Raw genomic sequence first — 56,574 nt, 5'->3', positions numbered from 1 at the left:
GTCGGCGCGGACGCCGAGGCCGCCGCCCTCCGCCAGGACACCCTGGACCGCATGATCCGCGTCCTGGACGCCCCCCGCATGGAATTCGCGTCGGGCACGAGCCACCCGGCGACGACCCAGTTCCAGGACGGACAGCGGGCGAACTGCGACATCGACGCGCTGCCGTTGTAGTCCGGCCGTGGCCGGGGCGCCGGGACGGGCGGGCGGTCAGTCCGCCAGGTCCTGCCCCAGCCAGCCGGCCAGCCGTACGGGATCGGCGGTACGGCCCGTCGTGGCGACCAGGGCGTCCTGGACCGCTCTCGCGCGTTCCGGGTGGCGCAGGAGGAGGTGGGACGCCTGCCGCCGGGACGGGTCCGCGGTGAGGGCTCGACCCAGTCCCGCCCAGGCGGACACGGGGGCGTCCTTGCCGGACAGGCGGGTGGCGTAGGCGTCCCGGGCACCCTCGTGGCTGCCGGCGACCAGGAGGACGTCGGCCGGTTCGGCGCCCTCGACCGCCCCGGCCGCGGCACGCGGGGCGCCCTCGGGGTCGGTGAGGTGGTGCCGGGCCAGGACGGCCGCGGTGTCCAGGAAGCGCACCTCGGAGTCCGGGACCAGGGCGGGCGGGGCGGCCAGGGCGGACGGAGGTCGCGCGGCACCCTGCTGCCAGGCGCGTACCGCCTCCTCGACGGCCGCCGCGGGCGGGCGCATGTGGTGGGCGCGCCAGCGGGCGAGGTGGTCGGCCGAGGCCTCCTCGGCCAGGCGGAGCGGTCCGGCCGGGACCTCCTCCGTCATCCACCGCGCGCAGCGCTCGGCGAGGCTTTCGAGGACGTACCGGCCCAGCGGGGTCAGCAGCACGTGGCCGCGCACCTCGTTCAGCACCGACCACACCTGTCCGCGCCACAGGGCGAACTCGAAGTGGGCCAGCGGGGCGTACGCCGGATCGGCCGTGTGGCGGTGGGCCCGCCATAAGCGGGCGACGCCGAAGAAGGCGTAGATGCCCTGGAGGAGCCCACCGAGCGGACGGGGGTCGTCGCGCCAGGGCGCGTAGAAGAGCTCCTGCGACGACCCGGGACCGCCGGGCGGCTCGGTCAGCGGGCCGAGGTTGATCAGGGCGCCCAGCTTGATGTGCTGGAACTCGTGCACCAGGGTCGCCGCGAGCTGGGCGGCGTCGTCCGGGTGCGAGGCGACGACGCCGCCGAACGCGGCCGCCGACGTGCAACTGTACGGCCGAAACCTTTCTCTCGCCGGGCACGGAGCCACCGACATCAGGCCCCGGCGCATCGCCCCGGCGGTCACCGGATCGTCGCGCCGCACGATCTCCCAGGCATCCGCGAGCAGTGCCGCCCAGGACGCCGCCTCCCCCTGCGGCATCGGCCGGGGCTCGCTCGGCCGGGGGAACGTCCGGTACGGGTCGAGTTCTTCCAGCACAAGGGGCTTCGCCGTGCCGTCGGCGCCGAGTGTCAGCCGCCGCACCGGCAGCCAGTCCGCCCCGCGCACGTCCCAGCCGGGCGCGACCGCGACGTCCGCGCCCGCCCCGGTGATCCGCAGCCGGCCCGCGTGTCCCGTCACCCGGGCGGTGCTCCACGGCCGGTGCTCCGGCAGGACGGCGCAGCCCAGCGTGGGCAGCGGCACCAGCCCGTGCCGCACCGGCACGGTGATCGAGAAGTCCAGCCCGGCCCGCGTGCCCGCGGCCGCGGCCAGCGCGGACAGATATCCGGTGACGACCCACCCCGGCGCGTCCTCCTCGCCCGCGGCCCGTCCCCGGGCGGTGCGCACCGCGAGGGAGACCCACATACCGGTGGTGGGGCACATCAGGACGTCCTCGAACACCTCGGGCGCGGCCCGCTGGGCGCGTTCCAGCAGGGCCCAGGCGTCCGCGTGCGACAGGGGCGCGGTGTCGTCTCCGGCGAGCGCGTTGTCCAGGGCCCGCATGAGCAGCAGGCGCCGGCTGCGCTCCGCGCCGAGCAGCGCCCCCACCACCGCGTCGTCGCCCTCGCCGCAGGCCAGGGCCTGGACGCCGGCCGCCGAGAGCCGGTGGAAGGGCAGGTGATCCCCCGTCGTCGTGGCGTCAGCGGCCACGGATCCCCCACCGCACGCCGGTCACCCCGTCGAGCCGTCGAACCGGGAGCCGTTGAAGTTGGAGGCCGTGAGGCCCTGGGGGCCGTCGACGTGGTGCAGCAGCCGCTCCAGCGACTCGGTGAAGTCCGGGCCGTCCAGGGAGCGCAGCGCTTGCAGGGAGACCCCCGACAGATCGACGAGACAAGACTCGACGGCAGGCATCGTTTGCTCCACGGCTGCCAAGTCCCCTCCCGTGCCCGCGAGTCCGCGCTGTCGGCCGGCGCTGTCGGCTCCCAATCATCATGACCCAGCGGGCCACAAGTCGAAACCCCACATCCGGCCGCCCGTGAGAACGTCAGCGGTAGCGCCCGGCCAGTTGGGCGGCGGCCCGGTCGACCCGCTCCACTTCCGGCGAGGGGCCCTCCAGGAGCCGTACCGCTTCCAGGAGTTGGTCGAGTGTGCCCGGGTAGCGCAGGCAGGTGCGCAGGATGCCGTAGACGTCCATGCGCAGCCGGGGGTCGCGGGGGCTGTTGGCCGCGATGCGGTCGCTGATGCTGTCCAGCAGCAGCGTCGTGCCGTTCGGGCCGCGCAGCAGGGGGAGGGCCGTGAGAGCGTCGACGAGGTCGACCAGTTCGCGCAGGGGCAGTTCGCCGGGCAGGCCGGTCAGGGGTGGGACCGGGCGGGAAGCCGTGGTGTCGCCGGTGAAGCCTAGTTCCGCACGCGGGGGCAGTGCGGCGTACCGTCCGAACCGCTCCAGCGCGGCCGGGGACAGGGCGTCGTACCAGCGCTCCACCCGCCGGGCCGCGAGGCGCCCCAGTCCGTCCGCGCGGTGGTGCACGCTCACGACACCGATCACGGCGCCCCCGCACCACACCGCCGCGCCGGACATGCCCTCCCACGGCGAGCGTTCGGGCTCGACGTCGGCGGGCGGGACGACGACGGCCAGTTCGAGCGTGCCCTCGCGGCGGTTGGACAGGACGGAGACGGTGCCGGACACGTGGCAGGAGTCGCGGTACTGGCTCGGCGAACCGTCGTCGAGGAGCCGTCCGGTGTCCTTGCGCAGCTTGAAGCGGGGGAAGCCCACGGCGCTGAAGGGCAGCACCGCGTCGGCGTCGGGGACGGCGGCGTAGCGGGGCGGCGGGACGGCGGGGATGCCGGGCGGGGCGCCGGTCAGCTCCAGCAGGGCGACGTCGGCGGCCTCCTCGCGCAGGACGACGCGGGCGTCGGCGCTCCACTCACCGGGGCGGTCGGCGTCGAAGCGCACGCGGATCCGGTCGGCGGGTGCGGCCACGACGTGGGCGGCGGTCAGGACGCAGTCGGTGGTCACCCGGTATCCGGACCCCCGCCGCCCGGGCCGGCCGCCGACGATGATCTCGGCGACCCGTGCCGCGTCCAGCCCCTGCTCCCCCCGGTCCGTCACATCGGGTCCCCTACCCGTGGGCCGCGCGGCGTACGCCGGAGCGACCGGCGAGGAGGGCCTGGCGGCCCATGGCGACGATGTGCTCCCGCAGACGCTCGGTGAACAGCCGCATGTTCTTCTGCGCGACGTCGGTGTCCGGGTAGCGGCTGGCGAGCTGGAGGCCCTCGTGGAGGCGGGTGAGCCAGACGCAGACCTGGTCGCCGTACGACACCCGGATCAGGCCGTAGGCCTTCAGGTCCTGCCAGCGTTCGGAGCCGGTGGTGGCGCGGGCGTCGACGAAGGAGACGATCGAGTACAGGTCGGGGGAGGTGGGGCGGAAGTCGGCGCCGAGGAGCTTCAGGACGCGGGCGATGGGCTTGCGGGACAGCGGGCGGTTCTCCCGCAGGGCGGTGCGGACCATGCGCAGGGCGCCGTCGAGGTCGGCCGCCTGGGCGACGGGGACCTCGATCGGGGCGCCGCCGACGTACCAGCCGACGGAGTCCGACCACTGGGAGCGGACGCGGGTGTGGAAGGGCACGACCGTGCGGTACACCTCCTGGCCGCCGATCTCCCGGACGACGAGGGCGGTGGCGGCGAGCACGCCGACCAGGCTGCCGCCGTACGGCCGGCAGTACGCCTCGAACGCCGCGGCGTCGGCGTCACCGACGAGCATCTCCTGCATCAGGTTCTGCGCGGGCAGCGGCCCTTCCGGGTCGAGGCCCAGCTCCACCGGGAAGTTGGGCAGTTTGCCGTCGCACTGGACGATGAACTCCCGCCACCGGGCGACGATCTCGTCGGTGCCGTCGAGGCGGTCGGCCTCGGTGCGTTCCAGGGCGCAGAAGTCGACGTAACTGGCGACGGGGGCGCCCCCGTCGAGGCGGTGGCCGGCGAGGGCGGACGCGTACAGCTCGTGGATCTCGGCCGGGATGCGGTAAATGGAGTGCGCGTCGACGTTGCTGTGGTCGAACGCCATGTAGACGCTGGTGCCGTCGTCCCGGACCACCGCGCTGAAGATGAAGTTGGGCCAGCTGAGCGCGTCCGCCACGGTGTCGAAGCGGTCCTGCAGGTACCGGGTCAGCTTGGCCGGGTCGCCGAAGACGCCCCGGTCCTCGCGGCACAGGACGACCGCCTCCGGGTCGAGCGTGAAGCGCCGCATGTCGTCACCGATCCAGCGGAAGCCGCTGCGCAGGGTCTCGTGCCGCAGCGTCCAGGCCCGCAGGGCCTGCTGGAGCGCGCCGAGGTCGACCGGGCCCGGGATGTCGAACGCCGCGCCGAGCCAGGTCGGCACGAACAGGCCGTCCTCGCGCACCGAACGCGCGGTGCGCACGTGCGACTCCTGGACGTACGCGGGCGGCCGGGAGTCCTCCGGCATGTCGGCCGCGGCCCGGACGGCCGCCGGATGCAGCGTCCACTCCACGAGCCGCCCGGGGCGGACCTCGCAGCGCTGGATGTCGGTCATTCGCACAGCATTCTCCGTTCGCCTGCCCACGGGAGACGACCGGCTCGGCGACCGCGTCTGCTGGGCATCGCTCAGTGCACAAAGGGACCAACGCTCAGGGGTGGCGGAGGAAACGGCGGGGCGCACAGGTGAACGCCCCCGGCGCGCGGGCCGGGGGCGTCCGTCGAGCGGTCAGGGGGCGTCGGTCACGGGGCGTCGATCAGGTGGTGCGGGGGCACCTGGACCGTGCGGGCGCCCGGCTCACCGCCCAGGACCACCTTGCGCAGGGCGACGTTGTTCTTGAGGTCGGTCTCCTGCAGCCGCTTCTCCGGGTTGGCGATCACCTGGATGTAGTACGTGCCGTTCGGCAGGTCGGTGATGTCGAAGGACTGGCCGGGACGGTACTGGGTGTACGTGTCGCCGGAGCCGACGTCGAGCACCTCGCGCACCGAAATCGAGTTCTGCTGGCCGCATGCGGTCGACAGGTCCGTGTTGTAGGGGTGCCAGTTGGCGTTCTTCACCGTGTAGTCGACGGCGTCGGTGTTGGCCAGGCAGAACGCCTCCTTGCCGCTGCGCACCTCCTTCGTCTTGTCCTCGCTGAGCAGGCGGTAGCTGGCGAAGTCCGTGAAGTGCCAGTGCTCGTGCCCGATCCGCGGGTCCCACTCCATGGTGCCGGTGGGCGTGTACCCGACCTGCTGGCCGTTGGCGTCGTAGAAGTACTGGTACGCGTCCATCAGGTCCGCGCCCGGGCTGCGGAACCCGTCCACGACGAGCGGCGCCGGCCCGGCGTTCCACACGTTGGCGCTGAACGCGAGGTAGTCCTTGCCGGGCACGTCCCCGTCCTCGCCGTCGGTGATGGCGATGTCCCACGCCGGCAGCGACCGCAGGTCGGGCTTGGGCACGTCGGCCGGGACTCCCGCGCGCCCGGTGGGCCGCTTGGCGTGGGGCTTCAGCGCGGGCGCGATCCGCGAACCGTCGGTGTGCCCGGGCCCGTCGCCCAGGTGCGAGGCGCGGCCCCGGTCCTCCAGGGCGTGCGACAGCTGCGGCGGGGTGGGCGCGTCGGCGCCGCGCGGGCCGTAGTGGTGGGCGGTGCGGGCGCCCTGCGCAGCGGCGCCGTGCCCGCCGTGCGCGCCGTGACTGCCCTGACCGCCGTGCCGCGCGCCGGAGCGCGAGGCGGCGGCGCCCTCACCGCCGCCGTCACTGATCTGCCGGACGGTCACCTTGACGGTCGGCTGGTCGTTCGGGATGCCGAACAGGTCGCGGTACTTCTTGGCCACCGCCACCTTCGCCGTGTACTCACCGGCCGGCAGGTCCACGGGCTTGTCGTAGTCGACGGTGCTGGAGTTGGACGCCCACCCCTTCTCCACGCCCCACACCGAGCCCAGCGTCCACGGGTTCGTGGGGCAGCTCTCCGGGTAGTGCGAGGTCGCGGGGGCGTCCGGGCGGATCCGGCCGGAGGCGTTGTTCGGGCAGAAGGTGCCCTTGGACTTCGCGACCTCCTGGCCGGCCGCGTTCTTGACCGACACCTCCAGGAAGCCGGGCAGCCCGGAGAAGTCCTTCACCAGCCCGGCGGGCAGCTTCCTGGTCTGGACACTGTTTCCGTTGCGCAGGATCTGCTGGGCGACCACCGGGTCCTTGTACGACTTCCGCGTCACCTTGAACTCCAGCGGCGCGTTGTCGACGCTGACGTACGTCCCGAGGTCCAGGTGGACCCCGGGCTCCCCCTCCCAGCGGTCCAGCGTCACGGACTTCGACGCGGCGATCAGTTTGAGCTGCGGCTTGCCGGGCGTGGTGCTCGCCGGGTCGGCCCCGGAGGCGACCGCGGCGCCGCCGACGACGACGGTGAGCGCGGTGCCGGCGGCGAGCGCCGAACGCCTCAGGCGATTGCGGTGTTGCTGACTGGTCATCGGTTCCTCGTCTTCGCGTGCCGCCCGTGGACGGCATCGGACCGGACAGCCCACGTCGACACGGCCACCGCTGTACCGACGCTCCCCACGCGCCCGGGGACCGCGAGTCCGTGAGCATCCTGTGAGAAGGCAAACGTGGGGCGGGGGTTGCCTGTTGGGGGTGAAGTTCCCCCGAAGAGGGAGCATGCGGGGCAGTCCGGGCCCCGGCGAATCTGTGCAGGAGTGTCACACGGGCTGCACACGGCGGCCGGGATCCGTCGTTAGCGTTGCTGGCCGTTCGGGGGGCTGTCGACTCAGGAGTGCCGCACCGATGAACTACGGGCAGATGGACTACTGCTCCACGTGCCGACGGCATCTCAACGGCGCCCTGGTGTGCCCCGGATGCGGCGCCTACGCGCCGGACATCGCACCCGACGCCCGGCGGGAGCCCGAGCCGGAGCCGGTGCGCGCCGTGCCGATGCCGGAGTCCGAGGAGGCGCCGGTCCCCTTGCCGGACGGCCGCGCGTCCCGGCGACGGCAGCGGATCCGCTGGAAGAAGGCGCAACGCCGGGCCCTGGTGGCCTCGGCCGTCGCCTTCGTCGGCGGTGGGCTGACGCTCACCACGCTGAACGGCGGCGGCTCCACCGACCGTGCGCAGGCCGCCGCGGCACCGGACGAGCTGACCCTGGACAGCACGCGGCGGAAGCCGACGGAGCCCACACGTCCCACGGCGTCCCGACCGGACGAGCACCGGCCCGCGCCCCGGTCGACGGCCCCGCAGTCCCCGGACTCCGGCTCCGCGGCGAGCCGCTCGCGACCGCGCCCCACGACGCCCGCCCCGCACGGCGCCGGCCTGGAGACCCCGATCTCCGTCCCGGCGGCTCCACGGCTCCCGCAACAGGAGTCCCTCGTCCCCGCGCCCCCGGCGGACGCGGCCCCCGGCACCACCGCCCCGCAGCCGACCCCGCCCCCGGCCGACACCGGCGCGCAGCCCACCGCCCCCGAGACGCAGCCCCCCGCACCGACGACGCCCCCGCCCACGTCCCCCCAGCTCTGCGTACTGGTCCTCTGCCTGGGCTGACTCCGGTGGCCGCACCGCCGGTTGCCGCCTCACGGGGCCGGGTGAGCGGGTACGGCCCGGGGCGGGCGGGAACGACCCGGCGGGCGGGCGAGATGACCCCGCAGGCGACGCCAACCCCGCCGGTGAGCGGGAGCGACCTCACCGGCGCGGGCGACAACGACCTCGCCGTCTCGGCGCCGACGGCCTCCGGCGCGGGCCCGCCTGTCCCATTCGGTGGCATGTTCGTGGCATGCCCATGGGACGCGCACGAGGGTGAGTGAACGGGAGCGGGACACGCGGGCCGCGTCGGCCGGGTGGGACCGGGCGCGAGCACACGGCGGGGCGACCCCGGCGACGCCCCGTCAACTGCCCGTCCGGCGGACGCGTTGACGTGCGGCGCCCGCACCCGCGCCCGGAGCGCCCCTCCGCGGGCGCTCCACCGCCCCCCGCGCCCCCACACGCCGAGGTTCACCATTCCGGGGTTGTGGACAAAGTCCTCGTATCGTCCGGCGCAGAGCAGCCCGACCCCAGAGGAGCCCGAGTGACCACTCCCGACCTCTCCCCCAAGAGCCCCGACTGGTGGCGCCAGGCCGTCATCTACCAGGTCTACCCCCGCAGCTTCGCCGACGCCGACGGTGACGGCCTCGGCGACCTGAGGGGCATCACGCACCGCCTCACCCATCTCGCCGCCCTCGGCGTCGACGCCCTCTGGCTCAGCCCCTTCTACCCCTCCGAACTGGCCGACGGCGGCTACGACGTGGCCGACCACCGCGACGTCGACCCCCGCCTCGGCACCCTCGACGACTTCGACGCCATGGTCGCCGAGGCGCACCGCCTGGGCCTGAAGGTGATCGTCGACATCGTCCCCAACCACACCTCCCACCAGCACGTCTGGTTCCAGGAGGCACTGCGCGCCGGCCCCGGCTCCGCCGCCCGCGACCGGTACGTCTTCCGCGACGGCCGCGGCGCCCAGGGCGAACTGCCGCCCACCGACTGGCAGTCCGTCTTCGGCGGCAGCGCCTGGCGCCGGGTCCCCGACGGCCAGTGGTACCTGCATCTCTTCGCGCCCCAGCAGCCCGACCTCAACTGGGAGAACGAGGAGGTCCGCGCCGACTTCCGCACCACCCTGCGCTTCTGGTCGGACCGGGGCGTCGACGGCTTCCGCGTCGACGTCGCGCACGCCCTCGCCAAGGACCTGGACGAACCCCTCCGCGACCTCGGCGCCCCGGAACTGAGCGACGAGGCCGCCCTCGCGACCATGCCCCCGGGCAGTCACCCCTTCTACGACCGCGACGAGGTCCACGAGATCTACCGCGACTGGCGCAAGATCCTCGACGCCTACTCCCCGCCCCGCATGGCGGTCGCCGAGGCCTGGGTGCCGGGCGCCCGCCGGGCCCTGTACGCGCGCCCGGACGAACTCGGCCAGGCCTTCAACTTCGAGTACCTGAAGACCGGCTGGGACGCCGGGGAGCTCCGCGAGGTCATCACCGCGTCCCTGGCCACCGCTCAGGCGGCCGGCGCCTCCGCCACCTGGGTGCTGTCCAACCACGACGTCGTCCGCCACGCCACCCGCCTGATGCTGCCGCCCGGCACGGACACCGACGCCTGGCTCCTGTCCGGCGGCAGCGCCCCCGCCGTCGACCGGGCGGCCGGGCTGCGCCGGGCCCGCGCCGCCACGCTGCTGATGCTGGCGCTGCCCGGATCGTCGTACGTCTACCAGGGCGAGGAACTCGGCCTGCCGGAGGTGGCCGACCTGCCCACCGCCGTCCTGCAGGACCCCATCTGGGAGCAGACGGGCCACGTCCGCAAGGGCCGCGACGGCTGCCGGGTGCCGCTGCCGTGGACGACGAGCGGTCCGTCGTACGGCTTCGGCGCGGGCGGCGCCTGGCTGCCGCAGCCGGCGGGCTTCGCGTCGTACGCCGTCGAGGTGCAGGACGGGGCGGAGGGCTCCACCCTGGAGCTGTACCGCACGGCCCTGCGCCTGCGCCGCAAGCTGCTGGAGAGCGAGTCGCTGACCTGGGCCGACGACACCCCGCCCGGTGTCCTGCACTTCGTCCGCTCCGACGGCTGGCGCTGCCTGGCCAACCTCTCCGACCGCCCCGTACCCCTGCCGCCCGGCGAGCCGCTCCTGTCCAGCGCGCCCCTGGAACCCGACGGACGCCTGGGCCCGGACACCACGGTCTGGCTCGGCCGCTGACCCTCCGCCCCGCCCGGCCGGTCTCCCCTTGACAAGCCGCGGCCCTCGGCTTACCCAGGGCTCGTGGGCACAGCTGGCAATCACCCACCGTCACAGGGGTGGGCGAGGAGGTGGCCCGGATGACCGGAACCCAGGCCTCCGGCGGGAGCGTCCGCGCGGAGCTGGCCGAGCGCACCGCCGACCTGCAACGCGTGAAGGCCGAGTACGACAACTACCGCAAGCGGGTGCGGCGGGACCGGCTGGCCGTGCGGGAGATCGCGGTGGCCAACGTGCTGCGCGGGCTGCTGCCGGTGCTGGACGCGGTGGACCGGGCGTGCGGGCACGAGCCGATGACACCGGGGCTGCGGGAGATCTCCGAGGCCCTCGAGGCGCAGACCGGCGCGCTGGGCCTGGTGGGGTTCGGGGAGGTGGGCGACGCCTTCGACCCGTCCCGCCACGAGGCGCTCGCCCACCACGTCTCCCCGTCCTGCACCCACCCGATCTGCACGGCGATCCTGCGCCCCGGCTACCGGGTCGGCGACCACCTGCTGCGTCCGGCGTGCGTGGAGGTCACCGGCCCGGAGTAGCGCCGCACGCCGGGGGGAGGACGTCACCGGCCCGGAGTAGCGCCGCACGCCGGGGGGAGGACGTCACCGGTTCGGAGCGGGCCCGCGCGCGGGGAACGACGTCACCGGTTCGGAGCAGCGCCGTGGGGTCACTCCACGACGGCCATCTCGTGCGGCGTGCCGTTGAGCCGCCGCACACCGTCCCGCGTGCACGTCACGATGTCCTCGATGCGGACCCCGAACCGGCCCGGCAGATAGATCCCGGGCTCCACGGAGAAGCACATCCCCGGCACGAGCGGCTGGGTCTCGCCCTCGACGACGTACGGCGGCTCGTGGGTGGTGACGCCGATGCCGTGGCCGGTGCGGTGGATGAAGTACTCGCCGTACCCGGCCTCCTCGATCACCGCCCGCGCCACCCGGTCGATCTCCTGGCACGGCACCCCGGGACGCACCGCCCGCACCGCCGCCTCCTGCGCCACCCGCACGATGTCGTGCACCGTGCGCTCCTCGGCGCTCGGCTCGCCCACGTGCACGCTGCGGGTCGTGTCGGAGCCGTACCCGTCCTTCAGCCCGCCGAAGTCGAGGACGACCATGTCCCCCGGCTCGATCACCCGGTCACTCGCCTCGTGGTGCGGATTCGCCCCGTTCGGCCCGGAACCGACGACCGTGAAGTCGACCTGGCTGTGCCCGTGCTCCAGCAGCAGCCGCGCCAGGTCGGCGGCCACGTCCGCCTCCCGGCGCCCCGCGAACCGCACCCCGAGGATGTCCCGGTACGCCGCGTCCGCCGCCGCCCCCGCCGCGGCCAGCCGCTCCACCTCGTGCGCGTCCTTCACGGCCCGCAGCATCGGCAGGACGACGCTCAGCGCGCGGTACGTCGTCAGCGGCAGCGCCTCCTGCAGGCCGAGCAGGTGCAGCGCCCAGGTCGCGTCCGCGACGCCGTACCGCCCGTCCGGCCGCAGCAGGCCCGCGGCGGCGGCGTACGGGTCCTGCCCGTCCCGCCACTGCGACATCCGCACGGCCCCCGCCCCCGGCGCGGCCGCGGCGTCCGGCCGCTCCAGTGCCGGGACGAGGAGCCGGGGATCGCAGTCCTGGGCGAGGACGAGAAGGGTGAGCCGCTCGGTGATCGCGGTGGGCCGGTACCCGCACAGCCACGCCATGTCCGGGCCCGGCGTGACCAGCAGCCCCGACAGCCCGGCGGCGGCCGCGTCCAGGGCGGCGCGGCGCATCCGGGCGGCGTAGTCGTGCTCGGTGAAGGCGATGGGGTCATGACCGCCGCCGGTGTCCACCGGGGTGGTGGCCGAGGGCGTCGAGGTGGCCGGCAGAGGGGCCGGTGTGGTCGGCGGGGCGGGAGTGGTGGGAGTGAGGGGGTGCGCCGGAGTGTGGGGCGGAGCGGCCGGGTGCGCGGGCAGCAGCGGGTGCGTCGGGTCCATCGGGTGCACCGGATCCCACGGGTCGACCGGGTGCGTGGGATCCATCGGATGCACCGGGTCCAACGGGTCCGCCGGCCGCACCGGGCCGACCGGGTGCGCCGGATCGGTCGGATGCACCGGATCCATCGGGTCCACAGGTCCCGCCGTGTCGCTCATCGCTGTCGCCTGCCGTCTGCCGCTCGTCACCTGTCGGCTGTCGTCCGTCGCCCGGCCGTGGCCGTCCGTCGCGGTGCCGTGCCGTCCTGCCCCGCCCGTCCATGGGAACGGCGGGGCGGGGCCGGTGCGTCCGGGAACCGGCCGTACGGGTGGCCCGCCCGGCCGGGCCGTCTCCGTCCGTCAGTACCGCACCGCCCGCTCCACCTGCGCGCTCACCTCACCGGACAGGCTGTGCGTACTGCGGGCCGTGCCCTTCCCGGTCTGTCCCGCGGGCACGTCGGCCACGGTGACGACGACGGCGTCCCTCAGTCCCCCGCCCGGGTCGGTGAAGTTCACCTGCACGGCGAAGGACTTGGCACCGCCGGCGGTGTTGCGCACGCGGACCTCCGCGGTCGTGCGCCCGTCCTGCCCGGTCGCCGTCGCGCCGAGCGTGACGTCCTTCGTGACGTCGACGCCGCCCTTGATCTCGTCGAACCTGCGGTCCGCCTCCGCCGTGGCCGACGCCCACCGGTCCGTCGCCTCGGAGGCCGCCGACCGCAGGGCCGAGGCCGCGTCACTGGCCTGCGCTCCCGGCCCGTCCTCGCCGCCCCCGCACCCCACGACACCGGCACCGACGGCACCCACCAGCGCCGCCGCGACCGCCCACCGACTCCGGTAACCGGCCATGCCGCCTCCAGCACTCCGGAATCCTTCCTTCCTCCAGTGAAGGCCGAACCGGACGCCCCCGCATCCCCGCAGGCCGGGCCAGGACCTAGCTAGTGCCGCGACAGGCAACGTTCACCCCGTCCCGACGCTCCTTGCCGGGCAAACGTTGCCTGCCGCGGCACTAGCCCTCCACGGTCGCGAGCCACAGCTTCACGTACCGGTCCTCGTCGACGTCCAGCGCGACGTCCACGAGGGGCTGTTCGCGCGACTCGCCGTGGATCTCGGCCTCACCGGGCCGCGGGCGGAGATCGACGACGGTCTGCCCCCGGGTCGGCCCCGGCCCGAGGGAGACCTCGACCGGCAGCGCACGCGTCGTCAGCCCCGCGGGGTCGGCGACCGCGCACACCGCGCCGGCGTCGCCGAGCCCGCCCGCCGGATCCTCCTCGGTGCCCGGCCCCCGATGGGCCAGCAGCTCGCCGCCGAGCCGCGCACCCGGCTCGGAGCTGGACCGCAGCCGCCGTACGTCGGAAGCCGGCACGACGACCCGCGTGAACACGTCCAGCCCGTACATGGTGATCGGCACCCCGGCGGTGAGCAGGATCGCAGCGGCCTCCGGGTCGTGCCACACGTTGAACTCGGCGACGGGCGTGGCGTTCCCGACGGCCACCGCACCGCCCATGAAGACGATCCGCTCGATGTTGGCGGTGACCTCCGGGTGCGTCCGCAGCAGCAGGGCGACGTTGGTGAGCGGGGCGGTGGGAACGAGGGTCACGGGTCGCGGCGAGGCGAGGATCTCGCGGCGCAGCAGCGTCACCGCGTCCACGTCCACCGGCGTACGGGCCGGCGCGGGCAGACCGAGGTCGCCCATCCCGTCGTGCCCGTGCACGTGCCGCGCGGAACGCGACGCCTCGATCAGCGGCCGGGCGGCGCCCCGGGCCACGGGGACGTCCCCGGCGCCGGCCTGTTCCAGCACGGTGAGCGTGTTGCGCACGACGCCGTCCACGTCGGTGTTCCCGGCCACGCAGGTGACCGCGCGCAGATCGATCGCCGGGTGCCGCACGGCGAACAGCAGGGCCAGGGCGTCGTCGACGCCGGTGTCGCAGTCGATGACGACCGGAATGGGCTGACCGTTCACGCCGGGCTCCTCTCACCGGGCCGCTACGCCCCTGCATACGCCAGCGACCTTACGCGGAGGCCCCGACAGGGATCCGCGAGCCACCGCCCGGTGGACGATCCGGTGCACGGCCCCCGCGTCGGGGCGCGGGGCTCGGCCTGTCGGGCGAGGGGGCTCACCCTTACGGGCCCGACCCCCTGCCCCTTACGGCCCGGCGTGCTGGTGTGCCGCCGGTCGGGGTGATCCCGTGGACACAGCCACGTCGGCAGTCCCCCTGGAGGCACCCCGATGACCCCGCGCCCCTCCGCCCGCTTCCTCGCCGTCTCCGCCCTGTCGGCGGGTGGGCTGTTCGCCGTCGGCGCCTGTTCCGGGCTCGCCTCCGACGTCGCGCGCCACGCCCCCGACTTCTCCTCCGCCTCCCCCGACGTGTCCCCCACGGCGCCCCGGGCCCCGCAGGCCCTCACCCGGGCCCAGGCCGAGGCCGCGCTCATCACCGAGGCCGACCTCGGGGACCCCTGGGCGCCCACGCAGGGCGTCGCCACGTGGCGCGACGGGTTCCTCAAGGCGTCCGCGCCCGCCGGGTCGCCCGACTGCCAGCGACTGATCGACGCGCTGTACAGCGACGAGCTGCTCGCCGCGCCCGCCCGCGCCGTCGTCGGGCTCGACGACGGGTACGCCGACGCCCAGCTGCGGTACCAGGTGTCCGCCCAGCGGTCGACGGACGTCGACCGGATCCTGGTCTGGCTGCGGACCCTGCCGACGCAGTGCCGGCAGTTCACGGCGACCACGGCACGCGGGGTGGTGCAGGGCGTGCAGGTCGCCGACTCCCGGCTGCCGGCGATCGGCGACGCGCGGCAGGGGCTGCGGATCACGGTCACCCGTGCGGACGCCGGTGAGTCCGTCACCCTCACCCTCGACGTCGCCGCCGTGCGCGTCGGCCAGGACGCGTTCACCGTCGCCAACGGCGGACTCGGCGAGGTGTCGACGGAGGTCACCCGGGCCGCGGCCGAGCTGGGCGCGAAGCGGCTGGCGGAGGTGCGCAAGCAGGGGCGGGTGCAGGTGTGAGACGCCGGCCCGGCCGACGGGACACCCGCTAGTCCGGCTCGAACCGCTTGCGGTGTGCGACCACGTCGTGCGCGACGTCGAGCACGGTCCGGCCCCGCGCGAAGGCGTGTCCCCGCAGCCGTGCCAGCGCCTCGTCCTCACCGACGCCCAGCTGCGCCATGACCATGCCGATGGCCTGGTAGACCTCGTCGTGCTCGGTGGCCAGCTCGCTCAGCCAGAGGCCGCCCGGAAGGTGGCCGCCGTTCTCCTCGCCGGTGGGCAGGGCGATCAGGGCGACCGTCATGACGCCGGCCATCAGGTAGGCGGTGCGCAGTTCGCCGGGACTGAGCATGCCGGGTACGTCGCGGTAGAGGTCGAGCGTGCCCAGGCATCCCGCGTTGTCGCCCAGCGGCAGCGCGTACACGGCCCGTACCCCGAGGGACGTCGCCTGCTGGGCGAAGACCGGCCAGCGGCCGGCGTCCTGGCCGGCCGCCAGGTCGGCGGCGAGCACGGGCGCGCCGGTACGGGCGGCCTGCAGACACGGCCCCTCGCCCAGCGTGGCCTGGACCTCCATCAGGTACGCGGCGCGGTCGTCGCTCGCGCTCAGCGGCACGGGCATCCCCTGGTTGCACAGCGACACGCTCGCGCGGGCCACCGGCAGCAGGCGGACGGCGACATGGCACAGCCTGCGCGGTATCTCGCGGGGTTCGGCACCCCGGATGCCGTCGGCGATGGCGTCGGCGGCCCACGCCCGCTCCGGTTCGTCCATGGGCCGCACGGCGACTCCCTCCTCCGACGCCTCCTCGGGCGACGTCAGCGGCGTGATGCGCCGCGGTGCCACGCGCCACGAACCGCCCGAAATGAGGCCCGACTACCCGTGCCCGGCCGACCGAAACCGCGTCCCCGCCCGCCGGGACGCCCCGGACGGCCGGCGGCCCTCCCGGATCGGCTCGCGGCCGGGCACGTCGTCCGCCCGGCGCCGGGCCCGACCAGCCCTACTGCCGGCCCTCGGGGGAGGTCTGCACCGAGATCTGCGCCCGTTCGGGCTCCGAGGCCCGCGCCGGTCCCGCGTTCGCCGCGGCGATCAGGGCCGTCGCCGCGACGACCGCCGCGGCGAACGCCCGGGCGTACCGGGCGGAAGGGCGTCCGTGAGGAGCGGATTCGGGTCCGTGCACGGCAACCTCGCAACGACAGTGGGGGATTAAGCAGCCTTAATCTTGTTCCTAACCTAGGGGGTTCCGCGGACCGGCCGAAAGGGGTCCGGCGGCAGTTGGCCGATCCGGCTCGCCCCCCGGCGGCACCGGCCGACCCGTCCCCAACTGCGTCGCTTCCTTCCCAACCACCCCCGGCGTAAGTCAATTTACTGGCATGATTAAGCCCATGGCGAAGCGGGACGACCCGGAGACCATCGGGCGCAGGGTGCAGCAGCTGCGGCACGAACGCGGCCTCACCCAGCGGCAGTTGGCCGAACCGGCCTACACGCCCGCCTACATCTCCACCCTGGAGGCCGGCCGGGTCCGCCCGTCCGACGAGGCGCTGCGGCATCTCGCCGACCGGCTCGGCGTCGCCTTCGACGAGCTGGCCACCGGCCGCCCCGCCCGCCTCGCCACCGACCTGCGGCTGCGGCTGACCGAGGCCCGGCGCACCTTCGCCACCGGGGAGGCGGCGGAGGCCGGGGAGCAGTACGCCGCCCTGCTCGCGGAGGCGGAGACGTACGGGCTGATGGACGAGCAGGCCACCGCGCTGCTCGGTCTCGGCGAGTGCGCGCTGGACACCGGTGACCTCGCCGCCGCCCAACAGCATTTCGAGCGGGCCGAGCAGACCCTCCGGGACGCCCCCCTTCCCGCCCGCGTCCCCGCGCTGCGCGGCCGTGCCGTCGCCCACTACCTCGCCGGTGAGCTCCGGTACGCCGTCTACCTCCTGGAGTCCACCCTCGACGAGCTGAACAGCGGGGGACTGCACGACCCGGACGCCCTGCTCCTGCTCTACGCCTCCGCCATCGGCCCGTACATGGACATGGGCGCCCACGCCCGCGCCGCCCAGGCCGCCGAGTTCGCGCTGGCCCTCGCGCCGCAGGTCGGCGACCCCGCGCTGGTCGCCCGGATGCACCGGCAGGTCGCCCGCACCCTGGTCGCCGAGGGCCGCCTCGCCGAGGCCGACGCCTCGCTGGCCAAGGCCGCCGAGATGTACCGCCAGCTCCAGATCCGCACCGAACTCGCCAACTGCCACTGGATGCGCGGCTACGTCCACGCCCAGAACGGCGACCTGGAGCACGCCGAGACCGAACTGCGCGCCGCCCAGGACATGCTCTCCGCGAAGCGCGCCGCCCTCTACAGCAGCCAGGTCGCCGTCGAACTCGCCGACGTGCTGCACCGGCGCGGCAAGTCCGAGGAGGCCTCCGCCCTGCTGCACGAGGTGCTCGGCGATCTCTCCTCCGAGCGCGGCGCGGTGCACGCCGCCGCCGCGCACCGGCTGCTCGGCCGGATCGCGGAGGACGCCCGTGACACGGAGTCGGCCGAGGAGCACTACGTCCGCGCCCTGAGCCTGCTGGAACGCGCGGGGGCCACCGGTGACCTCGCCGACCTGTGCCGGCTGCTGGGCGACCTGCTGCGCCGCACCGGCCGGGTGGAGGCCGCGCTGGACGCGTACCGGACGGGTCTGGGCCACCGTACGGCCCCCGGCACCACCACCCTCGGACCTGCGCCCGCACAGCCGCCCCTGTGACGACGCCGAGCCGACGCACAGCGACGCTGGTCAGCGCGCCGTAGCCGTCGGTCGGCCGAGCGCCGACGCGGCTGCTCGCGCGGGAAACCGCGCCCCTTCGGGGCTCTGGCGTCAGTCCGGCAGCGCCCTTCTCAACGCCGCGTCCAGGCGCTGGGCCAGGACCGCGTCGCCCGGTGGGCTCTCGCCGAACAGGGCGCCCAGCTGGGTGGTGAAGGTCCGGGTGAAGGCGCCGTACAGGGCGGTGCGCGGGCGTTGCACGGCGCCGCGCAGGGCCGGGAGCAGGATGCGGCGGGCGTAGGCGGGGCGGCCCGCGCCGTCGCGGGGTGTGCGGTCGGCGCTCTCGCCGGACGTGGACGGGGAGGCCGTCGCGACGGTGCAGCGGACGGCGTCGTCCGTGTACGCCGACACCCGCGTCGCCGCGAACCCGGCATCCAGCAGACAGCGCTCGCTCTCCTTTCCGGTGAGGTACCTGATCAACTCCAGCGCCTTCGCCGGCCGCTGCGAGGCCCCCGTCACCGCGAGGTTCTGCCCGCCGAGCACGGCCCGGCCGGGCAGTGGGGCGACGCCGAGCTGCCCGGCGGCCAGGGTCTGGTGCAGGGTGCGGTAGGCGTACGGCCAGTGCCGCAGGAACGCGGTGCGGCCCTCCGCGAAGTCGCCGAGGGTCGCGGCCTCGTCGGAGTGGACGGCGTCCTGCAGGAGGTACGGCGCCTGGGTGCGCCGCCTCAGCTCGGCGACGCCGGCCGTCAGCTCGTCCACGGAGGCGCCGTAGTGGCCGTCGGTGTCGGAGAGCGCGAGGCCGGGCACGGCCGACGCGAACGCCTCGACGGCGTTGACCGTGCGCCCCTCGTAGGCGGCGAGCTGGGTGGTCCAGCCCTTCTCGTAGCCCTCGGGCGGGTTCTCGTCGAGGGAGTTGGCCATGGCCTCCAGCTCCGGCCAGTCGACGCCGCCGCTGAGGTCGGTGCGCTGCACTCCGCCGTCGCGGAGGTGGTCGCGCCGGTAGTAGAGGAGCCCGACGTCGCTGTTGAACGGCACGGCGTACACCCGGTCGTCCCAGCGGGCCGTGCCGGCGACGGACTCGACGACGTCCGTGTCGAGCACCTCGCCGGGCAGCGGGCGGACCAGGCCGGCGGCGGCGAACTCCGGCACCCAGGTGACGTCCAGGATGACGACGTCGTAGACGGCGCTGCCGGACTGGAGGGCGCCGAGCAGCTGGCTGCGCTGTTCGTCGGCGCTGCCGGGAAGTTCGACCAGCCGCGCCCGGTAGCCGGTGCCGTCCCGCTCCTGCTGCCGGTTCCAGGCGTCGATGAGCTGCTGCCGGATGCCGTTCTTGCCGGTGACGTCCCGCCCGCCCGCGACGACGATGTCGCCGGGCACGTCGGCGGTGGGCGCGGCCCGCGGGCCGTCCCCGTCACCGGTGCACGCGGCGAGCAGCAGCACGACCAGCAGGGCCGCGAGCCGTCGGATCATCACTCCCCCGTTCCGGTGCGGGCGACCTCGGCGCTCAGCCCCGAGCCCGGTTCGTCGTCGGCGTCCAGGCAGCGTCCGCCGCTCGCCGTCGAGATCAGGGCGTCCGGCCTGCCCGCGGCGCAGCCGCCGTTCGCCAGCGACACCGTCGTGATCGGCACGTCCGCCAGGCGTGCCCGGCTCAGCAGGTCCTCCAGGCGGGCGCCGGTCAGCCGGCCGACGTCCTCGTCGTCGGTGATGTGCACGATCAGCTGCGGGCGGTCGTCGGCGGCGCCGCGCTCCGCCATGTCGTCGAGCGCGGCCACCAGCGCGGCGTAGGGGTCGGCCTCGGCGTCCCGGACGCGGGCCCCGGCATCGATGGCGGCCTCGGCGGAGCGGCGGCTGTGGGGGCCGAAGGACAGCAGGGTCTCGTACGCGCGGCCCCGACCGTCCGCGACCGCCCACACGCCGTACTCGTCACGCCCGCCGAGCCCGCCCAGCGACTGTTTCAGCAGCCCCGGGCCGCCGCTCGGCCCCCGCCACAGCCCGGCCATCGAACCGGAGCTGTCGAGCAGGAACAGCACCCGCCCCGGCCCGCGCGCGTCGCGGTACCTGCGCAGGGCCGTCTCCATCGCGTCCCGCCCCGCGGACTCGATGAGCAGGGACGGAGCGGGCAGCACCCCGGCGGCGGCCTCGTCCGCCTCGAGCAGGGCCCGGTCCGCGGTGGCGGCACGGAACCCGGCCGCGCCGAAGGCGGCCCGCCCGCCCTCACCGGCGAGCCAGGCACGGAAGCCGTCGGCCGCCTCGTCGCGGGCGGCCCGGTCCCGGTCGGCGCCCTCCCAGCGGACCCGGACGAAGACGGGCTCAAGACCCGGTACGTCGCCGGGGTACTGGGCGGTGCGCGGGCTGCGGGTCGTGCGGTCACAGCCGACGCCGCTCTTCAGCAGGAACTCCGGTACGAGGGCGGCGGTGCGCTTGTCGACGGCGTCGTCGTCGGGCAGCGCGCACAGCAGGTCCGCGGCGGTCGGGGCGGGCGGGCCCGGCGGAGCGAGCCGCTGTTCCACCCGGCCGGGGTCGGCGCCCGTGCCGTACAGGCCGATCGTGGCGAGCAGCGCCGCGTCGGTGAACTCCGGGTCGGGGCGGCGCACTTCGAGGTGGTCGTGCCGTTCCCGCAGGGCGTCGACCATCCCGGTCAGCGGCCCGCCGACCCGCTCGTCCAGGGAGGCGGCGGCGAGGCTGGTGGGCACGGCGAGCACGATCGGCGAATACGCGAGCGCTCGGTCGTCCGGTTCCAGGCGGGCCAGCGCGTCCGTGTCCTGTCCGCCGGTGACCCGGGGGACGTCCGCCCGCGAGGCGGGGATCCACACGTCGGGCTGCGGGCCGATGTCGCGCTGCGGGTTGAGGTCCTCGTCGCGGGGCTCGTGCCAGGCGCCCGTCTCGCTGCGCAGCGCGGTGACCGCGTCGGCGGAGCCCGCGCTGTACACGGTGATGCCGCTGCGCCGGCAGCCTTCGCCGGTGGTGTTCGCGGCCGACGTCAGATACGCGTCCGCCGCCGCGCCGACCGTCGCCTTTAGGTCGGGGTCGGTCAGGACGCGCAGTTCGAGGGGCGGGGCACAGGGGGAGGAACCGCCGACGAGGGTCGTCAGGCCGTACGCCCCGAAGCCGGTGGCGGTCAGGGACAGCAGGACGGTGATCCAGGCGACGGACCGGCGGGGCGACCGGAGCTTGCGTGGGGGCCGCTGTGGCTTCTGGGGCTGATCGAGCTGTGCGGGCTGCCGAGGCCGGCCGGACCGCGGCCGGGGCTGCTGACCTGGCTTGGGCTGGGGCTGACTCGGCTTCGGCTGGGGCTGACCGGGGAGCTGCCGGGACTTCCTCTGGGACTGCTGCGGCTGCTGAGTCCCGTGAGTCGGCGGTGGTGCCTGCTGTGTCTGCTGTGTCTGCTGAGGCCCATCCGCGGGTCGGCGTCCACCCCCTGGGCGGCCCGGCGACACCACCGGCTCGGTGACCGGTGTCGCACGAGGCCGACGCACGGGCGGCGGTACGGCACCGAGGCGGGGACCCGTGAGCCGTAAGGACCGCTCCCCCCGCACCCCCCGCGCCGACAGCAGCACGTCCTCGTCGTGCTCCGCCCGGCTCTGCGGCGTCCACGCCTCCCCCCGCAGCGTCTCGTGCCGCCCTTCGGCCATCCGCTTGCGCAGCGCGTCCGAGACCTCCCGGAACCCCGACTCGCCGGGCACGTCGAGCAGATGCAGCAGCTCGGCGGTGAACGGGGTCGGCGTCCCGCCGTCGCCGGCGTCGGTGCGGTGGTTGGCCTGCACGCTCATCAGCAGCAGCACGCGTCGCTTGTCCCGGAAGTGCTCCCAGATCCACGCCGCGTTGCCCGCGAAGCAGCAGTCGAGGATCACCACGATCCGCTCGGCGTGACTGCTGGCCAGCCAGGTCAGCACGGTCGTGAACATCTCCGCGCCGGGGAAGACGGCGTGCCCGCCCGCTATCACGCTGGCGTTGCGCATCTGCAGGAACAGCTCGTCGCCCGCGCTGGGGATGGCGCCGTGCCCGGCGAAGTACAGCAGGAGCAGTCCCTGGGCCTCCTCGGCGGCCGTGCGCAGCGCGCGGTCGAAGTCGTCCAGCGACGGCGAGGGTTCGACGGTGATCTCGTCCTCGCCGAACACCCCGCCCCGGGCGAGGACGTCCCGGAGCCGGTCCAGGTTGTGCTCGACGGCCGGGAGGTCGCCGGGCACACCGTGCGGCGGATCGGTGAAGTCGTACGTGGAGACACCCACCAGCAGTGCCCGGTTCACCCGGCCCCGCGGGTCGAAACGGGTCACCGGCCTACCCGTCGAGGTCCACGGGGTCCACGCTGCCCTCGGGCGGATCGCCGTCCTCCACCTCGCGCCGGTTGTCCCGCCAGGCCTCCACGGCCCGGCCGACCTGCGCCACCAGCTGGTTGAAGCCGACCGTCGCGGCGGCGCTGACCAGCGCGACGACGATCTCCATGCCGACGCCCATGGGTGCGCCGGTCTCGTCGGTGCGGCGCCGCTCGTGGATGCGGAGCCTGCCCGCCCGCACCATCTCGTCGAGGCCCTGCTCGCGCTCCAGCCACTTGCGCAGCGCGCCTATGTCGCTTTCGGTAGCGGTGTCGTCCAACCGGACGCGGATGACTCGGCCCGCCACTCCGTCCCCGTCAGCCATGACTCATCATGATGGCACCCGGGTTGACGCCTGGGGAGGGTCCGGACGCGGAGGGTGCCGTTCAGTTCTGCGTCTGCAGCTGCCGCAGCTGCCGCCGCACGTGGTCCAGCGCGCCGACCCGCCGGCCCGGCACCCGGCCGCGCACCTCGGCCAGCAGCGGCCCCAGTTCGCGGGCCCGGACCGGGTCGCGGATCTCGCCCCACTGGTGGTGGGCCCGGTCGACGGCCGCCTCGACGGCGGGCGCGTCCGGCGCCTGCCCGGCGGCCAGCCGCGTCGACGCCACCGCCAGCCAGGTGCGGCAGCTGCGGGCCGCGTCCCCCGCGAACATCGCCAGGTCCGCCCGCACCTCCGTCCAGTGCAGCGCCTCCTCGGAGGCGGCACCGTGCGCCCGCGCGGCCGCCTGCTCCCAGCGTGCGGCGAGTCCGTCGGCGTCGGCGTGCCGGCCGGCCCGTACGGCGGCGGAGACGGCGGCGTGCGGATCGCTCACGGCGGGTGGCCCGGCGGCGAGCACGATCCCGGGTCGCTCCCCCGTGATCCGGCTCAGCGCCTGCTGGTGCAGCTGCCCCACGGGCGGCCGGTGCCCGCTGCGCAGGAGGGTCGCGACGGCCTTCATGTACGACGGGTCCGCCACCGTCCGCCGGTGGGGCGGCGGCGCGATCCGCCCGTACACGGCGCAGTTCCGGCCGGAGTCGAGCGGTGTGCCGCGCAGGTGCTCCCAGCTCTCCGCGTCGGCGTGCAGGTCGAGGAAGAGGGTCGTGGTGCCGGCCGCGCGCAGCCGCAGCTCCTCCCGGAGCCAGTGCCAGGGGAAGCCGGTGTAGCGCGCGGTGGCCGGCGTCGTACGCGCCAGCGCCAGGTGCGGCAGCCGCTGCCGCCGATCCAGCAGGAGCTGCCCGGTGACGAACACCGTCAGCGGCCCGACGGTCCCGGCGGCCGCCCTGAGCCGGGTCAGCACGGCCTGCGGCTCCACCGGGTCGGCCAGCTCCACGACGTTCGCGGTGTCCGCCCCGGCCAGCACCGCGGGCGCGACCGCCGCCAGCACGGGAAGCACCGCCGCCGCATCCACCAGTCGCCCCTTCCCCACGGGCGAGGCGGCCACCAGCAACACGGTCCCCGGCATGGTCCCTCCCTGTCGATCACGTACGTCAGCACCGTAACCGCTGCGCCGTCCGCCGGGCCCGGGACGGCGGACGGCGGCCCGAAATGGTGGCCCCCGCGACGTGCCGCCCACACAGCGCCCGCTCACGTCCGGCGCACGGCGAACACCGTCGTGTCGTCCGCCAGGCGCCCCCGGGAGTGCCGCAGCACCCCGTCGCGCACGAGGGCCACCAGCCGCCGGGGCCCCGCGGTGCCCGGGTCCGTGCTCAGGGCGCGGGTCACCTCGGCGGTCAGCGCGTAGAAGGCGCCGTCCGGGCCGCGGGCCTCGGTGACGCCGTCGGTGGTGAGCAGGAGGGTCTCGTCCGCGGAGAACGGGAACCTGCGCACCGGGGGCAGGGTGGGCACGCCCGGGGGGACGAGGTCGCCGAGGCCGAGGGGGAGGCCACCGGTGGTGGGGAGGGTGCGCACGCCGTTCGGGCCGGCGATGAGCGGCGGGTCGTGGCCGAAGTTGACGACGTCCACGGCGTCCGTCGCGTCCGGGGGGAAGCCGAGCAGCACGGCGGTGGCGAAGCGGTCGCTGTCCGCGTGGCCGAGGGCGGCGACGTGCTCCCGGTGCCGCCGGATGCGCACCTCCAGGCGCTCGGCGACCGTGGCGAGGTCCGGCTCGTGGTAGCCGGCCTCGCGGAAGGTGCCCAGCAGGACCGCCGCCGCCTCGACGGCGCCGAGCCCTTTGCCCTGCACGTCGCCCACCAGGACCCGGGTGCCGTGCGGGCCGGGCTGGATGTCGTAGAAGTCGCCGCCGACCCGTGCCTCGGTGTCGGCGGCGAGGTACACCCCGGCGTGCTCCAGTCCGCCCCACGGCTCCGGCAGCGGGCGCACGACGGTGCGGCGGATCGTCTCGGCGATGCTCCGGATGCGCACGACGTGCTCCTCGCCGCGGACGCGGACCGCGCAGACCGCCGTGGCCAGCAGACCGCCCAGGCCGATCAGGATGAAGTCGGGCAGCCCGGCCCGGAGCTCGTCGGGCCAGGCGTTGTCCACGACCAGGTACGCCAGCAGCGACAGCACCGTGAAGGCGGCCGTGCCCCACGCCCCGCAGATCGCCGCGGCGATCCCGGGCACCAGCACGATCCAGGAGATGATCCGGAAGTCGCCGGAGGTGTTGGCGTCCACCACGGCGATCCCGAACAGCAGCAGCAACGGCGGCACCCAGGCCACGCTGCGGCCGCCGACGCGCAGCATCTGGTACCGGGGCAGAACCTCGCGGCGTCCGGCGCGCGGGTACCGGTGGAGCAGGCTCTGCCCCCCGCCTCCCCCGGTCACGGGCCTGGTCATGCACCACAGCGAAACACGCCCCCGTGCCGTGCGCATCCGAACTCCGGCCGACCGACTTGCCGCCCGGCCTGCCGCGGTGTGCCCTGGAAGGCGGGGGCGAGGAGAGAGGAGTGCTCCCATGGCTCACGCGGCACCCGCGCCCGGCGCACGTCCGCCCGGCGCACCCGCGCCCGCGACCCGCCCGTACGGCGAACCCGCCACGCGGCCCGGCACCACCCGCACGCCCGACATCTTCAGCCCGCGCACGCACGCGATCGCGCACTGGGCCGTACCGGTGGGCCTCGGGCTCGTCTACGGCTACTGGGCCGCGGCCAACCTCCGCGACGCCGGGCCCATCACCGGCTGGAACGTGCTGTTCGGTTTCGTCGCGGCGCTCGCGTTCGTGCTGGTGTACGCCGCCGTGCGGGAGGCGGCCAAGCGGCTGCCGCCCGTGGGGCACGCGATGGCCTGGGCGGCCTTCGCGGGCGTCGCGTTCGGCTTCCTGTACAGCCTGACCGGCTACAGCGTGCTGCGCTGCGCCGTGATGTCGGCGGTGATCGCGGCGGCGTTCTTCGTGGTGCTGTTCTACTGGTACTACACGCACGAGGACACCGCGTAGGGCCGTCGGCCCGCGAGCGGACACGCGTGGACCCCGGCATGGTGGCCGGGGTCCACGCTCTCCCTCATCCCTCCACTCACCGGACCACGGGCAGCAGGTCCCGCTCGTCCGACGAGGTCCCGAAACGCTTCAGTTCCAGGAAACACCCGTTCGGGCCAACCCTCCACCGGAGCGGGAAGCCCCGTCTCCGCCAGGACTTCGGACCGGGCGTCACCGGTACGGCGCACCACATCCACCCGATCGCAGTCGCACCGCTCGCACGGCGTGCCGCCGGGCGGTTGCCTGGAGGCGTGTCCCCCAGGCCAGCACACGCCCCCCGGCTGCGCGGCGCCCTGTCCGCCGCGCTGGTCGCCCTGTGCTGCCTGCTGGTCCCGCCCGGCGCGCTGGCCGTCTGGGCGGCGCACGGCCTCACCGACACCGGCCGTTTCGTGCGCACCATGGCGCCGCTGGCCGGTGACCCGGCCGTGCGGGAGACGGTCGCGGACACCGTCGGGGACGAGGTGGTGCGGCGGATCGACGGGACACCGGGGGTGACGGGCCCGTTCGTGCGGGACGCGGTGCTGTCGTTCACGCAGACCGACGCCTTCCGCACGGGCTGGGACACGGCGAACCGGGTCGTGCACGAGGCGGTGCTGCGTGCCCTGCTCGACGACGACCGCCCGCGCGCCGCCCCGGTCACCGTCGACCTCGCCCCCGTCACCACCCGCATCAGACACCGGCTGGCCGACGACAACCCGCCGCTGGCCCGCCAGATCCCGGTCCGCCACATCGAGGTCGCCGTCCTCGCGCCCGACGCACTGGACCGGCTGCGAAAGGGATACGAGGTGCTGAAAGTCGCCGCTCTCTGGCTGCCCGCCGCGGCCGTCGTCCTCGCCGTCGCCGGCATCTCCGTCGCGACCTGCCGCCGCCGCGCGATCACCGCCACCGCCCTCGGCACGGCCCTCGGCGGCGCCCTGCTCGGCACGGCCGTGGCGGTCGGCCGCCGGCTCACGCTGTCCGACCTGCCCGACTCGGTCTCCCGGCCCGCCGCGGCCGCGGTCTACGACGCCCTCACCGCGACGCTGCGCACCACGTCCTGGCTGCTCGTCACGCTCGGCCTCGCGGTGGCCCTGACCGCGTGGCTCACCGGTCGCTACGGCCCTGCCCTGCGACGTCGGCCAGGAGCCGTGCCGCCCGCTCCAGTTCCGCCTCAGCAGCCGACGCGAGCCCGAGCCTGACGGCGTCCGGCGTCCGGTTGGCGCCGACGGCGAAGGCGGTACCGGGGGTGACGGCGATGCCGTGCGCGGCGGCGGCCGCCGTGAAGGTGTCGGCCCGCCACGGCGCCGGCAGCTCCCACCAGGCGTAGTAGGCGTGCGGGTCGCTCCGTACGGCGAAGTCGCCCAGCCACCGCCGGACGATCCGCTGCCGCCGCGCCGCGTCCGCCCGCTTGGCCGCCACCAGCCGCCGAACCGTGCCGTCCTCGATCCACCGCACCGCCGCCTGGAGTGCGAACCGCCCCGCACTCCACCCGCCGGAGCGGATCACCGCCGCCACCGCGTCCACCCGCTCGGGCGGTACGACGAGGAACCCGACGGTGAGCCCGGGCGCGACGCGTTTGGACAGGCCGTCGACGACGTGGGTGAGGTGCGGCGCGTGGACCGCGAGCGGCGGCTCCGGCCGCAGGAACGACCAGATGCGGTCCTCGACGATCGGGATCCCCAGGTCGCTCGCCGTGCGGGCCAGTCGGCGTCTGCGCTCCTCGCTCGTCGTCAGCGAGGTCGGGTTGTGCAGCGTCGGCTGGACGTAGAGCGCGGACAGGGGCGCGCGGCGGTGGGCGTCCGCCAGCGACTCGGGCAGCAGTCCGTCCTCGTCCGTGGCGAGCGGCACCAGCGTGATGCCGAGCCGGGCGGCGATCTCCTTCACCAGCGGATACGTCAGCTCCTCGACGCCGGCCCGGCCACCCGGCCGGACCAGGGAGGCGAGGGCGGCGGCGATCGCCTGCCGGGCGTTCCCCGTGAACAGCAGCCGCGCCGGTTCGGGGCAGCCGAGCAGCGCGGCGGCGGCCTCGCGGGCGGCGGCGGTGCCGGTGGCCGCGGCCGGGCGGAGGGCCTCGCCCAGGGCCTCGGGGTGGAGGAGGGGAGCGAGGGCGGGGGCGAGGAGGCCGGACTGGCCGGGGGCGGTGGGGTAATTGAGTTCGAGGTTGACCGGCGCGATCGTCGAGGGCTCGGCGAGCGCGCGTCCCCCTCGCGCGTCTGGCGCGGCCCGGACGAACGTCCCGCGTCCGACCTCGCCCACCACCAGTCCCCGGCGCACGAGTTCGCCGTAGACCCGCCCGGCGGTCGACGCGGCGATCCCGCGCCGTCGCGCGAACGCCCGCTGCGGGGGCAGGCGTTGGCCGGGCCGCAGCCGGCCGGCGGCGATGTCGGCGGCGATGCGGTCGGCCAGCGTCAGATAGTCGTCCACGATCGCCCCGCCCTCACCGGATCCGCATTGCACCGAGAGCAAAGATCTTATTGCACCGAGGAGTTGGGCGGACCTAGGGTCGATCGCATGAGCCCCTTCCTCGCATATGAGGACAAAGGCGCCGATTCCTCGTCCCGGCTGCCACTCGTCCTCCTCCACGGCCACCCCTTCGACCGCACGATGTGGGCGCCGCAGATCGAGGCGTTCGCCGCCGAGCGCCGCGTCGTCGCGCCCGACCTGAGGGGCTACGGCGCCTCCCCGGTCACGCCCGGCATCACCCCGCTGCCGCTGTTCGCGCGGGACGTCGAGGCGCTGCTGGACGAGCTGGGGGTGGCGTCGTTCGTGCTGGCCGGGCTGTCGATGGGCGGCCAGATCGCCATGGAGTGCTGTGCCCGCTTCGGCGACCGCGTCCGGGGCCTGGTCCTGGCCGACACCTTCGCGGCGGCCGAGACACCCGACGGCAGACGCGCCCGCAACGCGATGGCGGACCGGCTGCTGCGGGAGGGCATGCGGGGGTACGCCGACGAGGTGCTGGACACGATGGTCGCCCCGTACGCGTCCGCCGGGGTCAGAGCCCACGTCCACCGGATGATGACCGGCACCCCGCCCGAGGGCGCCGCGGCGGCCCTGCGCGGCCGGGCCGAACGCCCCGACTACCGCGATCTGCTGACCCGCGTCACCGTCCCGGCCCTGGTGGTGGTCGGCGCGGACGACACGTACACGCCGGTGTCCGACGCCCGGTCCCTGCACGCGGCCCTGCCCGACTCCGCCCTCCACGTGATCGAGCGCGCCGCCCACATGCCGAACCTGGAACGCCCCCAGGAGTTCAACGCGGCACTGGCGGCGTTCCTGTCCCGGGTGGAGCGGGCGGAACCGGCCGCGCCTGGCCGGAGGTGATCAAACGGCGATAATGGCCCCATGGCCCGTGAGTTCCCCGTCAGCCTCACCCCGCCCGACTGGCTGGTCAGGAACCTCCGGGCGCAGCAGGCGCCGGTCAACCGGGCCGCCGCCGCGCGGGCGGCCGTCGCGCTGACACTGCCGCTGGCCCTCGGACTGGCCTTCGACATGCCCGCCTACGGCGCCCTCGCCGCCATGGGCGCCCTGAACGGCGTCATCAGCGACACGGCCGCCGCGTACCGGCTGCGGGTGCTGAACATCGCCGTGCCGCAGTTCTTCGGCGCCGTCGGCGTCACCCTCGGCACCCTGGTGTACGGGCACGGCTGGGTCGCCGTCGCCGTCGTCACCGGCGTCGCCCTGGTCTCCGGGATGATCTCCACGATCGGCGCGGTCGCCTCCGTGTCGGGGCTGCTCCTGCTGCTCAACTCCGTCGTCGGGGCGGGACTGCCCCTGCCGGGCGCGTGGTGGACGCCGGCGCTGCTGACCGGCGGCGGCGGACTGCTGGTCCTCGTCCTCGCCCTGCTGGCCTGGCCGCTGCGCGCCGGGGTGCCCGAGCGGACCGCCGTCGCGAACACCTACCGGGCCGTCGCCGACCTGCTCGCCGCCTGCTCGGGCGAGTCGGAGGTGGCCTACGACGACTCCCGGCACGCCGTCACCGACGCCCTGAACAACGCCTACGACCTCGTCCTGTCCCACCGCTCCCGCCACCACGGCCGCAGTCCGGAACTGACCCGGATGATCGCACAGTTGAACGCCGTCACACCGATGCTGGAGGCCGCCCCCGCCGTCCGCCTCAGCGGCAGACCGCTGCCCGCCGAGGTCCCGGCGGCCGTCCGCGCCATCGCCGACGCGGTCGACAGCGACCGCACCGAGCCGCTCACGCTCCGCCTGCCCACCCCCACCACCGAGACCGGCCGCGCGGTGGACCACGCCCTGCGGCACGCCGCCGCCGTCGTCACCGCGCCGGACGTCGACCCGCGCGGCATCGACGACCGCCTCGGCGGCCCCGCCGCGCTGAGCGTGCGCACCGCCCGCGCCGCCCGCAACGTCGTCCTGTCGGCCAACTCCTGGCGCTACGGACTGCGCCTCGCCCTGTGCATCGGCATCGCCCAGTGCCTGGTGTCCCTGATCCCCGTCCCGCGCTCCTACTGGGTCGCGCTGACCATCACCTTCGTCCTCAAACCCGACTTCGGCTCGGTGTTCTCGCGCGCCCTGCTGCGCGCGCTCGGCACGGTCGCCGGGCTGGTCGTCGCGGCGGCGGTGCTCTCTCAGGTGCCGCGCGGCTGGTGGGACGTACCGGTCCTGCTGCTGCTCGCCCCGCTGATCCCGACGCTCACCCCCCGCGGGTACGGCTACCAGACCGCGGCGATCACCCCGGTCATCCTGCTGCTGTCCGACATCCTCAACCAGCAGGGCACCGGCCTCCTGCTGCCCCGGCTGGTCGACTCGCTCATGGGCTGCGCGATCGCCCTGACCGCCGGCTACCTGCTGTGGCCGGAGAGCTGGTACACCCGCGTCGGCGCCCGCCTCGCCGACGCGGTCGCGGACACCGCCCGCTACGTCGAGACGGCCTTCGCCGCCACGGCCGACCCCTCGGCCCGCGCCCGGATGCGCCGCCGGCTGTACCGGGACCTGTCCGGGATCCGCACGGAGTTCCAGCGCGCGCTCACCGAACCCCCGCCCACCGGCCGCCGCGCCGCCGCATGGTGGCCGCTGGTCGTGGCCGTGGAACGCATCGTGGACGCGACGACGGCGGCACGGGTCCGCGTGAAACACGGAGCCGTGCCGCCGTCGAAGGCGGAGATCGATCAGGTCACCCTGCAGCTCAGAGAGCTCTCCGAGGGCCTGCGCGAGGCGGAGACCCTCACTCCCGTCCGCACCGACCTGACGGGTCCGGCGGGCAGCGTCCTGGAGCCGCTGCGCCAGGAGGTGGCGGCGGCGCGAGCGATCGCGTCACCGCACTCCTGACCTGTCGCTCAGACGCCGATGTCGCAGCCGTCCTCGCGCCACACGGCGACGACGGCCGGACGGTTGATCCTGCCGGGCCCGTCGGGCCAGGCGCTCAGGGGCTTCTCGGCGGTCGCGCCGTCGAGCTCGCCCGGGTGCTGCACGGCGACCAGGACACGACGGTCCTGGACGATCGGGCCGCAGGTCTCCGCGCCCTTCGGCACCGTCAGGAACTGCTTCAGCTCACCCCGCCGGTCACCGCGCGTGGCGACACCGAACAGACCGTCGTGCGAGCCGAGCTGCGCGCCGTCGGTGGAGATCCACAGGTTGCCGTACGCGTCGAAGGCCACGTTGTCCGGGCAGGAGATCGGGCTGACGTCGTCCTTGGGGAACCCGGCGAAGTAGGTGGCCGGGTCGTTCGGGTCACCGGCGACCAGGAACAGCGTCCAGGCGAACTTCGTGCTGTCGGCCCGGTTCCAGCGCTCGGTCAGCTCCAGGACGTGCCCGTGCTTGTTGGCGTTGCGCGGGTTGGCCTCGTCCGCCTTGGCGTTCGTACCGACACCGCGGTTGGAGTTGTTGGTGAGCGCGACGTACACCTTGCCGGTGTGCGGGTTGGGCTCGACGTCCTCGGGACGGTCCATCTTCGTCGCGCCGACCTTGTCACCGGCCAGGCGCGTGAAGACGAACACCTCTTCGGCGGTCATGCCCTCGACGTGGGAGACCGCGCCGTCCGCCGTCGCGGTGGCCAGCGGGATCCACTCGCCGCCGCCGTCGAACTCGCCGTCGCTCGGGAGCTTGCCGGTGCCGTCGATCTCGATGGCCGGGGAGTCGCCGGTGAGCTTGGCGACGTAGAGGGTGCCCTCGTCGAGCAGCGAGAGGTTGTGCTCCCGCACGGCGCGGGAGTTCCCCTTCTTCATCCGCTTGGTGCCGACGAACTTGTAGAAGTAGTCGAACCGCTCGTCGTCACCGGAGTACACGACCGGCCGGCCGTCCTCGGTCAGCCGCACGGTCGCGCCCTCGTGCTTGAAGCGGCCGAGCGCGGTGTGCTTGCGCGGCGTCGAGTCGGGGTCGTACGGGTCGAGCTCGACGACGTACCCGAAGCGGTGCACCTCGTTCGGCTCCTGCGCGACGTCGAAGCGCTTGTCGAAACGCTCCCACTTGCGCTCGCTGGCGCCGGTGCCGATGCCGTACCGCTTGTCGGTGGCCCGGCTGCTGTTGGCGAAGTACTGGTTGAAGTTCTCCTCGCCGTGCAGCGTGGTGCCCCACGGGGTGACGCCGCCGGCGCAGTTGTTGAGGGTGCCGAGGGCCTTGGTGCCGGTCGGGTCGGCGGAGGTCTTCAGCAGGTCGGAACCGGCGGCGGGGCCGGTGATCCGGAACTCGGTGGTGGCGGTGACGCGCCGGTTCAGCGGGTGCCGGGTCACGGGCGTGAGCTTGCCGGTGCGGCGCTCGCCCTCGACCACGACGGCGGACAGGCCGTGGGCGGCCCAGGCGATCTCGACCTGCTCCTTGGTCGGGTTGGCGGCGTCGTAGCCGCGGAACATCAGGATCTCGTCGGTGTACTCGTGGTTGGCGACGAGGAGCTGACGGCCCGGCTCGCCGGGCAGCGGCAGCAGCGCGAGGAAGTCGCAGTTGTACCCGAACTGACCGGCCTGGGCCTTGGCGGTCTGCTTCTCCGGGTCGAAGGCGGGCGCGCCGCGCAGGATGGGCTCGCCCCAGCGGATGACGACGTTCTGGTCGTACCCGTCGGGGACGGTCACGGCGTCGTGGGTGTTCGGCGCGACGGGCGCGAAGCGCAGGCCGCGGGCGGCCTTGCCGCTCGGCTTGTGCCGGCCGTCGGCGACCGCGGCCCGGGCCTGCGGGGCGGCGGCGGCGCTCACGGCGGTGCCGGCGGCGGCGGCCGCGGTGACGACGGCGGCGGCGCGCATCACGCCACGGCGGCTCATGGCGCCGGCGATGACGTCGCCGACGTACGGGTTGGCCGTGGTGTTGGGCACCTCGTGGAAGCAGGCGTCACCACAGCGGAAACGGCAGGTCAGAGCGGATCGTCCACCCTGGTGAGAGTCATTCGTTCTGATGATAGGCAGAAGATTGCGCACCTTTACTCCCCTAGCTTCCCCTTATATGCAGCGTGACGGACGGTAGGAGCACGTTTGTGCGGGAGCGGAGCCAAGGAGTGAACGCCGCGTGAACCGGAGGCATCCGTCGGGGAGTTGAGGTTTACCCACATCACGGCTTGGTCCGACCCTTGACGCGGACGCCGTCGGCCCTCTCAGGACCGCTAACCTTACGTGTCCGTCCTGGCCAGGGATTGACGGGATCAACTCACGCGAAGGGTTGCGCACATGGGCATTCTCACTCTCCTGCGGAACGCATTCGGCCGCTCCCGGAAGGGCCGCACGCCCGAGGCAGAGGGTGTCCCCACGCAGCCCCGACCAGCCTCGACGACCCCGGCCCCGGCCCCGGCCGCCTCGGACCCCACCCCGCAGATGCCCGAGCCGCGCGAGGAGCGGGGGGAGCCGCGCGAGGAGCGGAGTGAGCCGCGCGAGGAGCGGGGGGAGCCGCGCGAGGAGCGGGGGGAGCCGCGCGAGGAGCGGGGGGAGCCGCGCGAGGAGCGGGGGGAGGCGCGCGGGGAGCACGAGCTGGTGGCGGAGGCCTTCGACAAGGTGACGGTGCCGCGGCCGACGACGCCCTCGGACAGCCCTTCACTTTCGGCCGCGGACGCCAAGGGGGAGGAAAGCCGCATCTCCCCCAATCCCTCGACGCCAGTGCCTTCGGCCGAGCACGAGGAAGAGCCGACGGCTGGACCCGCCTCCGGGGAGCGGGGGGCGCAGCCGCAGGCCTCGGAGACAGAGACTGAGCCTCAGGCCGAGGCCGAGGCCGAGGCTGACACGAAGCCGGAGACCGAGGCCCAGGCCGAGGCTGAGACGAAGCCGGAGACCGAGGCCGAGCCGGAGGCTGAGACGAAGCCGGAGACCGAGACCGAGGCCGAGCCGGAGGCGGAGGCTCTCGCCACGCCGGTGACCGAGGCAGACGCGGAGCCCGAGACCGAGGCGGAGCCTCAGGCCGACACGGACCCGCAGGCCGAAGCAGACGCCACACCGGAGCCCGCAGCCGAGGCGCAGCCGACGCCCGAGTCCGGGATTGGCACCGAGCCGGAGGCCGTACAGGACACCGAGCCGACGACAGAGCCCGCACCGGCAAACGAGGCAGGGGTCGCGGCAGAGCCGCAGCCCGAAACGGACACCGAGCCCACCCCGCAGCCCGCCCCGGCGGCCGACACAGAGGTCGCGGCAGAGCCGCAGCCCGCCCCCGAGGCCGAGACCAGCACCGAGCCCGAGGCCGAGACCAGCACCGAGCCCGAGGCCGCAGCAGACGCCACGCCGGTAACCGAAGCGGAGGCAGGGCCGACGCCGGAGCCCGAGGCCGAGACCACCAGCAAGCTCACCGAGCCGCAGGCCGAAACGGACACGGAGCCCACCCCGCGGCCGGAGCCGGAGACCGAGGCCTCCGCCCCGGTCGACTCGTCCGAGCCGGAGCAGCCGTCCGCCACCCCCGAGCCCGAGGCCGCACCGGACCCGGCAACGGAACCCGCCTCGGCCGCCGCCCTCACCCCCGCGCCCGAAGCCGCCCCCGCACCCGCCCCGCATACGGAACCGACCGCCGAGCCGGCGCCGGAACCCGCCACGGCAGCCGCACCGGTCGCACCCGCCACGGCCGCCGCACCCTCCGACGGCGAGGACGCCCCGCAGGGGCCACCCGCTCCCGGCGACGAAAGCCGCACGGGTGGTGCCGGTGGGAACGACACCCCCGTACCCCCCACCCTCCGCACGGCCCACACCGCAGCCGCCACCACCCTCAAGGCCCACAACCTCCCCACCCCCACCAAGATCTACCTCGTCCTCGACCGCTCCGCCTCCATGCGCCCGTACTACAAGGACGGCTCCGCCCAGGCCCTCGGCGAGCAGACCCTCGCCCTCGCCGCCCACCTCGACCCCGAGGCCACGGTCCGCGTCACCTTCTTCTCCACGGAGGTCGACGGCACCGGCGAGCTCACCCTCCCCGACCACGAGAACAAGATCGACACCCTGCACGCCTCCTTCGGCCGCATGGGCCGTACCAGCTACCACGTAGCCGTCGAGGACGTCCTCACCCACCACGACAGGACGACCACCCCCGGCACCCCCGCCCTGGTGATCTTCCAGACCGACGGCGCCCCCGACGCCAAGACCCCCGCCACCCAGGCCCTCACCGACGCCGCGAAGACCCACCCCCACGTCCACTTCGCCTTCGTCGCCTTCGGTGAGCACGACAACAAGGCCTTCGACTACCTCCGCAAACTGAAGACCGACAACACGTCGTTCTTCCACGCGGGCCCCACCCCGAAGGAACTCACCGACGCCGAGTTCTACGAGGGCGTCCTCGCACAGTGGCGCCCGTGACCACCCCGTAAGCAGCCGTAAAGACCCGCACCACCCCCCACCCCCGGCCGCCCGCCTCTCACCCCGTAAAACGGGAAGCGGGCGGCCCACCCATGTCGGCTACGATTTCAAGGTTCGAAAAACAACCGACCTGGGAGCAGCCAAGCCATGGCTCGACACCTCATCACCAGCGCCCTTCCGTACATCAACGGGATCAAGCACCTGGGCAACATGGTGGGGTCCATGCTCCCGGCCGACGTGTACTCCCGCTACCTCCGCCAGCGCGGCCACGACGTCCTGTACATCTGCGCCACCGACGAGCACGGCACCCCCGCCGAGCTCGCCGCCAAGGAGCAGGGCCTGCCGGTCGACGAGTTCTGCGCCCAGGCGCACGACGCCCAGAAGGCGGTCTACGACGGCTTCGCCCTCGCCTTCGACTACTTCGGCCGCAGCTCCTCCTCGCAGAACGTCGAGATCACCCAGCACTTCGCGCGCAAGCTCAACGAGAACGGCTTCATCGAGGAGCGCGCGATCCGCCAGGTGTACAGCCCCACCGACGGCCGCTTCCTCCCGGACCGCTACGTCGAGGGCACCTGCCCGCACTGCGGCTACGACAAGGCCCGCGGTGACCAGTGCGAGAACTGCACCCGGGTCCTGGACCCGACCGACCTGATCAACCCGCGCTCGGCGATCTCCGGCTCCACCGACCTGGAGGTCCGCGAGACCAAGCACCTCTTCCTGCTCCAGTCCAAGCTCCAGCACGAGGTCGAGGCGTGGGTCGCCCGGCACGAGGCGGACTGGCCGCAACTGGCCTCCTCCATCGCCCGCAAGTGGCTGAACGAGGGCCTGCACGACCGCGCCATCACCCGTGACCTGGACTGGGGTGTGCCCGTCCCGGCGGACACCTGGCCGGAGCTGGCGGCGGAGGGCAAGGTCTTCTACGTCTGGTTCGACGCGCCCATCGAGTACATCGGCGCGACGAAGGAGTGGGCGGACCAGGACCCGGAGAACCGCGACTGGAAGTCCTGGTGGTACGACGCGGACGACACCGTCCGCTACACCGAGTTCATGGCCAAGGACAACGTCCCCTTCCACACCGTCATGTTCCCGGCCACCGAGCTGGGCGTGCGCGAGCCGTGGAAGAAGGTCGACTACGTCAAGGCCTTCAACTGGCTGACGTACTACGGCGGGAAGTTCTCCACCTCGCAGAAGCGCGGTGTCTTCACCGACCAGGCGCTGGACATCCTCCCGGCCGACTACTGGCGCTACTTCCTGATCGCCAACGCCCCGGAGTCGGACGACTCGTCCTTCACCTGGGAGCACTTCACCGCCACGGTGAACAAGGACCTGGCCGACACCCTCGGCAACTTCGTGAACCGGGTGCTGTCCTTCAGCAAGAAGCGGTTCGGCGAGGAGGTCCCGGCCGGCGGCGAGCCCGGCGAGGCGGAGGCGCGTCTGGGCGAGGAGATCGCCCGGCTGCTCTCCGAGTACGAGGAGCAGATGGAGGCCCTCCAGTTCCGCAAGGCCGCGGCCGCGCTGCGCGCCCTGTGGTCGGCCGGCAACTCCTACCTGGAGGAGAAGGCCCCCTGGCTGGAAATCAAGACGGACAAGGACGGCGCGGCGCTGACCCTGCGCACGGCGATGAACCTGATCCACCTGTACGCGGTGGTGTCGGAGCCCTTCATCCCGGCGACCTCCGCGGCCATGCGCCAGGCCTTCTCCCTCACCGACGACACCGCCTCCTGGGTGTCGCAGGACGAGGCGAAGTCCCTCCCCTCGGTGCCCGCCGGCACCCCGTTCACCGTGCCGCCGGTCCTCTTCGCCAAGCTCACGGACGAGGACCTGGCCGCGTACAAGGAGCGCTTCGGCGGGGAGCACGCGTAGCGGACAGGCATCCGTGAGTGGGCCCGGTGACGTCGTACGGCGTCACCGGGCTCCTGCGTTGTGCGGGCGACGACGACTGGGCTCCCTCAGCGAGCAGACGGGGCAATCAGCCCGACCCGGTTATGACCGTCCATTCCGCACCTGGACTTTTACGACGGCCGGGACCGACGCCGAACACCTCGCCCCCGGCGTCGCCGCCTGGCTGGGGCGCGACCTCACCCCCGCCGCCGTACGCCAAGCCCTGACCAGCGACCTCCCGCCGCAACCCCTGGTCCGCCCGGCCGCCTTCCTGGCCCACCGTCTGACAGCCAAGCTGCCGCCGCTCCCGCCGTACCGCGCCCCGAACCGCCACCGGCCCGCGGTAGGGGTCGACCCGGCTCAGCCGGTCCGCGTCCCGTGGCCCGATCCTCTCCAGCGCGCGGGCGAGCGCCTCGCCGTGCTCGTACGAGCCGCGCAGCAGGGTGTCCCCGACCGCCCCTTGCGGCTGTGCCGTTCCAGCGCAATTCCCATGGCCGAAGCTTCGCAGGGCGTACTCAGCACCGATACGGCCGGGTAACAGCCCTTCTCGTCCCCCTCACCCACCGGATATACCTGGTCCAAGATCACGTGACCGGCCAAGGTCACGCGACGTTCGAGTGGGGGGTCCTCTCATGGCTCTTTTCGGCAACGCGCACCCGATCGACCCGGCGCAGGCGGCGCAGGACTACGCCCGGCTGCTGGGCCAGGGCGAGCAGGTGCACGCCGCCTACCTGCTGATCCGCGACACCATCCTGCTGACCGACCGCCGCCTGATCCTGGTCGACAAGCAGGGCATCACGGGCAAGAAGACGGAGTACCACTCCATCCCCTACCGCAGCATCACGCACTTCGCGGTGGAGACGGCCGGCACCTTCGACCTCGACGCAGAGCTGAAGATCTGGGTGTCGGGCGCCCAGCTGCCGATCACCAAGACCTTCACCAAGGGCGTCGACATCTACGAGGTCCAGGCGATCCTCACGCAGTACGTGGCCCGCTGATCGCCAGGTAGGATTCGGCCACTTGTGCGGGGGCGCGGGCCCTCGCTGGGGAGGGTTCTCACGTGGGCAGATTCGCCCCGAGACGGGGCGGTCTGACCGTATCCGTCTCCTCGCTCGTGGTCGCCATGGCGGCGACGTCCCTCGTCGTCCTTTCACCGAAGGACGGCGAGGCCACGGAGTCCGCCGCCGCGGACACCACCGGGATCACACTGACCGATCCCAGCACCACCCAGGCACGCACCGAACGTCCGTACGTCGTGGGCGACACCGGCTTCCTGCACCGCCATGCCGGCCGGGACGGGCTGCTGTGGACGGACTACGCGACGGGCCGGACCGTCACCGTCGGGGACGCGAACGGCGTCTACACGCCCGACACCGCCTGCGCCGACGTCGATTCGGCCTGCCGCGACGCCTGGTACGGCTCGGACAGCGATGTGATCGCGCTGCCGAAGACGGCGTCCGACGCCCAGGCCACCTTGTGGGACCCGGCGACGGGCACCACCAGGAAGGTGGAGTGGAACGCCACGGACCACGGCTACTACCGGGCCCTGGCGGGCGACACGATCCTCACCACCTACTCCCTGCTGGACGAGGTCGACGGCACGTGGCGCACCCGTCCCATCGGCGGTGAACCGACGAGCGTGCAGAGCACGGACGTACGCGCCGCGGACTCCTCCGGTGTCCTCGTGGCGTACGGCAACTACGGGCTCGCCCACATCGACGTCGAGACGGCCACGGCCACCGTGGCGTTCAGCGGCACGCAGTACCGCCCGAAGACCGTGATGAGCGAGGACCGCGTCGGCTGGTACGACACCTACAGCGGCTACCTGCACCTGAAGTCCCGCGACGACCTCGCCGCCGGGGAACAGCTGGTCCCGGTGCCCGAGCTGTCCTACGGCCTCGACGGCGAACCGGTCCTGGTCGGCGACTGGCTGCTGCTGCCGCACTACGTGAACGCGACCACCACCAGGCTTCTCGCGGTCAGCCTCATCGACCCGTCCGTGAAGCAGACCCTGCTGCCCAGCGCCGGCGAGTACACGCTCGCGAGCGGTGACGGCTCCGCGCTCGTCACCGGCGGCAGCGCGATCACCGACCGGTGGGTCCAGCGGGTGAGCCAGGCCGCGGACGGCACGCTGAAGCTGGAGAAGGTCTACCAGCCCCCGGCCCTGGAGAACACCAAGACCGGCATCGCGCTCAGCCGCGGCAGCCTGCGCGTCGCCGCGGACGACCCGGCGAGCACCACCACGGACACCACGTCCGTGCGCACCCTGACCACGAACGGCTCGACCACGCTGACGGCGTCCGCCGCCACGGCGAGCGGCTCGATGTACGAGCCCGTGTGCCCGTACCCCGGCACCACCTGCTCGGCGCTGTGGGGCAACGTCGACGGCCACCACGTCTATCTGGACACCAACGGCGGCACCGGCGAGGGCGGCACCGGCGACGACGACCGGCTGGTCGCGATCGGCGGCCACGAGCTGGACTTCGGCACGCGCGGCGGCTCGATCGTCGACGTCTCCGACGAGTACGCGGTCTACGACGCGGCCGGCACGCAGTACGTCGGCCGATTCGGCTACGGCCAGCGGCTGCAGCGGTCCGCCCGTGCCGCCGCCCTGAACGGCACCACGCTCTGGAGCGCGAGCACGCTCGGCACGATCTCGTCGTACGACCTCGTCGCGATGAAGACGCTCGCCACGGTAACCGTGCCGGGCCTGGCCTGTGTGCCGAGCGAGCTCCAGGCGGCCGGCCGCTGGGTGTACTGGGCCTGCGGCACGGCCTCGGCGGGCGTGTACGACACCAAGGCCCGGACGACGAAGGCCGTCGCCCCCGGTGACGTGCTGCTCGGCGACGGCTTCACCGTCCGCCACGACCACGGCACCGACGAGCTCGTCCTGACCGAGGCGGCCACCGGCGCCACCCGCGTCGTCGCCTCCGGCCTGCCCGACACCGGCCTCGCCGCCGACCGCCGCTACCGCTGGACGGTCGACGAGTACACGGGACTGGTCGCCTGGTTCGACGGTTACGAGCGCACGCACGTCGCCACCACCGGCATCACGCCGTCCGCCGTGACCGCCATCGAGTCGGAGACGGAGAGCTACACGCAGCCGTCGACGTCGGCGCCGTGGATCGGCCAGTGGCTGCTGTCCCGCCCGGTCACCTCCTGGTCCCTGACCTTCACCTCCGTCCAGAGCGGCGCGAACGGCAAGGCCACGCGCACGATCACCGGCGGAGCGACCCCGGCCCGCGTGGCGGTGCGGTGGAACGGCCTGGCGTCCGACGGAACCCGCTTCCCCAACGGCCACCTGACCTGGGCCCTCAAGGCGACCGGCGTCGGCAGCGCCTCCGTGAACACGGTGGCCACGGGCGGCGTCTTCCTCCAGCGGGGCATGCCGGTCCGCCGCGACTTCGTCAGCCCCGACGGCCCCGACGGCCGCGGCGACCTGCTCACCCTCGGCTCCACGGGCGCGCTGACGTTCCACTCCGGCACGGGCACGGGCAAGCTGGGCGAGCGGACGGCCGGCACCGGCTGGCCCACCTCCATCACCGCCGTCCCCTTCGGCGACCTCAGCGGCGACCGCTGCAACGACGTCCTCGTCCGCCTGTCCAGCGGCGCCCTGCGCCTCTACAAGCCCGGCTGCAACGCCGCGCTCAGGCCGTCGACGCCGTACACCACACTCGCGACCAGCGGCTGGACGACGTTCGATGTCCTCACCTCGCCCGGTGACGTGACCGGCGACGGCCGCCCCGACCTCCTCGCCCGCAAGGCGTCCACGGGCGCGGTGTACCTCTACAAGGGCCTCAGCACGGGCAAGCTCTCCACCGCGGTGAAGCTCTGGGCGGACTGGCGCACCTACAATAGGGTCGTCGGCGTCGGCGACATCACCGGCGACGGCCGCCCCGACCTGATCGCCCAGGACAAGGCCAACGCCCTCTACCGCTACGACGGCAAGGGCAACGGCACGTTCGCGGCCCGCGTGAAACTGGCGTCCAACTGGGGCAGCGGCTACAACGCGGTCGTGGGCGTCGGCGACCTCACCGACGACGGCAGGGCCGACCTCGTCGCCCGCGACACCAGCGGCTACCTGTGGCGCCTGTCGGGCACGGGCAAGGGCACGTTCGCGTCACCCGTGAAGATCGGGACCGGCTGGGGCGCCTACAAGTCCCTGTCCTGACCGATGAACACGTCGAGCAGCTGATGCACGGGCAGTGCCCCGCACCCGGTCACGACCAGGTGCGGGGCACGACAATTGAGGGGTCAGTTTCCGGACGCGTACGCCACGAAGTCGGCCCACGCCTTTGGCGCGAGCGCGAGGCGAGGGCTGACGTCCGGGTACTTGGAGTCGCGGACGTGGATGGTGCCGGGAGCGTGGGCGACCTCAACGCAGGAGTTGCCGTCGTTGCCGCCGCTGTAACTGCTCTTGAACCACGCCAACTCGGAGGTTTCCCCAACAGTGGCCTTGCGGATCATGTTTCTCCCAGCAGTTGCTCGATGAGGGTCAGCGACTCCCGAGGCGAGAGCGCCTGAGCCCGGATGGTGCCATACCGCAGTTCGAGGATGCGCAAGTGCTTGGGGTCGTGGACCGGCCGACCGTTGAACGCACCGTCTGAGCGGCCCACCGCCGTACCGTCCGCGAACTTCAGCAGCTCGATACGCCCGTCCAGCCCGGAGTGGGTGTCACAGTTCATCGGCATCACTTGCAGTACGACGTTGTGCAACCGCCCCACCTGATGCAGCCGTTCGAGCTGCTGACGCCACACCATTCTGCCCCCGATGGGGCGCCGCAGCACGCCCTCTTCCAGGACGAAACTGAGCGCAGGTGCCGGATCGCGTTCGAATACCGACTGCCGTGCCACACGAGCCGTGACCATGCGTTCCACGTCATCCGGCGAGTACGGCGGCTGCGTCGCCCCGATGACGGATCGAGCATGCTCCTGCGTCTGCAACAGCCCAGCGATGATGTTGCACTCGTACAGCGCGATCTCAACCGCCGTGGCCTCCATCTTCGCCAAGGCCCGCACCTTCTTCGGATACCGAACCTTCGCCACATCCTCCTTCATCGCCGAGAGCAACCCACCCGCCCCCAACACCTCGTCCGCCCTGTCCAGAAACTCCGGCCGGGGAATCCGCTTGCCGCTCTCGATCTTGTAGACGAGGTCCTCGCCGTACCCCACGGACTTCCCGAAGTCGCCGGCGCGCATCCCCACGGCCTCGCGCCGCAGCTTCACCTGCCGCCCCACGGTGGCGACAACGGCCACGCCCCACTCGTCGTCCGGGTCCACCTCCCACCCCGGCTCGTCAGCCTCGGTCCTCAGCTGCCGAACCTCGCCGTCCACCGACATGCGCGCCCCTCCGTCGTACGTCTCGTCCCAGCCGCGCCCTACCCGTACGCCCCGCCCCGACAAGCCCGGACACCACCGGACAAGCGCTGGACAGTCACCGTACGCAATCGCGACGTCACTGCCCACGGTAGGCACTTCCGGCCACGCTGAGTGACGTGAATCGGAAACTCCCCCAACCCAGCCGGCCCGTCCGCAACCTCAGCGTCCTGCTGTCCCCCACACCCCGAGGCGCACGCCTCGCCCGCCTGCTCGCCACGGAACAACTGCGGACCTGGGGCCTGCCCTTGGACCCGGCGCAACTCATCGTGGCCGAACTGGCCAACAACGCGGCGACCCACGGCCGCGTCCCCGGCCGGAACTTCCAGCTCCTGCTCTACGTGGTCGGCCGGACCCTCCGCATCGAGGTCACGGACACGCGCGGTGACCGGCTTCCGCAGCGCCACCTCGCCGACCCGTGCGACGAGTCCGGCCGTGGTCTCACCCTCGTGGCCGCCCTGGCCGACCGCTGGGGCGTGATCCAGGGACTGCCGCCCCGCAAGACGGTCTGGGCCGAACTCACCCTCACCGCGCCGCAATCACCGGCACCCGACGGCCCACGCCCCGGCCCACCCTGCGCTCCCCATGCACTACCCACTGGGGACAAAGAACCCCACCAAGCCCCACCCCTCCCTCCCGCAGGGCAGGCTCACTCCCGCGAGTGAATATGCCCAAGTGGGCTGGATTTCGGCCCGGTTGCCCCGGGTCGTGGACGGCCCGCGGTTTATGCCAGGGGGCGAGCGCTGCGGAGATGGCCCGGTCAAGGCCGATCTTGCGGGCGGTTTCGACCAGCAGGACCGAACCGGCCTGCGAGACCACGGCTCGGCCGTCGTCCCGGACACGGACATGGGGGTAAGACCCGGTAGGCTGCTTCACCTGAAAAGTGCCTCCGACAGGGGCGGGAACAAGGACCTCAGCAATCCTCATTCTCGCTGTTCAGAGGCACTTTTCGCTTACCTGACCGCCTGTCGGACAGCCGCTTCATGAAAGCGCGAAGCTAATGTGCCCGCGTGACCTCAACAGAGACGTCCTCGCTGGTACTGCACGGCAGACGCCGTGTCTCCATCCGGCTGCGGGACGGGGTGGTGCTGCTGGAGGCGGACGGCGTGCGGCGCCGGATACCGGTGGCGGCGATAGAACGGGTCGACGTTCACGGCCCCAAGGGCCGGCGGCTGACCGTCGTACTGACGGGCGACGAGCCTGTGGCGTACCTCCTCAGGTGCCGCAGTGCCCCCGCCGTGCAGGAGTTCGCGCACGCCGTCCGCCGTGCACTGCCCGTACGGGACGCCGACGAGCCGCGGCCGGACGGGGCGGGGCTGGTGACCGAGGAGCCGCTGGAGCGGGCGGCACCGAAGGTCCGTTTGCTCTGGTGGGGCCTCGGGGGCGGGTATGTGCTGGTACTCGTCCTGCTGATGCTGAAGGGCGCCGGAGTGGTCCCGGGGGTCCTCTGGGCGGTGGCCCCCGGCCCGATCGCTGCCGGGGGGCTGGGCGTGTACGCCGGATGGCAAGTGTTCCGGGAGGCCTGGGTGCTGCGTATCCGGGGGATCACCGTGGAGGGACAGCTGCAGCGGTCCCACTGGTACAACGGCGTCGAGCAGTACACCTACGCGTACGTCGACAGCCAAGGCGTACGGCGTAAGCGCACGGGCTCGGACGGGGGTGCCGAGCGGGCCGAGATCACGTACGACCCCGCGGACCCCGAGACCACCAAGGCCGGTCGCCGTACGACGGGACAACTCGTGTTCGGCGCGGTGCTCATCCTGCTGCTGGGCAGCCCTGTCTTGCTGGCCGGTGTCGCGTTCGTGGTGGTGGGGGTGGTGGCGCTGGTCATCTGATCGTGTGCCGGGAGCCCCGAGAGAATGCCCTCCGGGCTCTCTCTGTTGTGGGGCAGCAGCCAGATCATCTGAATCAGCGACCTGCGAAGTACGGGGCTAGAAGGGGGTCGCCAAGGAGTACCCGTGCTCGCCCACAGGGATGGGCTTGGACTCGGCGGCCCGCTGCTCGGCCACCGTGGGGTGGACGGCGATCGCTTCGGCCGCCTGCCCAGGTCGGCCGCAGAACAGAGCCCTACCGGAGCCCTACGCGCTGCCGGATGTGCCCCGTACGGGCGGTTCGCCGTACGGGGCCACCTGTTATCCGGCGACGAGCACACTCTCGGTGACAGCGTCCTGGAAGGCGTCACCGCCTTCGTATACAGCGCGGTAGCGGGCTTCTCCGCTCCCCTCGAGGTCCGCGAAGAAGTAGTACCCAGAAGTGGATGTCAAAGGCCCCGGACCATGAGCGGTCCGGGGCCTTTGCCTGGAGCCCCGGCAACCTGCGACACCCGCTTTAGGAGAGAGGCGGGGGAGTGGGGGCGCTGACCTGGCGCTTCGATACTCGGTCAGGCCACCGAGAACTCGACCGCGAGACACCCCCATTGACCGTGGCTGACTCTTATATCTGGCATGCCTGTGGCACGGGCTGCCCCTGAACCTCCTCAGTTCGCCGGGATCAGGTGCGCCCAGACGGTGCCGAGCCTCTTGAGCAGGGCACGCTGCTCGTCGATCCAGCCGCGGTCCACTTCGAGGGAGAGGGCCAGCCTGGTGGTCTGCTGGTCTGCGATGGTGACCGTGATCCCATCATGGTCGTCCTCCCGCCAGTTCAGGCGGATGCCGATCTCGGCGACTCGCGCAGCCTCACGCCAGACGGCGTCGTGTCCCGCGGCGACCTCGTCCAATACGTGTGCCCAGCCAGCCAGGTCTCTTGGATCCACATAGGTGTCGAGGACACCGGCCACGAAATCGTTGTGGACCAGGAGCTGCCCCGTCACGTCCGGGATGCCCGGGGCATAGGAGTCGTTCAACTCGACCACAACACTGCCGCGGTACTTACCAGTGATCCGCATCAGTGCGAAACGCTCGGTTTCCTTCATGTCCCACCCCTGGGTGTTCGGTCCAGCGCTGATGCCACGCACCCTAAGTGGCACCACTGACGATGCCTGCTGCGCTCACCGTCTCAATGGGTGACTCACGACCTGTCTTCTTGCCCTGGGTCTTGCCGGGGATCTTGGTGACCTGTGTTTTCCCTGTTCAGGGACGGTGGGCTTGTGTGCCTGGTGGTCGTCGTTGGTCATCTTCGGCCGCTGTTGAGCGGCCTCGGACGGCCCAGAGACGGCCCAGCGTTGCCGCGCTTGCCTGAGGGGCGGCACCCTCGATGCACCCCCGGTCTGGCTCTGTGCCAGGCGGTGGGAGACCACAAGCCGTGCACAGAGCAGGGGGGTCTGCTGTACGCGAGGGAATGCACGGGTGCGCCGACGCCGCCACCCCGTAGCAGCACGGCCCGCAGTGCACGATGCTCGTGATCAGCTGCGCCAAAACCCCAACCGACGAGGCAAGGCACGGTAGTAGCCTGCGGGAATCGCTCAAACTAGGACGCTGGGGGCAGCACATGATCGTTCGGACTATCGCGCCAGAGGGTATGCCGCGCCCGACGGGAGATGAGGGCCACGCCCTCCTCGACGCGATCTGGGCGTACTTCAGCGAGCACCGTCGCTGGCCGGTTTTCGACGACATCGACCGCACGTTGTACGCGCAAGGCCTGCAGTTCGAGGAGGTCGTACAGCAGCTGTGTCCTGCACTGCTGCTCGGAGTAGCCTCCGACCTCTCGCAGTTGCCGCAGGGCTCACAGGATCTGGCCCTGACCATCGCTGGCGCTGCGAACTGCACCGGCACCGGACTGGCCATCGACCAATTTATCAAGATGGTGCAGACAGCGGCCGACATGGAGCTTGCCTGGCTTCCCGCGGACCGCGGTGATCTGCCATGGATGCAGCCCGGAGACATTGGGTGCCGCCTCCCGACGAGCCTGACGGCCGAGATACTGCTCGCGGAGGCCGCGTTTACCGCCGCCGCGATCGGGATGCGTGAAACCTGCTTCCGTGGTGGAAGCATCAACCGGGAGCAGTTGGATTGGTCGCTCAACTTCGACCGGGGCATCCGGCCGTTCGCTGACGTACAGCGGCTGGAGGACTACTGGCGCATTCGCGAGCAGGTGTTGGGGCCCGAGCGGACCGAGGCCGACAATCGGCCCTTCTCGATTCAGCCCGCTTCGCACAACCTGGCGGCTTGGTCGCCAGGAACGCCAGCCATCCCGGGCCCTGCCGAGGAGTCACCGAAGCCGCTGACGGTCGAGTGCGTCCTGCACCCCCTGATTGCGGAGGTCGCTGCCGAGCGGTACGCCCGAGGCTCCTACAACGACGCGGTGATGAGTGCATACAGGGCAGTGGAGTACCGCATACAGACGCTGCTCGGCAGCCATGTGGTCGGCATGCCGCTGATGAGCGATGCGCTGGCGGGCAATCCACCGAGGATCAAGGTGACCCGGTCTACAAACCCAGGCTCGCTGGACAGCGAGCGGAAGGGCATGCACTTCTTGTTCATGGGCGCTGTGGGCGCACTGCGCAACCCTCGGGCTCATGGTCCGGACGAGGCGGACGACCGCGACGAGGCCGACGAGATGTTGGCGTTCGCCAGCTTCCTCATGCGGCGCCTCGACATCGAGGAGGCGGAACGCCAGAAGGCCGCCGAGGTGGAGGCCGAGTCGGCGCAGTGATCAGGCACCAACTCGTTAGAAGCGCGACCACCGATTTAGGAGTTCGACCGCTCCTCGGCACTGTCGGGGAGCCACCCGGCTACGCCGGCCGTGCAGGACCGCCCAGGAGCGCTGGTGTCCGGGGTCGTTGATGTCACCTGTGGATGTCAGAACGGTGCAACCGCACGCGCTCGCCGGCACGATGATCCTGTGGTTGACCTGGAGCGCATCAGAGCAGAGAGCATGGCGTACTTCCGATCTCTTGATGAGGGGGCCACCCTGCGGCATCACTTTCGCCACGCCGACGAGGAGGGCGGCTTGTGGTACTTCGGGGCCGTACCCGACCGTGGTGAGTTGATCGTCATCAAGCAGGCCGAGCTGACTCCGGCCGGCCGACTCCACCGGTACAGCTGGGAGCACTTGGAGGACCACGGGTTCCTGACGGACCAGGCGCTCCACCCTGAAGAGGACCCGCTGGAAGCCATCCCGGCCGAAGAGTTCCAGCGGGTGTGGACTCAGTGACAGCGTTGGACAACCACTTGAGGAGAGAGGCTGAGCCATAGAGCGGCTGACCTGCGGGTTGTGGGTCTGCTCAACTCACTGGACATTCGTCGGCTGAACACCGTTGTTGACCGTCGTTGACCCCTGCATTTGGCACGATCGCTGCTTCGGCATGGAGCTCAGGTCTCCAGTCACGTGTCGGCCCGTTCGCACGCACATGCTGCACCAGCCTCAGCCGTGCTGGGTAGACGCTGAGTTGCAGCGCGACCAAGCCCCGTGGAAGCTCGATGTCGACCATGAGCGAGGGACAGAAGCGGGACTCTCAGCTTGGGAAGCTGCGATCATTTGCGGGCCGTTCAAGCGCTGACCTGGGCGAATGGTCTGGACGCTGACCTGTCGGCCTCGGCGGCATTCACCGTGGCTCCCCGCTGTTCCCCGCTCGATCTGATGCGCTTGTGGTGCTGTCGTGCTCACCCGCGTTACAAATACGGAGACGACGCCTCCGTGATGGCTGCAGGCTCCTTGACGGCCGATGGAGTTTGACGGCCAACCGTCTGCGTACTCGTAGCCCTGATACGTCCAGTGCACCGGCGTGTACGTAGCGGACGGTGTTCCAGAGCTTACGGGCGGATCCTCGTCATCATCGTTCCTCCGTGACCAACTCCTCCCGGCGCCAGCGGCGGAAAAAGGCGTAGACCCGGGCCCAGTGCGGGAAGTCCGCCGGTATCGCCCGCCACGAGATACCGCCCGCCACCAGGTAGCGGATCGAGCGCTGAAGAGCCGCCCCTCAGGGCACAGCCCCGCCAAGGCCAGCCTCGACCCGCGAACCCCGCTCACTCATCCGCATCCACCGCCTCCACCCCCTCCCCACGGCGCCTGCCCCACAGCCCCTCACGCCCCCGCACCGGCTCCCCTAACCTCGGGCGATGCGGCAGGAGTTCGCGTACGGTCGCGTCGCCCGCGCCCACGATCGGGAGCAGGTGGGCGTACGGATCCGCCGCGGCCGGGACGGGAGGCTGCGGGAAGCGCAGGAGGCTGGCCATCGCGGACAAAGGGTCCGGGTCGGCGGGATGGCCGGCCGCAGCCGCGTGCTCCTCGCTCGTCTGGACGGCACGCGCATGTTCCTCCCAACCGGTGCGGTACCACCGGAGGTTGGTCTGCTGCATCTCGTCTTCGGTGAGGATGCGGACGCCGTCGGGACCCGCCCGCCGCACCTTCTCTCCCAGCTCGATCAGCAGCCCGCCCAGCAGGTGCGCAATGCGCTCTTCGTCCGAGCCCTCGCCTGTCTCGCCGGTTCTCTCCGCGTCACGGTTCCGGTCGCCCCCCTCGCCATCCATGTGCGCACTCCTTCACACCCCCGCGTACCGGCTCTCCCCTAAGAGCCGTCCCTAAGAGCCGTCCGGCAGAAACTGCCGCGCCACCTTCACGAACAGCCCGCACAGTTCGGCCGGCACACCCATTCTCCGGGCAGCCTCCTCAGGGCTGAGCCGATCTGGTGGTACCCCTTCGCTCGCACTCCGACTCACCTCCAGCGGAAGATCCTCTTCGGACAGCCGCCCGGAGCGGATCAGCATGTTCCGCAGCGGTATGTCGAGTACGGCGGCCAGCCTCCGCATTGTCTCCAGGTCCGGCATGCTCTGCCGCTGCAACAGCCGGGTCACCGCGGCCCGGTGCACCCCGGCGTCATCGGCCAGTTTCGACTTGCCGCCGCCGCGCGGCCCGTCGATGACGTACCCGCGCTCTCGCATCAGGCCCTCCACCCAGGCGGCGAACTCGTCGAGCCCGTCCGCGCGTGTTCCCCCAGGGCGAGGCCGCACGGGGCCTTCCTCGGGGTGGCGCTGGTCATTGCGGGCACTTGCCCACGAGCTGGAACTCATGTCCTGCTCTCCCCTCGTCGCGGGGGAAAGCGTACCGATCGCGCACGCACCATAGATGTGCGCGCTCGCGCGTATCGGTGAGGGAGCCGGCCAAAGGTGCGCTATACGCGCGTAGTTGGCCAAGCGATGCAGGCACGGCCGCACACCTCACTCCCTCGATGTAGTCACTTGCGCACGCGCGCGCATCATGCGAATCTGATCGCGCGTTCGCAACATTCGAACTCATGTTCCCATGCTTGGGGAGGGGTTGCACGTGCTCGAGCGAAAGAGAACATCCCAGGAAACGTCGAAGAAACGGCCCAATGGGCCATCCGTTCCTGCCTCCATCAGGCAGTTCAGCGATCACCTCACACAACTCCCGCCCTCCGACGAACGGCTCGACTGGCGGCGCGGCGCCGCCTGCAGGCGCCTGCCCCAGCACGTCGTCTTCACCCGGATCCCCTCCGTGGCGGCCCCGGCATTGCGCGCCTGCAACCAGTGCCCGATCGTGGCGGAGTGCGAGACCGTCGTGGATCCGGTGCGGTCATGGTTCGACGGGGTGTGCGCGGGGCGCCTGTGGCGCAACGGGCGGGTGGTCGCAGACTGCCACACGGCCGCGGGCGACGACTTCGCCCCAGAGGGGGGCGACCTCCACGGCGGCCGGGCCGACCGGGTGTACGCACGAGAGGCGAAGGCCGCATGACGACTCCGGGCTACATGCCGGGCGGCGCCGCCCGCTGGATCGACTCCCTCATCCACCGCTTCCCCGAACTGATCGAGGAACTCACGCCGAGTCACGGCAGCCGGCCGGCGAGCCCGGTCCGCGGGCCACGCGCCTCCACCCCGGGTGCTCCGCCCGTCCGCCTCTTCGTCTCCGACACCCTCCGCGACATCACGGACGGCGTGGTGGAGTTGGAGGAAGCCGTACGCGAACGAGTCGGCCTGCGACCGGTCCGCCCCGTCCCCGTGCCCGAACGGTTACGCCGCATAGCCGGGCTGCTCGACAGGATCGCAGCCGACGCCGACCTTGCTGTGCACGTCGAGGCCGAGACGCGTCGGATGGCACTCCGCTGCGCCCGCGCCCTGGGCGACCCCGAACAGGTCGTGCGGATCGCGGGCCGCTGCCCTGCCTGCGACTCCGTCTCGCTGCGCGCGTTCCCGGAGCGCGCCGAGGTGCGATGCGTCAATCCCGTATGCCGCCACGTCCTCGAACCGGAGGGTGCCGCTTCGTGAACCCCGCTTTGATCACCGCCGAGTTGGCTGCCACCGAGGCCGGCGTCACGGCCGCGACGATTCGCAAGTGGGTGCAGCGGGGGCACTTGCGGACCGCGGGACGGCAGGGGCGACGGCAGTTCTACCGGCTCGAGGACGTCTTCGCGGCCGAGCGCACCACCTACTACAGCCGCCGCCACGACTGACCGGTCCGCGCCATGCAGCCGTACGGCCGCTTCACCACCTACGTACACCCAAGGGCCCCGTCGCACACACCGCGACGGGGCCCTTCGTGCACCCTCCACGTGCAACAACCTGTCCTGACATACCGTCAGTTGCGGCCGTAGGGGTCACCCGTCACACTGAATGCAGCGGCAGAGCTGCGCCCACACACCGGGCGGCGGACCTGCCGCTTTGTGCTGCCCGGGGTCCTCTCGTCGCGACCGGGCTCCGTCTCTCGTTCTCCGTCCTCCGCCCCTCCGAAGGGAGCGTCCATGTGGCCATCCTGACCTTTCCCGACGCTGAACGGCTCGTCGTCGACTTCCTCAAGAACCGGACCGAACTGGCCGGGACCACGGTCGACAACCGGCCGCCCGCCGGGTTCGACGGCACCCAGAACGTCGTGCTCGTCTCCCGCGTCGGCGGTGCGTGGATCGACGACGCGCATCTCGACCAGCCGCTGATCGACCTGGAGTCGTACGGCCCGGACAAGACCGCGGCCCACGCGGTGGCACTCGCCGCACGCGCCTGTGTCCAGGAGCTGGCGGGCACGACCTACGGCGGGGCCGTCGTCTCCGACGTCGAGGAGGCCGACGGGCCGCGCTGGCTGCCGGACTACAACCATCCGGCGGGCTACCGCTACCTCGCCACGGTGCGGCTGTGGCTGCACATTCCGTGACACGACTGACGAGGCTTCTACCGGCGTCTCCGTCTCGCCATCGCCATCTCCGTCTCCATCTCGTTCTCGCTCTCACCGAACCACCGAACTGAGGAGTAATCCCCATGGCAGGAAACAAGGGTTCCGAGATCCGCGTCGCCGGATCCGGCCGCGTCCTGGTCGCCAAGACCGTCGCCAACAGCGGCCCGGCCTCTCCGGCCGACACCTCCGCGGCCTGGCCGGCGGGATGGACGGAGCTGGGCTTCACCACCACGGACGGCATCAAGGTCGCCAAGAAGGACAAGATCGACCCAGTCGACACCTGGCAGTCGGTCAGCCCGGCCCGGTTCATCTACTCGGACCGCGACCTGACCGTGAAGTTCCAGCTGCTCCAGATGAACAAGGACACGCTGCCGTTCTTCATGGGCGGCGGCACCACCCCGGCCGCCCCCACCCCGGCGGAGGCCGGCACCTTCCAGTACAACCTGCTGACCAACCCGGCACCCGACGAGCGTCAGCTCGCCTTCGACTTCACCGACGGCGTCGGCACGGGCGCGGTGGCGTACCGCCTGATCATCCCGCGCGGACAGGTGACGGACACCGAGGAGCTCTCCTTCACCCGCACGGGCGCTGTGCGCCTCGGGGTCACCTTCACCGCGATCGGTCTGGACGACCCGACCAAGACCACGCTGGCCACCTGGCTGATGAAGGACACGGCGTACGCGTAAGCCCTCGCCCCTCCCAGGGGTGCCCGGCGCGCAGGCGATGCGCGCCGGGCACCCGCCCGCCCCACACATTCAACAGGAGCCCCACATGGCAGGATTCAACGTCAACGCCGCCCGCGCCCAGCGCCTCGAAGCGCTCGGCCGCGCCTGGACCTTCGAGCTGGACGACGACTCGTTCGAACTGCCCACCGAGCTGAGCCGCGCCACCGCGCGCAAGCTGCGCGACCTCGACGACAACGACGTCGACGGACTCCTCCGACTCCTCCTCGGCGAGCAGCAGTTCGCCCTCTTCGAGCGGCACGAGGTCACCATGCAGGACATCGCCGCGATCCTGGAGGCCTACGGCAAGGAGACGGGGCTGGGCCTGGGGGAAGACTGAGCCTCGACGCGCTCGTCGAAGAGCACGCCGAGGCCATCGAGGCCGACCTGCTCCGCCACTACGGCATCGACCTGCTGGACTGGCACCGCGGCCGGCTCTCCTCGCGCCGGCTCGCGGTGCTCGTCCAGCACATGCCGCGGGACAGCGCACTCGTCCGTGAACTCAGCGGCGAGGCCGCCGACTGGGGAGTGACGGACTATCTCCTGGCGCATGTCGTCGACCAACTCCAGGACGCCAACTGGATGTTCGCGACGGTCAACGCCGATGAGGACAGCGACCCCCTCGACCACCCGGAGCCCGTCCATCGCCCCGGACAGCCCCACGAGCCGGACCAGACCGCCGGGAACACGCCGGAACACTCGCTGCCGTCTCCTGAGGAGCTCCAGCGGTTCTTCGCATGAGGAGGCACGGCTCCACCATCGCATGCCGGGTCACAGCAGGTTGACGCCCCCGAGCGCGGCCGAAGCCGAGCCGATCACCACTGCGGTGAGGGCGACCGGCCAGAGCCGGGCTCGCGGATAGCGGCCCGCGGGATAGAAGAACAGCTGATAGCCGGGGTCGAAGTCGATGAGAACCCGGTCCCCGGCCGAAAAATTCGGATCGGTGAATGTGCGGGGGGTCCCGGAGTACTCCTTGGCGGTGACGCTCGATTGCGCACCGTCTGTCACCGCGCCCACAGGCGTGAATCGGTACGAAACACCCGTCGGCAGCTGGACGGAATCCAGAATCTCGACCTCTTGCGTGACTTTCCGCTGGTGTTCCCGCAAGCCGTGCGCACCGAGATTCACCCCCCAAACCACGGCGCCCAGACCCGCACAGAGTTCGAAGACCGCTGCAATGACCCCTAGGTTCACAGGGCGACGATATCAAGATCGCAACGGAAGGGCACCTCATGGCCGATAAATCCCCCGCCGAACTCGAAAAAGAGATCGACCGACTGCGGGCGGAATTGCACACGAAAGCCAACTCCTCCAGCCTGGCCGGACTTACCCGGAAAAATGACATTGAATCCGCCGCACTCAAGTCGGATAAAGAGGTCCTGGCGACACAGAGCTGGGTGCAGAACGAAACGAAGCCCAAGCTGTGGGAAGCGATCAAGAACCCCGAAATCCTGGGCTTCGTCGCTGCTTTCACCATCGCCAAGCTGGAGCTCACCCCGCTCATCAGTCTGGAGCCAGCGATCGAGAAGTTCTTCGAGCGCAAGGGAATCGAGCGGAACAAGTGGGGGATCCTGCGCCGGCTCAAGGCAGATGAGCTGGAGCGGCGGCGGCAGGAGGCAGCGGCCGCGGAAACCCGGCTGACGCGCCTGGAACAGGGAACCGCCAGACTTCAGGACAACACCACCAGCGCGCACAACAAGATCGCCAACTCCAACCGGCGCATCCAGACGCTCGAGGGCAAGGTCGCCGGTCTCGTACGGACGGACCGCAAGACCCGGCGCAATGTGCGCGAGAGTCTCAGCTCACGAGATCTGGCGACCGCCCGCGACCGGGTCAGCGCTCTGGAGACCCGCGTTAACGCGCTGACCGTGGCTCTGGGCTGACGCGCTTTCCCCCACTCGGGAAGGAATCACATGAACCTGAAACAGTCTCTGCTGAACGCGTCCGCGGGCCTGGACCGTTTGCGCTCCCGCGCCGGTGCGTCCGCTACGTCCGTGTCCAGTCTCAAGGACGCGACCGCCAAGAGCGGGAGCGCGCTCAACACCCTCCGTGGCCGGGCCGCCGGTGCGGACCAGGCCGTGGCCAAGTCCCGGAGCTCCACCGACAAGTTCAAGTCCTCCCTCGACAAGCTCAAATCCTCCTCCGGCAAGGCCGAGACCGCCCTGCGCGACGTCAAGCGCCAGTCCGACGCCGTAGAGAAGTCCGTAGGCAAGGCCGGCAAGAACGCCGACCGGGGCGGGAAGTCCATGGGAGGTCTCGGCAAGGGGCTCAAGGGGGCCTCGCTGGCTCAGAAGGGGCTCAACCTGGCCATGGCGGCCAGCCCGTTCGGGCTGATCATGACGCTGCTCGCGCCGCTCATCGCGAAGTTCGTCAATATGGACAAGGTCACCGCCGCCCTCGCCAAGGGCACCAAGTGGGCCTTCAACGCCGTCGTCGGCGCCGTCCGGTCCTCCGCCGGGCCCATCAAGTCCATCCTCAAGGGCATCATCAACTCCTTCACCGCCCTGCCCCGCGCCTACATCAGCGGCATCAACCTCATGATCGGCGCCCTGAACCGCGTCCACGTCAAGATCCCCAGCTGGGTACCGGTCATCGGCGGCAAGGACTTCCGGATCAACATCCCGAAGATCCCCAACATCCCCACCCTCGCCCAGGGCGGCATCGTCCCCGCCCGCGCCGGCGGCCGACTCGCCGTCATCGGTGAGGGCGGGGAACCCGAGGCCGTCATCCCGCTCTCCAAGCTGGAGCACATGATCGGCTCTGGCGGCGGACTGCGCCGCCTCGCCGCCGCCGTCGAGAAACTTGCCGAGCGGCCCGTCCACGTCGAGGTGGACTCCCAGACCATCGCCCGCGCCGTCTTCATCGGACAGCGCCAGCTCGCCCGGAGGTGAGGAACACATGGCCAGGAATCTGTGGATCGGCAAGCCGGGTCTGCTGCGTGAGATGAGCCAGGCCGCCAAGAGCTGGGACCGCAGCGCCGAGCTGAACGTCAGCGAGTTCAAGTCGCTGGAGGGGCAGATCACCACGGTCGCCCCCGCCCGCAGCACCCGTCGACTCAAGTTCTCCTGGGAGTGGCTGGAACCGGCCGACGCCCAGCACCTCGTACGACTGGCGCGACGCGTCAACGGCCCCGGAATGCAGGGCGACTGGCAGGCCGCGTACGGCCCCGTCGCCCTGCTCGACCCGGCGTCCGTGAACCTTCTCGACCCGTACCAGGCCGCCGCCCAGAGCAGCCTCGCGGGCGGCGCGGACCACTGGTTCACCGTGACCGGGGCGATCACCATCAGCCCCTTCGTCGGCGACGTCGTCCTCGGCGACTGCCAGGACCCGGCCACCAGGATCGGGTGGCGGCACGGTGTCTGGGCCGGCTGGCCGGTCATGCCCGGCATGCAGGTCTCCTGGATGGTGCCGCCGGACTGGAACGCGGGCCTGTGCACCGCCCAGCTCGACTGGAAGGACCGGGACGGCGCGTATCTGAGCAGCACCTCCGCCAACGCCTCGGTGGTCACCGGCACCGCCCCCGCGGGCGCCGCCTTCGTCACCCCGATCGGCGGCCCCGGCCAGATCGGCATCACAGGGCTCGCCGGGGCCTGCCTGACCATCGGCGAGGCACCGACCGCCTTCGCCCTCGGCGACGGCTGCCCCGCCATGGCGGTCACCTCGTTCAGCGACGCTCCGGCAAGCAGGCTGCCGTACCGGAACATCAGCATCGATCTGGTGGAGGTGCACGGTGCAGCCGTCTGACGAGGTGCTCGACGCCGCCCTGGCGGCCCCCGAGCGCACCCCCGTCCACTCCACCCGGCTCGGCGGCAAGGATCTCGGCCCCCAGGTGCAGTCGTGGAAGGTGGAGCGGGCCTACAACACCGATCTCCCGGAAGCCATGCGGGCGTTCAGCGGCAGCGCCGCCGCGCAGTTCGAGGCGCAGCTCGCGGGCGCGGACGGGGTTCCCGCCCCGCGCCTGTACTCGGCCTGGGCCGGCCGCGCCACCGGCGACGCCGTACGCCCCAGCCAGTCCGTCGTGCACAAGACGGGTGTCAGCGGCCACACCTTGCCGGCCTTCCGCGGCACCGTACGCTCCCGTACCGCCGCGTCCGGCAGCGACACCGTCACCATCCAGGCCCTGGACGGTGCCGAGCGGCTGCGCGGTCCCGCCTCGCTTCCGCGTCCTTACCACGGCGTTCTGACCGGCCGGCGCGTCGCCACCGCCGTCTGGTGCGTGGACGAACTGCTGCGCCAGGGCGGCATCGACACGTGTCCACCGCCGCGCGCCCCGCTCGCCGACACCGACGACACCGCCCCGTTCACGGTGCTGTACGCCTCCTTGCACGGCGGCGTCAACGCCAGCTACGGCCAGCCCGAGAACGTGCCGTGGGTCGGGGACTACGACTGGATACGTGACGGCGCTCCCTTCGAAATGGCGCTGATGCCGAAGGCGGCCGGCCTGAACGCCTCGTGGATGCCGCGCTCACGGTTCCT

General features: G+C 72.5%; 53 protein-coding genes and 2 pseudogenes (2 of these 55 only partly in view). 30 read left to right on the top strand and 25 right to left on the bottom strand.

From position 1 onward, the window contains the following. Window positions 1-171, top strand: the 3' portion of a protein-coding gene (gene fxsT, locus IPT68_RS19195) for an FxSxx-COOH system tetratricopeptide repeat protein (RefSeq protein ID WP_189695857.1). Its footprint begins 3,789 nt before the window's first position; the window shows 171 of its 3,960 coding nt (coding positions 3,790-3,960); its start codon lies off the left edge, out of view; it ends in the stop codon at window positions 169-171. Window positions 172-207: 36 nt separating this feature from the next. On the opposite strand, the gene IPT68_RS19190 is transcribed toward fxsT, so the two are convergent. The 5 genes from IPT68_RS19190 to IPT68_RS19170 form a co-directional block, all read right to left on the bottom strand. Then, window positions 208-2,058: an HEXXH motif domain-containing protein gene (locus IPT68_RS19190; protein WP_189695858.1), complete on the bottom strand. Its 1,851-nt coding sequence runs from the start codon at window positions 2,056-2,058 to the stop codon at window positions 208-210. Window positions 2,059-2,079: 21 nt separating this feature from the next. Next, complete coding sequence (locus tag IPT68_RS19185; protein WP_189695859.1) at window positions 2,080-2,259, bottom strand: hypothetical protein; 180 nt, start codon at window positions 2,257-2,259, stop codon at window positions 2,080-2,082. A gap of 133 nt (window positions 2,260-2,392) precedes the next feature. Continuing rightward, window positions 2,393-3,457, bottom strand: coding sequence for an effector-associated domain 2-containing protein (locus IPT68_RS19180; RefSeq protein ID WP_189695860.1), 1,065 nt, complete (start codon window positions 3,455-3,457; stop codon window positions 2,393-2,395). 10 nt (window positions 3,458-3,467) lie between these two features. Continuing rightward, window positions 3,468-4,895, bottom strand: coding sequence for a condensation domain-containing protein (locus IPT68_RS19175; protein WP_189695861.1), 1,428 nt, complete (start codon window positions 4,893-4,895; stop codon window positions 3,468-3,470). Between the two features lie 185 nt (window positions 4,896-5,080). Further along, a complete protein-coding gene (locus IPT68_RS19170) occupies window positions 5,081-6,781 on the bottom strand; it encodes a lysyl oxidase family protein (RefSeq protein ID WP_189695862.1) in 1,701 nt (566 codons plus the stop codon). A gap of 310 nt (window positions 6,782-7,091) precedes the next feature. Here IPT68_RS19170 and IPT68_RS19165 point away from each other — a divergent pair, with 310 nt between their 5' ends. The 3 genes from IPT68_RS19165 to grpE all read left to right on the top strand — a co-directional run bounded on the left by IPT68_RS19165 (window position 7,092) and on the right by grpE (window position 10,583). Further along, on the top strand, window positions 7,092-7,841 hold the full coding sequence (locus IPT68_RS19165) for an SCO2400 family protein (RefSeq protein ID WP_228039760.1): 750 nt from the start codon (window positions 7,092-7,094) through the stop codon (window positions 7,839-7,841). A 520-nt stretch (window positions 7,842-8,361) separates the two neighbouring features. Further along, window positions 8,362-10,017 (top strand): glycoside hydrolase family 13 protein, encoded by a 1,656-nt coding sequence (locus IPT68_RS19160; RefSeq protein WP_228039759.1) that lies wholly within the window; start codon window positions 8,362-8,364, stop codon window positions 10,015-10,017. A 119-nt stretch (window positions 10,018-10,136) separates the two neighbouring features. Continuing rightward, entirely contained in the window at window positions 10,137-10,583 is a 447-nt protein-coding gene (gene grpE, locus IPT68_RS19155) for a nucleotide exchange factor GrpE (protein WP_189695864.1), read from the top strand. 128 nt (window positions 10,584-10,711) lie between these two features. On the opposite strand, the gene IPT68_RS19150 is transcribed toward grpE, so the two are convergent. The 3 genes from IPT68_RS19150 to IPT68_RS19140 form a co-directional block, all read right to left on the bottom strand. After that, window positions 10,712-11,788, bottom strand: coding sequence for an aminopeptidase P family protein (locus IPT68_RS19150; RefSeq protein WP_189696181.1), 1,077 nt, complete (start codon window positions 11,786-11,788; stop codon window positions 10,712-10,714). Window positions 11,789-12,328: 540 nt separating this feature from the next. Next, complete coding sequence (locus IPT68_RS19145) at window positions 12,329-12,814, bottom strand: hypothetical protein (protein ID WP_189695865.1); 486 nt, start codon at window positions 12,812-12,814, stop codon at window positions 12,329-12,331. 160 nt (window positions 12,815-12,974) lie between these two features. After that, a complete protein-coding gene (locus tag IPT68_RS19140; protein ID WP_189695866.1) occupies window positions 12,975-13,928 on the bottom strand; it encodes a nucleoside hydrolase in 954 nt (317 codons plus the stop codon). A 267-nt stretch (window positions 13,929-14,195) separates the two neighbouring features. Here IPT68_RS19140 and IPT68_RS19135 point away from each other — a divergent pair, with 267 nt between their 5' ends. Continuing rightward, window positions 14,196-14,972: a hypothetical protein gene (locus IPT68_RS19135; protein ID WP_189695867.1), complete on the top strand. Its 777-nt coding sequence runs from the start codon at window positions 14,196-14,198 to the stop codon at window positions 14,970-14,972. Window positions 14,973-15,000: 28 nt separating this feature from the next. Here the strand turns inward: IPT68_RS19135 and IPT68_RS19130 are convergent, their stop codons facing one another. Further along, on the bottom strand, window positions 15,001-15,720 hold the full coding sequence (locus IPT68_RS19130; RefSeq protein WP_189696182.1) for a GAF and ANTAR domain-containing protein: 720 nt from the start codon (window positions 15,718-15,720) through the stop codon (window positions 15,001-15,003). Window positions 15,721-15,946: 226 nt separating this feature from the next. Further along, complete coding sequence (locus IPT68_RS19125) at window positions 15,947-16,126, bottom strand: hypothetical protein (protein ID WP_189695868.1); 180 nt, start codon at window positions 16,124-16,126, stop codon at window positions 15,947-15,949. Window positions 16,127-16,331: 205 nt separating this feature from the next. On the opposite strand from IPT68_RS19125, the gene IPT68_RS19120 reads away from it, so the two are divergent. Further along, entirely contained in the window at window positions 16,332-17,675 is a 1,344-nt protein-coding gene (locus IPT68_RS19120; protein ID WP_189695869.1) for a helix-turn-helix domain-containing protein, read from the top strand. A gap of 111 nt (window positions 17,676-17,786) precedes the next feature. Here the strand turns inward: IPT68_RS19120 and IPT68_RS19115 are convergent, their stop codons facing one another. The 5 genes from IPT68_RS19115 to IPT68_RS19095 all read right to left on the bottom strand — a co-directional run bounded on the left by IPT68_RS19115 (window position 17,787) and on the right by IPT68_RS19095 (window position 24,740). Then, window positions 17,787-19,142 carry an extracellular solute-binding protein gene (locus tag IPT68_RS19115; RefSeq protein WP_189695870.1) on the bottom strand — a complete coding sequence of 452 codons (1,356 nt, stop codon included), beginning with the start codon at window positions 19,140-19,142 and terminating at the stop codon, window positions 17,787-17,789. Continuing rightward, a complete protein-coding gene (locus IPT68_RS34165; protein ID WP_229818333.1) occupies window positions 19,142-21,946 on the bottom strand; it encodes a caspase family protein in 2,805 nt (934 codons plus the stop codon). Before IPT68_RS34165 ends, IPT68_RS19115 begins: the two co-directional genes overlap by 1 nt. A gap of 4 nt (window positions 21,947-21,950) precedes the next feature. Continuing rightward, complete coding sequence (locus IPT68_RS19105; protein WP_189695871.1) at window positions 21,951-22,310, bottom strand: hypothetical protein; 360 nt, start codon at window positions 22,308-22,310, stop codon at window positions 21,951-21,953. Between the two features lie 61 nt (window positions 22,311-22,371). Then, a complete protein-coding gene (locus IPT68_RS19100) occupies window positions 22,372-23,427 on the bottom strand; it encodes a hypothetical protein (protein WP_189695872.1) in 1,056 nt (351 codons plus the stop codon). A 122-nt stretch (window positions 23,428-23,549) separates the two neighbouring features. Beyond that, window positions 23,550-24,740, bottom strand: coding sequence for a PP2C family protein-serine/threonine phosphatase (locus tag IPT68_RS19095; RefSeq protein ID WP_189695873.1), 1,191 nt, complete (start codon window positions 24,738-24,740; stop codon window positions 23,550-23,552). A 118-nt stretch (window positions 24,741-24,858) separates the two neighbouring features. On the opposite strand from IPT68_RS19095, the gene IPT68_RS19090 reads away from it, so the two are divergent. Together IPT68_RS19090 and IPT68_RS19085 are read left to right on the top strand one after the other, a co-directional pair. Continuing rightward, complete coding sequence (locus IPT68_RS19090; protein ID WP_189695874.1) at window positions 24,859-25,338, top strand: hypothetical protein; 480 nt, start codon at window positions 24,859-24,861, stop codon at window positions 25,336-25,338. A gap of 290 nt (window positions 25,339-25,628) precedes the next feature. Beyond that, complete coding sequence (locus IPT68_RS19085; protein ID WP_189695875.1) at window positions 25,629-26,555, top strand: hypothetical protein; 927 nt, start codon at window positions 25,629-25,631, stop codon at window positions 26,553-26,555. Here the strand turns inward: IPT68_RS19085 and IPT68_RS19080 are convergent. Then, complete coding sequence (locus IPT68_RS19080) at window positions 26,461-27,780, bottom strand: aminotransferase-like domain-containing protein (RefSeq protein ID WP_189696184.1); 1,320 nt, start codon at window positions 27,778-27,780, stop codon at window positions 26,461-26,463. The two genes, IPT68_RS19085 and IPT68_RS19080, sit on opposite strands and share 95 nt — an antisense overlap. A gap of 87 nt (window positions 27,781-27,867) precedes the next feature. Here IPT68_RS19080 and IPT68_RS19075 point away from each other — a divergent pair, with 87 nt between their 5' ends. Next, complete coding sequence (locus IPT68_RS19075) at window positions 27,868-28,677, top strand: alpha/beta fold hydrolase (protein ID WP_189695876.1); 810 nt, start codon at window positions 27,868-27,870, stop codon at window positions 28,675-28,677. A gap of 21 nt (window positions 28,678-28,698) precedes the next feature. Next, window positions 28,699-30,645, top strand: coding sequence for an FUSC family protein (locus IPT68_RS19070; RefSeq protein ID WP_189695877.1), 1,947 nt, complete (start codon window positions 28,699-28,701; stop codon window positions 30,643-30,645). A gap of 8 nt (window positions 30,646-30,653) precedes the next feature. On the opposite strand, the gene IPT68_RS19065 is transcribed toward IPT68_RS19070, so the two are convergent. Further along, a complete protein-coding gene (locus IPT68_RS19065; RefSeq protein ID WP_189695878.1) occupies window positions 30,654-32,720 on the bottom strand; it encodes a PhoX family protein in 2,067 nt (688 codons plus the stop codon). Window positions 32,721-32,966: 246 nt separating this feature from the next. Here IPT68_RS19065 and IPT68_RS19060 point away from each other — a divergent pair, with 246 nt between their 5' ends. The 5 genes and pseudogenes from IPT68_RS19060 to IPT68_RS19045 all read left to right on the top strand — a co-directional run bounded on the left by IPT68_RS19060 (window position 32,967) and on the right by IPT68_RS19045 (window position 41,115). Further along, window positions 32,967-35,063 carry a VWA domain-containing protein gene (locus IPT68_RS19060; protein WP_189695879.1) on the top strand — a complete coding sequence of 699 codons (2,097 nt, stop codon included), beginning with the start codon at window positions 32,967-32,969 and terminating at the stop codon, window positions 35,061-35,063. 147 nt (window positions 35,064-35,210) lie between these two features. After that, window positions 35,211-36,926, top strand: coding sequence for a methionine--tRNA ligase (gene metG / locus IPT68_RS19055; RefSeq protein ID WP_189695880.1), 1,716 nt, complete (start codon window positions 35,211-35,213; stop codon window positions 36,924-36,926). Window positions 36,927-37,089: 163 nt separating this feature from the next. After that, a pseudogene (locus IPT68_RS35030) lies at window positions 37,090-37,482 on the top strand (hypothetical protein); the annotation flags it as partial. 94 nt (window positions 37,483-37,576) lie between these two features. Continuing rightward, on the top strand, window positions 37,577-37,942 hold the full coding sequence (locus tag IPT68_RS19050; RefSeq protein ID WP_189695881.1) for a PH domain-containing protein: 366 nt from the start codon (window positions 37,577-37,579) through the stop codon (window positions 37,940-37,942). A gap of 62 nt (window positions 37,943-38,004) precedes the next feature. Continuing rightward, window positions 38,005-41,115, top strand: a complete 3,111-nt coding sequence (locus tag IPT68_RS19045; RefSeq protein ID WP_189695882.1) for an FG-GAP repeat domain-containing protein — start codon at window positions 38,005-38,007, stop codon at window positions 41,113-41,115. An 83-nt stretch (window positions 41,116-41,198) separates the two neighbouring features. Here the strand turns inward: IPT68_RS19045 and IPT68_RS19040 are convergent, their stop codons facing one another. Together IPT68_RS19040 and IPT68_RS19035 are read right to left on the bottom strand one after the other, a co-directional pair. After that, the gene (locus tag IPT68_RS19040; RefSeq protein ID WP_189695883.1) at window positions 41,199-41,411 is read right to left on the bottom strand and encodes a DUF397 domain-containing protein; all 213 of its coding nucleotides are present in this window, start codon (window positions 41,409-41,411) and stop codon (window positions 41,199-41,201) included. After that, window positions 41,408-42,283, bottom strand: a complete 876-nt coding sequence (locus tag IPT68_RS19035; RefSeq protein ID WP_189695884.1) for a helix-turn-helix domain-containing protein — start codon at window positions 42,281-42,283, stop codon at window positions 41,408-41,410. Before IPT68_RS19035 ends, IPT68_RS19040 begins: the two co-directional genes overlap by 4 nt. A 155-nt stretch (window positions 42,284-42,438) precedes the next feature. Between IPT68_RS19035 and IPT68_RS19030 the strand changes: the two genes are divergently transcribed. After that, window positions 42,439-42,984 (top strand): ATP-binding protein, encoded by a 546-nt coding sequence (locus IPT68_RS19030; protein ID WP_189695885.1) that lies wholly within the window; start codon window positions 42,439-42,441, stop codon window positions 42,982-42,984. 31 nt (window positions 42,985-43,015) lie between these two features. On the opposite strand, the pseudogene IPT68_RS19025 reads toward IPT68_RS19030, so the two are convergent. Beyond that, window positions 43,016-43,195, bottom strand: a pseudogene (locus IPT68_RS19025) (transposase); the annotation flags it as partial. 134 nt (window positions 43,196-43,329) lie between these two features. Between IPT68_RS19025 and IPT68_RS19020 the strand changes: the two are divergent. Further along, window positions 43,330-44,154: a hypothetical protein gene (locus IPT68_RS19020; protein WP_189695886.1), complete on the top strand. Its 825-nt coding sequence runs from the start codon at window positions 43,330-43,332 to the stop codon at window positions 44,152-44,154. Window positions 44,155-44,795: 641 nt separating this feature from the next. Here the strand turns inward: IPT68_RS19020 and IPT68_RS19015 are convergent. Then, on the bottom strand, window positions 44,796-45,230 hold the full coding sequence (locus IPT68_RS19015; protein ID WP_189695887.1) for a DUF5959 family protein: 435 nt from the start codon (window positions 45,228-45,230) through the stop codon (window positions 44,796-44,798). Between the two features lie 545 nt (window positions 45,231-45,775). Between IPT68_RS19015 and IPT68_RS34155 the strand changes: the two genes are divergently transcribed. Both IPT68_RS34155 and IPT68_RS19005 read left to right on the top strand, forming a co-directional pair. Beyond that, the gene (locus IPT68_RS34155) at window positions 45,776-46,909 is read left to right on the top strand and encodes a TIGR02391 family protein (protein WP_228039758.1); all 1,134 of its coding nucleotides are present in this window, start codon (window positions 45,776-45,778) and stop codon (window positions 46,907-46,909) included. Between the two features lie 222 nt (window positions 46,910-47,131). Continuing rightward, on the top strand, window positions 47,132-47,410 hold the full coding sequence (locus IPT68_RS19005; RefSeq protein ID WP_189696186.1) for a hypothetical protein: 279 nt from the start codon (window positions 47,132-47,134) through the stop codon (window positions 47,408-47,410). Between the two features lie 619 nt (window positions 47,411-48,029). On the opposite strand, the gene IPT68_RS19000 is transcribed toward IPT68_RS19005, so the two are convergent. From IPT68_RS19000 to IPT68_RS18990, 3 genes are all read right to left on the bottom strand, one after another. Further along, window positions 48,030-48,143: a transposase gene (locus IPT68_RS19000; RefSeq protein ID WP_228039757.1), complete on the bottom strand. Its 114-nt coding sequence runs from the start codon at window positions 48,141-48,143 to the stop codon at window positions 48,030-48,032. Between the two features lie 79 nt (window positions 48,144-48,222). Next, the gene (locus IPT68_RS18995) at window positions 48,223-48,726 is read right to left on the bottom strand and encodes a hypothetical protein (protein ID WP_189695888.1); all 504 of its coding nucleotides are present in this window, start codon (window positions 48,724-48,726) and stop codon (window positions 48,223-48,225) included. 51 nt (window positions 48,727-48,777) lie between these two features. Then, window positions 48,778-49,137 carry a helix-turn-helix domain-containing protein gene (locus IPT68_RS18990; protein ID WP_228040578.1) on the bottom strand — a complete coding sequence of 120 codons (360 nt, stop codon included), beginning with the start codon at window positions 49,135-49,137 and terminating at the stop codon, window positions 48,778-48,780. Window positions 49,138-49,519: 382 nt separating this feature from the next. On the opposite strand from IPT68_RS18990, the gene IPT68_RS34150 reads away from it, so the two are divergent. The 7 genes from IPT68_RS34150 to IPT68_RS18955 all read left to right on the top strand — a co-directional run bounded on the left by IPT68_RS34150 (window position 49,520) and on the right by IPT68_RS18955 (window position 52,839). Then, a complete protein-coding gene (locus IPT68_RS34150; RefSeq protein ID WP_228039756.1) occupies window positions 49,520-49,948 on the top strand; it encodes a hypothetical protein in 429 nt (142 codons plus the stop codon). Continuing rightward, a complete protein-coding gene (locus tag IPT68_RS18980; protein ID WP_189695890.1) occupies window positions 49,945-50,478 on the top strand; it encodes a hypothetical protein in 534 nt (177 codons plus the stop codon). The genes IPT68_RS34150 and IPT68_RS18980 overlap by 4 nt, the downstream gene beginning before the upstream one ends. Further along, entirely contained in the window at window positions 50,439-50,663 is a 225-nt protein-coding gene (locus IPT68_RS18975) for a MerR family transcriptional regulator (protein WP_189695891.1), read from the top strand. Before IPT68_RS18980 ends, IPT68_RS18975 begins: the two co-directional genes overlap by 40 nt. Before the next feature lie 290 nt (window positions 50,664-50,953). Further along, a complete protein-coding gene (locus IPT68_RS18970; protein ID WP_189695892.1) occupies window positions 50,954-51,355 on the top strand; it encodes a hypothetical protein in 402 nt (133 codons plus the stop codon). A 104-nt stretch (window positions 51,356-51,459) separates the two neighbouring features. Next, window positions 51,460-52,062, top strand: a complete 603-nt coding sequence (locus IPT68_RS18965; protein WP_189695893.1) for a phage tail tube protein — start codon at window positions 51,460-51,462, stop codon at window positions 52,060-52,062. A gap of 85 nt (window positions 52,063-52,147) precedes the next feature. Then, complete coding sequence (locus tag IPT68_RS18960; RefSeq protein WP_189695894.1) at window positions 52,148-52,438, top strand: hypothetical protein; 291 nt, start codon at window positions 52,148-52,150, stop codon at window positions 52,436-52,438. Between the two features lie 131 nt (window positions 52,439-52,569). Beyond that, a complete protein-coding gene (locus IPT68_RS18955) occupies window positions 52,570-52,839 on the top strand; it encodes a hypothetical protein (protein WP_373300477.1) in 270 nt (89 codons plus the stop codon). Between the two features lie 30 nt (window positions 52,840-52,869). On the opposite strand, the gene IPT68_RS18950 is transcribed toward IPT68_RS18955, so the two are convergent. After that, window positions 52,870-53,292, bottom strand: a complete 423-nt coding sequence (locus IPT68_RS18950) for a hypothetical protein (protein WP_189695895.1) — start codon at window positions 53,290-53,292, stop codon at window positions 52,870-52,872. 38 nt (window positions 53,293-53,330) lie between these two features. On the opposite strand from IPT68_RS18950, the gene IPT68_RS18945 reads away from it, so the two are divergent. From IPT68_RS18945 to IPT68_RS18930, 4 genes are all read left to right on the top strand, one after another. Continuing rightward, window positions 53,331-53,981 carry a hypothetical protein gene (locus tag IPT68_RS18945; RefSeq protein ID WP_189695896.1) on the top strand — a complete coding sequence of 217 codons (651 nt, stop codon included), beginning with the start codon at window positions 53,331-53,333 and terminating at the stop codon, window positions 53,979-53,981. A 111-nt stretch (window positions 53,982-54,092) separates the two neighbouring features. Continuing rightward, complete coding sequence (locus IPT68_RS18940) at window positions 54,093-54,989, top strand: hypothetical protein (RefSeq protein WP_228039754.1); 897 nt, start codon at window positions 54,093-54,095, stop codon at window positions 54,987-54,989. 7 nt (window positions 54,990-54,996) lie between these two features. Beyond that, window positions 54,997-55,842, top strand: coding sequence for a hypothetical protein (locus IPT68_RS18935; RefSeq protein ID WP_189695897.1), 846 nt, complete (start codon window positions 54,997-54,999; stop codon window positions 55,840-55,842). Continuing rightward, window positions 55,829-56,574: the start of a hypothetical protein gene (locus IPT68_RS18930; RefSeq protein ID WP_189695898.1), read on the top strand. 1,624 nt of this gene lie beyond the right edge of the window; the window shows 746 of its 2,370 coding nt (coding positions 1-746); it begins with the start codon at window positions 55,829-55,831; the stop codon falls past the right edge of the window. Before IPT68_RS18935 ends, IPT68_RS18930 begins: the two co-directional genes overlap by 14 nt.

The organism is Streptomyces chromofuscus (genome assembly GCF_015160875.1).
Lineage (GTDB): Bacteria > Actinomycetota > Actinomycetes > Streptomycetales > Streptomycetaceae > Streptomyces > Streptomyces chromofuscus.
Note: the sequence above shows the minus strand (reverse complement) of the source record. Positions and strands in the feature narration are given on the sequence as shown.

Coding starts and splice junctions, on each gene's coding strand:
- IPT68_RS19185 (WP_189695859.1), bottom strand. CDS start 2,259: ATGCCTGCCGTCGAGTCTTGTCTCGTCGATCTGTCGGGGGTCTCCCTG.
- IPT68_RS19175 (WP_189695861.1), bottom strand. CDS start 4,895: ATGACCGACATCCAGCGCTGCGAGGTCCGCCCCGGGCGGCTCGTGGAG.
- IPT68_RS19170 (WP_189695862.1), bottom strand. CDS start 6,781: ATGACCAGTCAGCAACACCGCAATCGCCTGAGGCGTTCGGCGCTCGCC.
- IPT68_RS19165 (WP_228039760.1), top strand. CDS start 7,092: ATGAACTACGGGCAGATGGACTACTGCTCCACGTGCCGACGGCATCTC.
- grpE (WP_189695864.1), top strand. CDS start 10,137: ATGACCGGAACCCAGGCCTCCGGCGGGAGCGTCCGCGCGGAGCTGGCC.
- IPT68_RS19150 (WP_189696181.1), bottom strand. CDS start 11,788: ATGCGCCGCGCCGCCCTGGACGCGGCCGCCGCCGGGCTGTCGGGGCTG.
- IPT68_RS19145 (WP_189695865.1), bottom strand. CDS start 12,814: ATGGCCGGTTACCGGAGTCGGTGGGCGGTCGCGGCGGCGCTGGTGGGT.
- IPT68_RS19135 (WP_189695867.1), top strand. CDS start 14,196: ATGACCCCGCGCCCCTCCGCCCGCTTCCTCGCCGTCTCCGCCCTGTCG.
- IPT68_RS19130 (WP_189696182.1), bottom strand. CDS start 15,720: ATGGACGAACCGGAGCGGGCGTGGGCCGCCGACGCCATCGCCGACGGC.
- IPT68_RS19120 (WP_189695869.1), top strand. CDS start 16,332: ATGGCGAAGCGGGACGACCCGGAGACCATCGGGCGCAGGGTGCAGCAG.
- IPT68_RS19115 (WP_189695870.1), bottom strand. CDS start 19,142: ATGATCCGACGGCTCGCGGCCCTGCTGGTCGTGCTGCTGCTCGCCGCG.
- IPT68_RS19105 (WP_189695871.1), bottom strand. CDS start 22,310: ATGGCTGACGGGGACGGAGTGGCGGGCCGAGTCATCCGCGTCCGGTTG.
- IPT68_RS19100 (WP_189695872.1), bottom strand. CDS start 23,427: ATGCCGGGGACCGTGTTGCTGGTGGCCGCCTCGCCCGTGGGGAAGGGG.
- IPT68_RS19095 (WP_189695873.1), bottom strand. CDS start 24,740: ATGACCAGGCCCGTGACCGGGGGAGGCGGGGGGCAGAGCCTGCTCCAC.
- IPT68_RS19090 (WP_189695874.1), top strand. CDS start 24,859: ATGGCTCACGCGGCACCCGCGCCCGGCGCACGTCCGCCCGGCGCACCC.
- IPT68_RS19075 (WP_189695876.1), top strand. CDS start 27,868: ATGAGCCCCTTCCTCGCATATGAGGACAAAGGCGCCGATTCCTCGTCC.
- IPT68_RS19070 (WP_189695877.1), top strand. CDS start 28,699: ATGGCCCGTGAGTTCCCCGTCAGCCTCACCCCGCCCGACTGGCTGGTC.
- IPT68_RS19060 (WP_189695879.1), top strand. CDS start 32,967: ATGGGCATTCTCACTCTCCTGCGGAACGCATTCGGCCGCTCCCGGAAG.
- metG (WP_189695880.1), top strand. CDS start 35,211: ATGGCTCGACACCTCATCACCAGCGCCCTTCCGTACATCAACGGGATC.
- IPT68_RS19050 (WP_189695881.1), top strand. CDS start 37,577: ATGGCTCTTTTCGGCAACGCGCACCCGATCGACCCGGCGCAGGCGGCG.
- IPT68_RS19040 (WP_189695883.1), bottom strand. CDS start 41,411: ATGATCCGCAAGGCCACTGTTGGGGAAACCTCCGAGTTGGCGTGGTTC.
- IPT68_RS19035 (WP_189695884.1), bottom strand. CDS start 42,283: ATGTCGGTGGACGGCGAGGTTCGGCAGCTGAGGACCGAGGCTGACGAG.
- IPT68_RS19015 (WP_189695887.1), bottom strand. CDS start 45,230: ATGAAGGAAACCGAGCGTTTCGCACTGATGCGGATCACTGGTAAGTAC.
- IPT68_RS34155 (WP_228039758.1), top strand. CDS start 45,776: ATGCCGCGCCCGACGGGAGATGAGGGCCACGCCCTCCTCGACGCGATC.
- IPT68_RS19005 (WP_189696186.1), top strand. CDS start 47,132: ATGGCGTACTTCCGATCTCTTGATGAGGGGGCCACCCTGCGGCATCAC.
- IPT68_RS18995 (WP_189695888.1), bottom strand. CDS start 48,726: ATGGATGGCGAGGGGGGCGACCGGAACCGTGACGCGGAGAGAACCGGC.
- IPT68_RS18990 (WP_228040578.1), bottom strand. CDS start 49,137: ATGCGAGAGCGCGGGTACGTCATCGACGGGCCGCGCGGCGGCGGCAAG.
- IPT68_RS18980 (WP_189695890.1), top strand. CDS start 49,945: ATGACGACTCCGGGCTACATGCCGGGCGGCGCCGCCCGCTGGATCGAC.
- IPT68_RS18975 (WP_189695891.1), top strand. CDS start 50,439: ATGCCGCCACGTCCTCGAACCGGAGGGTGCCGCTTCGTGAACCCCGCT.
- IPT68_RS18965 (WP_189695893.1), top strand. CDS start 51,460: ATGGCAGGAAACAAGGGTTCCGAGATCCGCGTCGCCGGATCCGGCCGC.
- IPT68_RS18960 (WP_189695894.1), top strand. CDS start 52,148: ATGGCAGGATTCAACGTCAACGCCGCCCGCGCCCAGCGCCTCGAAGCG.
- IPT68_RS18955 (WP_373300477.1), top strand. CDS start 52,570: ATGCCGCGGGACAGCGCACTCGTCCGTGAACTCAGCGGCGAGGCCGCC.
- IPT68_RS18945 (WP_189695896.1), top strand. CDS start 53,331: ATGGCCGATAAATCCCCCGCCGAACTCGAAAAAGAGATCGACCGACTG.
- IPT68_RS18935 (WP_189695897.1), top strand. CDS start 54,997: ATGGCCAGGAATCTGTGGATCGGCAAGCCGGGTCTGCTGCGTGAGATG.